The 57,671-nt window shown below is 37.9% G+C and carries 50 protein-coding genes and 1 other RNA gene (1 of these 51 only partly in view); 18 read left to right on the forward strand and 33 right to left on the reverse strand.

Annotation, left to right across the window (positions count from 1 at the left end):
- The 3 genes from ACFINO_RS04500 to mutT all read left to right on the forward strand — a co-directional run.
- Nucleotides 1-263 carry the end of a peptidylprolyl isomerase gene (locus ACFINO_RS04500; protein ID WP_375655132.1) on the forward strand. It extends 691 nt beyond the left edge of the window, so only the last 263 of its 954 coding nucleotides appear in the window; its start codon lies off the left edge, out of view; it ends in the stop codon at nucleotides 261-263.
- A gap of 131 nt (nucleotides 264-394) precedes the next feature.
- Nucleotides 395-1,627, forward strand: coding sequence for a bifunctional glutamate N-acetyltransferase/amino-acid acetyltransferase ArgJ (argJ, locus tag ACFINO_RS04505; RefSeq protein WP_375655133.1), 1,233 nt, complete (start codon nucleotides 395-397; stop codon nucleotides 1,625-1,627).
- 125 nt (nucleotides 1,628-1,752) lie between these two features.
- Nucleotides 1,753-2,166: an 8-oxo-dGTP diphosphatase MutT gene (gene mutT, locus ACFINO_RS04510; RefSeq protein WP_375655134.1), complete on the forward strand. Its 414-nt coding sequence runs from the start codon at nucleotides 1,753-1,755 to the stop codon at nucleotides 2,164-2,166.
- A 919-nt stretch (nucleotides 2,167-3,085) separates the two neighbouring features.
- On the opposite strand, the gene ACFINO_RS04515 is transcribed toward mutT, so the two are convergent.
- The 4 genes from ACFINO_RS04515 to ACFINO_RS04530 all read right to left on the reverse strand — a co-directional run bounded on the left by ACFINO_RS04515 (nucleotide 3,086) and on the right by ACFINO_RS04530 (nucleotide 7,599).
- The gene (locus ACFINO_RS04515; RefSeq protein WP_375655155.1) at nucleotides 3,086-3,949 is read right to left on the reverse strand and encodes an NlpC/P60 family protein; all 864 of its coding nucleotides are present in this window, start codon (nucleotides 3,947-3,949) and stop codon (nucleotides 3,086-3,088) included.
- A 152-nt stretch (nucleotides 3,950-4,101) separates the two neighbouring features.
- Entirely contained in the window at nucleotides 4,102-5,475 is a 1,374-nt protein-coding gene (locus tag ACFINO_RS04520; RefSeq protein WP_375655135.1) for a M17 family metallopeptidase, read from the reverse strand.
- Nucleotides 5,476-5,488: 13 nt separating this feature from the next.
- Nucleotides 5,489-6,487, reverse strand: coding sequence for a type I pantothenate kinase (coaA, locus tag ACFINO_RS04525; RefSeq protein ID WP_375618049.1), 999 nt, complete (start codon nucleotides 6,485-6,487; stop codon nucleotides 5,489-5,491).
- A gap of 122 nt (nucleotides 6,488-6,609) precedes the next feature.
- Nucleotides 6,610-7,599 carry an asparaginase gene (locus ACFINO_RS04530; protein WP_375655136.1) on the reverse strand — a complete coding sequence of 330 codons (990 nt, stop codon included), beginning with the start codon at nucleotides 7,597-7,599 and terminating at the stop codon, nucleotides 6,610-6,612.
- A 220-nt stretch (nucleotides 7,600-7,819) separates the two neighbouring features.
- On the opposite strand from ACFINO_RS04530, the gene hslV reads away from it, so the two are divergent.
- Together hslV and hslU are read left to right on the forward strand one after the other, a co-directional pair.
- The gene (gene hslV / locus ACFINO_RS04535) at nucleotides 7,820-8,401 is read left to right on the forward strand and encodes an ATP-dependent protease subunit HslV (protein WP_375633964.1); all 582 of its coding nucleotides are present in this window, start codon (nucleotides 7,820-7,822) and stop codon (nucleotides 8,399-8,401) included.
- A complete protein-coding gene (gene hslU / locus ACFINO_RS04540) occupies nucleotides 8,402-9,712 on the forward strand; it encodes an ATP-dependent protease ATPase subunit HslU (protein ID WP_375633966.1) in 1,311 nt (436 codons plus the stop codon). It abuts the gene before it with no gap.
- An 18-nt stretch (nucleotides 9,713-9,730) separates the two neighbouring features.
- Here hslU and ACFINO_RS04545 read toward each other — a convergent pair whose 3' ends face one another.
- The 3 genes from ACFINO_RS04545 to rpsO all read right to left on the reverse strand — a co-directional run bounded on the left by ACFINO_RS04545 (nucleotide 9,731) and on the right by rpsO (nucleotide 13,512).
- Nucleotides 9,731-10,726 carry a class I SAM-dependent methyltransferase gene (locus ACFINO_RS04545; protein WP_375655137.1) on the reverse strand — a complete coding sequence of 332 codons (996 nt, stop codon included), beginning with the start codon at nucleotides 10,724-10,726 and terminating at the stop codon, nucleotides 9,731-9,733.
- Nucleotides 10,727-10,798: 72 nt separating this feature from the next.
- Nucleotides 10,799-12,994, reverse strand: a complete 2,196-nt coding sequence (gene pnp, locus ACFINO_RS04550) for a polyribonucleotide nucleotidyltransferase (RefSeq protein WP_375655138.1) — start codon at nucleotides 12,992-12,994, stop codon at nucleotides 10,799-10,801.
- 248 nt (nucleotides 12,995-13,242) lie between these two features.
- On the reverse strand, nucleotides 13,243-13,512 hold the full coding sequence (gene rpsO, locus ACFINO_RS04555; protein WP_375655139.1) for a 30S ribosomal protein S15: 270 nt from the start codon (nucleotides 13,510-13,512) through the stop codon (nucleotides 13,243-13,245).
- A gap of 314 nt (nucleotides 13,513-13,826) precedes the next feature.
- Here rpsO and ACFINO_RS04560 point away from each other — a divergent pair, with 314 nt between their 5' ends.
- Complete coding sequence (locus tag ACFINO_RS04560) at nucleotides 13,827-15,455, forward strand: MFS transporter (protein ID WP_375613307.1); 1,629 nt, start codon at nucleotides 13,827-13,829, stop codon at nucleotides 15,453-15,455.
- A 460-nt stretch (nucleotides 15,456-15,915) separates the two neighbouring features.
- On the opposite strand, the gene truB is transcribed toward ACFINO_RS04560, so the two are convergent.
- The 24 genes from truB to ACFINO_RS04680 form a co-directional block, all read right to left on the reverse strand.
- A complete protein-coding gene (truB, locus tag ACFINO_RS04565) occupies nucleotides 15,916-16,878 on the reverse strand; it encodes a tRNA pseudouridine(55) synthase TruB (protein ID WP_375618044.1) in 963 nt (320 codons plus the stop codon).
- A gap of 4 nt (nucleotides 16,879-16,882) precedes the next feature.
- Nucleotides 16,883-17,290: a 30S ribosome-binding factor RbfA gene (gene rbfA / locus ACFINO_RS04570; protein ID WP_375613309.1), complete on the reverse strand. Its 408-nt coding sequence runs from the start codon at nucleotides 17,288-17,290 to the stop codon at nucleotides 16,883-16,885.
- A gap of 121 nt (nucleotides 17,291-17,411) precedes the next feature.
- Nucleotides 17,412-19,931 carry a translation initiation factor IF-2 gene (gene infB, locus ACFINO_RS04575; RefSeq protein WP_375655140.1) on the reverse strand — a complete coding sequence of 840 codons (2,520 nt, stop codon included), beginning with the start codon at nucleotides 19,929-19,931 and terminating at the stop codon, nucleotides 17,412-17,414.
- Nucleotides 19,928-20,563, reverse strand: a complete 636-nt coding sequence (locus ACFINO_RS04580; protein ID WP_375611814.1) for an RNA-binding protein — start codon at nucleotides 20,561-20,563, stop codon at nucleotides 19,928-19,930. The genes infB and ACFINO_RS04580 overlap by 4 nt, the downstream gene beginning before the upstream one ends.
- Nucleotides 20,564-22,195 carry a transcription termination factor NusA gene (gene nusA, locus ACFINO_RS04585; RefSeq protein WP_375655141.1) on the reverse strand — a complete coding sequence of 544 codons (1,632 nt, stop codon included), beginning with the start codon at nucleotides 22,193-22,195 and terminating at the stop codon, nucleotides 20,564-20,566. It lies immediately after the preceding gene.
- Between the two features lie 47 nt (nucleotides 22,196-22,242).
- Nucleotides 22,243-22,893: a ribosome maturation factor RimP gene (gene rimP / locus ACFINO_RS04590; RefSeq protein WP_375655156.1), complete on the reverse strand. Its 651-nt coding sequence runs from the start codon at nucleotides 22,891-22,893 to the stop codon at nucleotides 22,243-22,245.
- A gap of 127 nt (nucleotides 22,894-23,020) precedes the next feature.
- The gene (locus tag ACFINO_RS04595; protein ID WP_375655142.1) at nucleotides 23,021-23,722 is read right to left on the reverse strand and encodes a tRNA (guanine(46)-N(7))-methyltransferase TrmB; all 702 of its coding nucleotides are present in this window, start codon (nucleotides 23,720-23,722) and stop codon (nucleotides 23,021-23,023) included.
- Nucleotides 23,719-24,987: a methionine adenosyltransferase gene (metK, locus tag ACFINO_RS04600; RefSeq protein ID WP_375655143.1), complete on the reverse strand. Its 1,269-nt coding sequence runs from the start codon at nucleotides 24,985-24,987 to the stop codon at nucleotides 23,719-23,721. The genes ACFINO_RS04595 and metK overlap by 4 nt, the downstream gene beginning before the upstream one ends.
- Before the next feature lie 130 nt (nucleotides 24,988-25,117).
- A complete protein-coding gene (locus tag ACFINO_RS04605; protein ID WP_375633981.1) occupies nucleotides 25,118-25,531 on the reverse strand; it encodes a helix-turn-helix domain-containing protein in 414 nt (137 codons plus the stop codon).
- A 148-nt stretch (nucleotides 25,532-25,679) separates the two neighbouring features.
- Nucleotides 25,680-27,314 (reverse strand): apolipoprotein N-acyltransferase, encoded by a 1,635-nt coding sequence (gene lnt / locus ACFINO_RS04610; RefSeq protein WP_375655144.1) that lies wholly within the window; start codon nucleotides 27,312-27,314, stop codon nucleotides 25,680-25,682.
- Nucleotides 27,277-28,302 (reverse strand): hemolysin family protein, encoded by a 1,026-nt coding sequence (locus ACFINO_RS04615; protein ID WP_375655145.1) that lies wholly within the window; start codon nucleotides 28,300-28,302, stop codon nucleotides 27,277-27,279. Before ACFINO_RS04615 ends, lnt begins: the two co-directional genes overlap by 38 nt.
- Nucleotides 28,303-28,409: 107 nt before the next feature.
- Complete coding sequence (gene ybeY / locus ACFINO_RS04620) at nucleotides 28,410-28,877, reverse strand: rRNA maturation RNase YbeY (RefSeq protein WP_375618037.1); 468 nt, start codon at nucleotides 28,875-28,877, stop codon at nucleotides 28,410-28,412.
- Nucleotides 28,874-29,998, reverse strand: coding sequence for a PhoH family protein (locus ACFINO_RS04625; RefSeq protein WP_375655157.1), 1,125 nt, complete (start codon nucleotides 29,996-29,998; stop codon nucleotides 28,874-28,876). The genes ybeY and ACFINO_RS04625 overlap by 4 nt, the downstream gene beginning before the upstream one ends.
- Nucleotides 29,999-30,157: 159 nt before the next feature.
- Nucleotides 30,158-31,534 carry a tRNA (N6-isopentenyl adenosine(37)-C2)-methylthiotransferase MiaB gene (gene miaB, locus ACFINO_RS04630; RefSeq protein WP_375655146.1) on the reverse strand — a complete coding sequence of 459 codons (1,377 nt, stop codon included), beginning with the start codon at nucleotides 31,532-31,534 and terminating at the stop codon, nucleotides 30,158-30,160.
- 31 nt (nucleotides 31,535-31,565) lie between these two features.
- Nucleotides 31,566-32,057: a ribosomal protein S18-alanine N-acetyltransferase gene (rimI, locus tag ACFINO_RS04635; RefSeq protein WP_375633989.1), complete on the reverse strand. Its 492-nt coding sequence runs from the start codon at nucleotides 32,055-32,057 to the stop codon at nucleotides 31,566-31,568.
- Nucleotides 32,057-32,743, reverse strand: a complete 687-nt coding sequence (tsaB, locus tag ACFINO_RS04640) for a tRNA (adenosine(37)-N6)-threonylcarbamoyltransferase complex dimerization subunit type 1 TsaB (protein WP_375633990.1) — start codon at nucleotides 32,741-32,743, stop codon at nucleotides 32,057-32,059. The genes rimI and tsaB overlap by 1 nt, the downstream gene beginning before the upstream one ends.
- Nucleotides 32,744-33,478: 735 nt before the next feature.
- Nucleotides 33,479-34,507 (reverse strand): YeiH family protein, encoded by a 1,029-nt coding sequence (locus tag ACFINO_RS04645; protein ID WP_375633991.1) that lies wholly within the window; start codon nucleotides 34,505-34,507, stop codon nucleotides 33,479-33,481.
- Nucleotides 34,508-34,576: 69 nt separating this feature from the next.
- Entirely contained in the window at nucleotides 34,577-35,182 is a 606-nt protein-coding gene (gene recR, locus ACFINO_RS04650; RefSeq protein ID WP_273790577.1) for a recombination mediator RecR, read from the reverse strand.
- Between the two features lie 30 nt (nucleotides 35,183-35,212).
- On the reverse strand, nucleotides 35,213-35,536 hold the full coding sequence (locus ACFINO_RS04655) for a YbaB/EbfC family nucleoid-associated protein (RefSeq protein ID WP_375606797.1): 324 nt from the start codon (nucleotides 35,534-35,536) through the stop codon (nucleotides 35,213-35,215).
- 14 nt (nucleotides 35,537-35,550) lie between these two features.
- The gene (locus ACFINO_RS04660) at nucleotides 35,551-37,491 is read right to left on the reverse strand and encodes a DNA polymerase III subunit gamma/tau (protein WP_375633992.1); all 1,941 of its coding nucleotides are present in this window, start codon (nucleotides 37,489-37,491) and stop codon (nucleotides 35,551-35,553) included.
- A gap of 224 nt (nucleotides 37,492-37,715) precedes the next feature.
- Nucleotides 37,716-37,813: signal recognition particle sRNA small type (ffs, locus tag ACFINO_RS04665), an RNA gene on the reverse strand.
- Nucleotides 37,814-39,401: 1,588 nt separating this feature from the next.
- Nucleotides 39,402-39,809: a hypothetical protein gene (locus tag ACFINO_RS04670; protein WP_375621204.1), complete on the reverse strand. Its 408-nt coding sequence runs from the start codon at nucleotides 39,807-39,809 to the stop codon at nucleotides 39,402-39,404.
- Between the two features lie 536 nt (nucleotides 39,810-40,345).
- Entirely contained in the window at nucleotides 40,346-41,209 is an 864-nt protein-coding gene (locus tag ACFINO_RS04675) for a prephenate dehydratase (protein ID WP_273790573.1), read from the reverse strand.
- Nucleotides 41,206-41,937 carry a 3-deoxy-manno-octulosonate cytidylyltransferase gene (locus ACFINO_RS04680; protein ID WP_375618030.1) on the reverse strand — a complete coding sequence of 244 codons (732 nt, stop codon included), beginning with the start codon at nucleotides 41,935-41,937 and terminating at the stop codon, nucleotides 41,206-41,208. The genes ACFINO_RS04675 and ACFINO_RS04680 overlap by 4 nt, the downstream gene beginning before the upstream one ends.
- A gap of 104 nt (nucleotides 41,938-42,041) precedes the next feature.
- Here ACFINO_RS04680 and ACFINO_RS04685 point away from each other — a divergent pair, with 104 nt between their 5' ends.
- On the forward strand, nucleotides 42,042-42,605 hold the full coding sequence (locus ACFINO_RS04685) for a c-type cytochrome (RefSeq protein ID WP_375618029.1): 564 nt from the start codon (nucleotides 42,042-42,044) through the stop codon (nucleotides 42,603-42,605).
- 924 nt (nucleotides 42,606-43,529) lie between these two features.
- Here the strand turns inward: ACFINO_RS04685 and ACFINO_RS04690 are convergent.
- Nucleotides 43,530-44,324: a molybdopterin-synthase adenylyltransferase MoeB gene (locus tag ACFINO_RS04690; RefSeq protein ID WP_375636671.1), complete on the reverse strand. Its 795-nt coding sequence runs from the start codon at nucleotides 44,322-44,324 to the stop codon at nucleotides 43,530-43,532.
- 87 nt (nucleotides 44,325-44,411) lie between these two features.
- Here ACFINO_RS04690 and gshB point away from each other — a divergent pair, with 87 nt between their 5' ends.
- The 11 genes from gshB (at nucleotide 44,412) to ACFINO_RS04745 (ending at nucleotide 56,961) form a co-directional block, all read left to right on the forward strand.
- Nucleotides 44,412-45,359: a glutathione synthase gene (gshB, locus tag ACFINO_RS04695; protein WP_375634580.1), complete on the forward strand. Its 948-nt coding sequence runs from the start codon at nucleotides 44,412-44,414 to the stop codon at nucleotides 45,357-45,359.
- A 133-nt stretch (nucleotides 45,360-45,492) separates the two neighbouring features.
- Nucleotides 45,493-46,539: a substrate-binding domain-containing protein gene (locus ACFINO_RS04700; protein ID WP_375627631.1), complete on the forward strand. Its 1,047-nt coding sequence runs from the start codon at nucleotides 45,493-45,495 to the stop codon at nucleotides 46,537-46,539.
- A 75-nt stretch (nucleotides 46,540-46,614) separates the two neighbouring features.
- Nucleotides 46,615-48,075: a phosphate ABC transporter permease subunit PstC gene (pstC, locus tag ACFINO_RS04705; RefSeq protein ID WP_375655147.1), complete on the forward strand. Its 1,461-nt coding sequence runs from the start codon at nucleotides 46,615-46,617 to the stop codon at nucleotides 48,073-48,075.
- Nucleotides 48,072-49,361 (forward strand): phosphate ABC transporter permease PstA, encoded by a 1,290-nt coding sequence (pstA, locus tag ACFINO_RS04710; RefSeq protein ID WP_375634578.1) that lies wholly within the window; start codon nucleotides 48,072-48,074, stop codon nucleotides 49,359-49,361. Before pstC ends, pstA begins: the two co-directional genes overlap by 4 nt.
- Nucleotides 49,362-49,412: 51 nt before the next feature.
- Nucleotides 49,413-50,171 (forward strand): phosphate ABC transporter ATP-binding protein PstB, encoded by a 759-nt coding sequence (gene pstB / locus ACFINO_RS04715; protein ID WP_375611792.1) that lies wholly within the window; start codon nucleotides 49,413-49,415, stop codon nucleotides 50,169-50,171.
- A 21-nt stretch (nucleotides 50,172-50,192) separates the two neighbouring features.
- Nucleotides 50,193-50,915, forward strand: coding sequence for a phosphate signaling complex protein PhoU (phoU, locus tag ACFINO_RS04720; protein ID WP_375634004.1), 723 nt, complete (start codon nucleotides 50,193-50,195; stop codon nucleotides 50,913-50,915).
- A 547-nt stretch (nucleotides 50,916-51,462) separates the two neighbouring features.
- The gene (locus tag ACFINO_RS04725; protein WP_375634006.1) at nucleotides 51,463-52,296 is read left to right on the forward strand and encodes a cell wall hydrolase; all 834 of its coding nucleotides are present in this window, start codon (nucleotides 51,463-51,465) and stop codon (nucleotides 52,294-52,296) included.
- A gap of 177 nt (nucleotides 52,297-52,473) precedes the next feature.
- Nucleotides 52,474-53,721, forward strand: coding sequence for an aminopeptidase (locus ACFINO_RS04730; protein WP_375655148.1), 1,248 nt, complete (start codon nucleotides 52,474-52,476; stop codon nucleotides 53,719-53,721).
- Nucleotides 53,722-53,994: 273 nt separating this feature from the next.
- Nucleotides 53,995-54,870 (forward strand): bifunctional DNA-formamidopyrimidine glycosylase/DNA-(apurinic or apyrimidinic site) lyase, encoded by an 876-nt coding sequence (gene mutM, locus ACFINO_RS04735; RefSeq protein ID WP_375655149.1) that lies wholly within the window; start codon nucleotides 53,995-53,997, stop codon nucleotides 54,868-54,870.
- An 83-nt stretch (nucleotides 54,871-54,953) separates the two neighbouring features.
- Nucleotides 54,954-56,348 carry a M20/M25/M40 family metallo-hydrolase gene (locus ACFINO_RS04740; protein ID WP_375611787.1) on the forward strand — a complete coding sequence of 465 codons (1,395 nt, stop codon included), beginning with the start codon at nucleotides 54,954-54,956 and terminating at the stop codon, nucleotides 56,346-56,348.
- Nucleotides 56,341-56,961: a ribonuclease D gene (locus ACFINO_RS04745; RefSeq protein ID WP_375618019.1), complete on the forward strand. Its 621-nt coding sequence runs from the start codon at nucleotides 56,341-56,343 to the stop codon at nucleotides 56,959-56,961. The genes ACFINO_RS04740 and ACFINO_RS04745 overlap by 8 nt, the downstream gene beginning before the upstream one ends.
- 72 nt (nucleotides 56,962-57,033) lie before the next feature.
- Here ACFINO_RS04745 and ACFINO_RS04750 read toward each other — a convergent pair whose 3' ends face one another.
- Complete coding sequence (locus ACFINO_RS04750; RefSeq protein ID WP_375634011.1) at nucleotides 57,034-57,162, reverse strand: hypothetical protein; 129 nt, start codon at nucleotides 57,160-57,162, stop codon at nucleotides 57,034-57,036.
- Nucleotides 57,163-57,671 lie beyond the last annotated feature (509 nt).

Consider the following 57,671-nt stretch of genomic DNA (forward strand, 5'->3'; position numbering starts at 1 on the left):
AACAACCCGTTGAAAGTCCTTTTGGTTGGCATATTATTAAATTAGAAGATCGTCGTGTAAAACAACCGCCTGCATTTGATGATGTTAAAGAGATGTTGCGGACACAGCTGATAAAAAAGCGCTATCAAGAACTAATTGTTGATTTACGTAGCAAGATAGATGTGAAATACCCTGATCCTAATGTTACAAAAATCATGGAATCGCTTCATCAAAATGGGACGCTACTTCCCGATGAAACATCTGATGAAGAAGATACGGAATAGCTAGGAAAAATAGGTGGATAGCCTCTTTAATAGATAATTTGCTAGGTTAGTTTTGTTCAAAAAGCCTAGCAGTTTTCTATGAGAGGTTATTGATCTGCAATCGTTTCATTTGTTTTTATAGAAAGCATATTGTGGTTTTGAAAATTTCTCCTTTGTCGCCTCAAAAGATCCAGGAGCTTTCTCCATTATCTGGTGTACGGATAGCAACAGCTGAAGCTGGGATTAAATATAAAGATCGTACAGATCTTCTTTTCATCATATTCGATAAGCCAGTGAGTGTGGCCGGTGTTTTTACCCGTTCAAAATGTCCGTCTGCTCCTGTAGAGCATTGTCGTGCATCGCTTCCTCATGGGGTTGCGAGGGGTGTTGTTGTGAATTCTGGAAATGCAAATGCTTTTACAGGAAGAAAAGGAAAGCACACAACCAATGAAATCATCTGTGCAGCAGCAAACGCTTTAAAGGTTAGAGGAGATGAAATTTTTATAGCTTCTACGGGGGTTATTGGTGAGCCAATGGATGCATCGGGTATTGTCAATCTTTTACCAAGTATGGCAGAGACAGCAGAAGAGGGAAATTGGTTGGAAGCTGCAAAAGCCATAATGACAACGGACACATTTCCAAAACTTGCGACGCGCACTTTTGACTGTGGGGGAGAGCGTGTTACCATTCATGGAATTGCAAAAGGTGCTGGTATGATTGCACCCGATATGGCGACAATGCTGTCATTTGTGGTTAGTGATGCTACCATTTCTTCGGATGTACTCCAATCCATGTTATCAGAGGCAGTTGAGGGTTCTTTCAATTCAATTACTGTTGATAGCGATACCTCAACTTCAGATACGCTTATGTTGTTTGCGACAGGAAAAGAACATTTCCCATGTCTTACAAGTAAATCTGATCCGCGTTATGGGGTTTTTGTGAAACAATTGAGTGCACTTTTGCATGAACTTGCACTACAAGTTGTTTGTGATGGCGAAGGTGCTCGTCATTTAATTGAGGTTAATGTGATGGGTGCTACAACAAATAATGCAGCTAAAACTATTGCTTTATCAATTGCAAATTCACCGCTCGTAAAAACGGCTATTGCTGGTGAAGATGCGAATTGGGGGCGGGTCGTTATGGCAGTTGGGAAGGCCGGTGTTGAAGTCGATCGTGATCTATTGACGATTTGGTTTGGTGAGCATCGTGTGGCCGTGAATGGCGTACGAGATCCTGAGTATTGTGAAGAGACAATAGGTACTTATATGCAAGGTAAGCACATCACAATTCGTGTTGATATCGGTTTGGGTAAGAGCACGGCGACGGTTTGGTCTTGCGATTTAACAAAAGAGTACGTTATGATCAATAGTGATTACAGAAGTTAATGGATGCACTTTATATTTAACAGTTTATTATTTTTCAGAGCAAATGGGGTATGTGAGCTCTTTTAGGAGCAGAGGGGATATGATAGAAAAGTCAGTTATCTTTATGTTCCCTATTGGGGAGTGATATGTGTATGAAAAGTTCCATTCTTCTTGTTGTTGCATGTGCACTGTTAGATCAAAATAATCGTGTTTTGCTTACCAAGCGTCCTGAAGGAAAATCGCTGGCTGGTTTATGGGAGTTTCCTGGTGGAAAGGTTGAGCAAGGTGAAACTCCAGAAATTTCATTGATTCGTGAACTAGAAGAAGAGCTTGGTATTTATGTTCAACCAAATAATTTACACCCTTTAACATTTGCAAGTCATAGCTATAAAACATTTCATCTCTTAATGCCATTGTATCTTTGTGACCATTATGAGGGCGTTGCGCAAGGACGAGAAGGGCAAAATTTAGAATGGGTTTTTATTAATGATCTTGATAAATACCCTATGCCTGATGCTGATAAACCATTGGTTCAGGTATTGAAAAATCACCTTCTTTAATGTGTTATAAGAAGGAAATATTGTTTAAATATAAATCAATATATTGAGTTATAATAATAATTTATAATTTTTTTATGTTGAATGGGGAAGTCCAGGGTCATAAAAAATTTTTTCATTTCAAATCTGTTTTATGTTAAATTAATCAAAATCATTCTTTTGCACGTTCCAAGCGGGGCGGGTCATGTGGATAAAATTATTTAAGACAGAAATAAATAAAATACGTGCTGAAAGAACACTCTTCAATAGCCAAGGGTTATCGCAACATTGAGAATTGGCAAAAAGTGTATAATGATGCCTTTGCGCGCTTCATAAGCATAAAAATGGTGGTAGATAATGGATTTATACTTTTCGCGATTATTATTGAGAGATTGTCTTGGATGCATCGAGAGATATTAGGAGTATTTATTTCATAAGATATCGATAATAGGAAAAATTTCAAAAAATGTTGCTTTTGATTAAGAGGGGCATATCCCTTACGTAATATAGAACGCCATTGTGTTGCATATTTACGGGGTTGTTTAAAAGAGACATCTCGCAATATTCCAAAGCCCATTTTGTGCTGGCACTCGTGAATGGTATAATGGTAAAGCCTTATAAGATAAAATCTATTGAGCGACACTATCTTTACGCTTATGAAGGAGTAAGCTGGTTCCAATGTTAGTTATGATAGCTCTTGGCATTTGAGAGCATTCAGAAGGGATATTTTTTCTTTTCGTAATCATTTTTACTTATACATCAATTTCGCTTGTGATGAACAAGCAAGCGATTTTGATTGATTCAACATAAAAACAGATTTGAAATAAGAGAATTTTACGATATTTAGAATGCTTGATGCAGAGCGAATGATGGATAGTTATCCTTATAAATCAATCTATTGTATAATAAAAACATTCAATTAACTTTTTATAGGAGGCATGTATTAAGTTTCTTGCATTGGACGACGTTTTGCGATGGGATATTGATTTTTTTTAGCTATACGCGTAATTGTTTTTTCCAATGGCTCGATCATAACGTCCATGGAAAAACCATTTGCATGAATAATATTTTCATGATCAACCATAATAGCAACATGATCTTTCCAAAAAATTAAATCGCCTCGTTGAAGTTTATCAGTATCTGTAAGAGGACTGCCTATAGTTTTTTGCTGCATATCGGTGTCACGTAAAACTATTTGATCAGTCATCATCATAGAGAGCTGAATGAGTCCCGAACAATCAATTCCAAAACCGCTGATACCACCCCAAAGATAAGGTGTACGGATAAAGGTTTCTGCAACTGTGACATAATCTTCATATACGCGTCCAATGGGGCTGAGATGGCTCGTAATGATTGCTGTTCCATTTTCAAGAATAGAATACATTGTGTCACGGACTTCAATTTCATCAACAACACTGACTTTGCTTCCCATAGATAATGGGGATACTATTGGTCCACGTAAGTCAGCGTGTAAATATTTAAATGTGCGTGGTACTGAAACAACATGGGTTTGTTTTATGGTTGATGTACAAAGAACTTTTGTATCAATATAACCGACATAACCATCTTTGAGTGATTGTCCCCACGACAATGTTTCCCCTTGTTCAAAAATGAGAAGTTCTTCTCCCAATAAGCATTCTGTTTGTCTTTCACTTTTTTTACTATTTTCTTTAAAAAGTCCAGCGACCGCTGTATTAACACGTCTTTTTTCACCTTGAACAAAGCGCTGAGCTGTAATTTCTGTTTCAAGACGTTGATCTGCTAGATCATCTTTGAATGCATGAAGTCTTGGGTCTTTAGAGATCATCTTTTTGCTGTCCATTTTGTTACTCCTTACCTTTAAACAAACTCATGAAAACTGTATTGGTAAGGTTTTTATCCTCAAACAAAACTAAGAACACAGTGTAAGACCAATTATTCTTTAAGCTGCAAAATTGTCCATTTTTGTGGATATTTGTGTCAAAATTCATTTTTAAAAATATTATAAAGGGCACGAATAGTTTGTGCTGATCCACCAATAGGGTATCCTGGTTTTTCTTTTGGAACCCATCCATAAAGGTCAAAATGCGCAAAATGTTCAGCTTTTTCAACAAAAGAATTAAGAAATAAAGCAGCCGTTATAGAACCAGCAAAGCTATTTCCAGTTACATTGTTAAGATCAGCAATTGGTGATGATAACATCTCTTGGTAAGGTTTCCAAAGGGGCATTTGCCAAAGAGGATCAAAGACAGCGTGAGCAGATTCAGAAATTTGTTGTGCCCATATTGAATCATTACAATAAAATGCGGGAAGATCTGGTCCTAATGCTATACGCGCTGCCCCTGTTAAAGTAGCCATACAAAGCATGAATTGTGGACTTTCTTCATCACCATAGGCGAGTGCATCGGCAAGGACAATTCGCCCTTCAGCATCTGTATTACCTACTTCAACACTTAAACCTTTACGACTTTTGAGAATATCACCTGGTCGGTAAGCATTCCCAGAAATTGCATTTTCTACAGCTGGAATCAAAACGCGTAGACGGAAAGGCAATTTTGCATCCATGATAAGTTTAGCCAATCCCAAAACGTTTGCTCCACCCCCCATGTCTTTTTTCATAAGCAACATGTTATTGGCTGATTTAATATCGAGTCCTCCAGTATCAAAAGTTACGCCTTTGCCCACCAACGTTATTTTAGGATGATGTTCTTGCCCCCAGAGTAACTCAATCAGTCGTGGTGCAGTGCTGCCTGCTCGTCCTACAGCATGAATCATCGGAAAGTTATGGGTTAAGAGATCGTCTCCACAAATACTTTTGATATGAGCACCGTAGGTTTTTCCTAGTTTTCGAGCTTCTTTTTCGAGAGCATCAGGGTTCATATCATTGGCTGGAATATTAATGAGATCACGGACGAAAAAGACAGCTTCATAAATTCGTTGGAGCTCATTAAGATCAATAGCCTCATTGACATGGATAGATAATGATTTGAAAGAAGAATTTTGACGATAGCGATTAAATTGATAGCTACCAAATGCCAGTCCAAGATAGGTATTTATTTCATCAGAGGTTGTACCTTCTAAATGCCATTGACCAGCAGGAAGCTTTTGAGCAAGCAGTCCTGTGATAAAAGGATCGTTACCATTGCCAATTCCAAATAAAACTTTTTTTAAATGCCCCGTTTCGTGAGGAATAAAGAGTATTTGTCCTGCTTTACCAGTAAAGTCATTAACTTTTATCCATGCTGTTGTTGACGCATCAAGTGATAAGTTGGCAAGAGTTCTTTGTTTTACCAAGATGATAGGGCAACTGTTATCGATACGCGTTGAGGTAAAATAAATGTGGTGGTGCTGCATAGTTATGAGATCCTTATAGTCGTCTAAGTGCGACATATTCGACCAAATGATTTTTTCCCTTTCGTAGAATGAGATTGGACCGTGGTCGTGTTGGCAATATATTTTCCTGTAAATTTTTTAAATTAATCGTTTGCCAAAGATCCTCAGCGATTTTTGAAGCTTCTTTTTCATTGAGGTGGGCATAACGATGAAAATAGGATTCAGGATTTTGAAAAGCTGTTTTACGCAAACGTTTAAAGCGCTCCAAATACCAGTGACGAATGACTTCTGTTTCGGCATCGACATAGATTGAAAAATCAAAAAAATCTGATACGAAAGGAATAGCTTTCCCATCTTTAGGAAGATCACTGACCTGTAATACATTAATACCTTCAACAATTAAAATATCAGGACGATCAATGGTAATAGTCTGATTTTCTAGAACATCATAGATCATATGTGAGTAAAGCGGGGCACGGACATTTCCGATACCTGCTTTTATAGCCGAAAGAAAGCATAGCAACTTTTTAATGTCATAGGAATCAGGAAATCCTTTGCGATTCATTCGATTTTTTTGCTGTAAGATTGCGTTAGGATAGAGAAAACCATCCGTCGTTATCAGATCAACTTTAAGGCTAGATGTCCATCTTTTCAACAGTTCTTGAAGAATGCGAGCCGTGGTTGATTTTCCTACAGCTACAGAACCAGCAATTCCAATAATAAAGGGCGTTTTTCTACTCTCTTCTTGATGGAGAAACTGCTGACGTTTGTGAAAAAGTTCCTGTACTGCTTCAACATGGCATGATAATAGACGCGATAAAGAAAGATAAATGCGTTGGACTTCTTTAAGATCAATAGGATCATCAATAGAGCGTAAACGCTTAATTTCATCAAAAGTCAAAGTAAGAGGTGTGTTTGCACGAAACTCTGACCATTCTTGTGCAGTAAAAACGCGATAGGGTGAATATCGGTCAGAAACGGATTTGACCAGATTATCTTTCTGATTAATTTTTTGTATAGTCGTATCAATCATTTGTATTGGTCGAGAATTTTTTGCAGCAGCAATTGATTAAGAGTAGACAGATGAGCGGCTTTATTTTCAAGTAAATTTTGTTTTGCATGCTCTCTTCTTTTAAGATAATAGATCATTTTTCATTAACTTATAGTCCAGTCATTCCAGTTTGCACGGATTTGTGCTAATGAGTGCCCTTGCGCCAAAAAAGTCCATAAAAGTAGACGCGCTTTTACGGCTGATAAATAACCAGACATGAGAGCACCAGAAGCAATCATATCGATTTCGGAGCCTTTATAGCCATAAGTTATACGAGTTGTTGAGCCATTACAACAACGACTAGCAATAATGATTGGTATTTTTTGTGCATATTGTTGTACAAGGTCTGCTTCTTGAAAACTACAGTGTCCTGCACCAAAACCAGCAATAACAACTCCAGCATAATACCCACTTTCAAGGCATAGTTTCATTAATTTTGCATCAGATGATAAAGAGGAATAGAGGAGTGCAATTTGATGATCATGGTTTTGGGGAAGATCAAACGTTTTGGGGAAAAATTTTCGATCATTGAAATAAATAAGTTTTCCCTCTAAAATAGTTCCTAAAATACCTGCAAGACCTGATTGAAATGTTTCGACTTTGACGGTATGACTTTTATAGAGCCAATAAGGTGAATGAATTGTATCATTTATGACAACAAGAACGCCCCTGTTACGACTTTGTGTGGCTGCTGCGACACGAGTGGCTGCTAAAATGTTGGCGGGGCCATCGGCGCCTGCTTCATGAGGCATGCGCATAGCACCGGTTATGATGAGTGGTTCGGCTTCTTTCCAATAAAGAGAAAGAAAAAAAGCTGTTTCTTCCAGAGTATCAGTCCCTTGTGTTAAAACAATACCTTCTGCACCAGCGTTTATTTGTTGTTTTGCCCACTTAATTATTTCAAAAAGCATTTGAAACGATAAAGATCCACTTGGTATTTGCATTAATGTTTGTGCATTAATATCAGCAACGTTATTTAAATCAGGAACACTTTTTATGAGGTTATCTGAAGTTAAAGTCGGTTGCATGTGACCAAAACTATCAGCAGTCATTGCAATTGTTCCACCTAAGGTCCCTATGGCTATTTTTTTCATAATTTTCCTCTAAAAAGCACAAACTGTTTATATAAAGCTATTTAGCAGTAATTTACATTGACAACAATGATATCATTTTTCCATTTTCAACAAATTGAGTTATGCTGAATCATTGTGTTTTGCTGTATATGTTCTTAAATAGGACAATAGTAATTGAGTTTTACATTGTATGAAAAGAAATCAATATTAAAAAGTAAAGTTAATATTAAGGAGTTTCCTTATGACAGAACATAAGCCAGACATAATGTATGGTACAACAATTATTACGGTACGAAAAGGTGGAAAAGTCGTGATGTCCGGGGATGGTCAGGTCTCTCTTGGACAGACAATTATGAAAGGTAATGCACGTAAAGTGCGTCGTCTTGGAAAGAACGGAGTGGTTATTGCTGGTTTTGCTGGTGCTACGGCAGATGCTTTTACATTACTGGAGAGATTGGAAACAAAGCTTGAGCAATATCCTGATCAGCTTATGCGTGCTTGTGTGGAACTTGCAAAAGATTGGAGAACAGATCGCTATTTGCGTCGTCTCGAAGCAATGATGCTCGTGGCTGATAAGAAAGTAACTTTGGCTCTAACAGGGCTTGGTGATGTCTTAGAACCAGAAGATGGGGTTATGGCAATTGGCTCTGGAGGAAATTTTGCTCTTTCAGCAGCGCGTGCACTCATGGATTTGGATTTGGATGCAGAAACTATTGCTCGTAAAGCTATGGCTATTGCCGCTAAAATTTGTGTTTACACCAATGATCATTTTACGATTGAAACATTGGATGCGGAATTATCTTCTTTAGAGAAAGCTATTTAAATGTGTGTTGTATTTTCCCCTCGTGAAACTGTTTCTGAACTTGATCGTTTTATTATTGGCCAAAATGATGCCAAACGCTCTGTAGCTATTGCACTGCGCAATCGGTGGCGTAGGCAACAGCTTGATGCGCCGATGCGTGAAGAAGTTATGCCAAAAAATATTTTAATGATAGGGCCAACAGGAGTTGGTAAAACTGGTATTGCACGTCGATTAGCAAAACTTTCTGGAGCACCCTTCGTTAAAGTAGAAGCGACTAAATTTACTGAAGTTGGTTATGTGGGACGTGATGTTGAGCAAATTATTCGAGATCTTGTTGAAATTGCCATTTCTCTTGTGCGTGAAAAGAAACGGGATGAAATAAAAGAAAAGGCTCACGTGAATGCTGAAGAGCGCGTTTTAGATGCCCTTGTTGGTAAAACAGCCAGTCCCGCTACCCGTGATAGTTTTCGCAAAAAATTGCGTGGAGGTGAATTGGATGAGAAAGAGATTGAAATTGAAGTAGCCGATAATAATAGCAATAGTGCTTCAACCTTTGATATTCCTGGTATGCCTGGGGCACAAATGGGTATTATGAATTTATCAGATATTTTGGGTAAAATGGGCAGTCGTACAAAAGTTCGTAAGACGACAGTAAGGGATGCTTTTAAGCCGCTCATTGATGATGAATCTGAAAAACTCCTTGATCAGGATCAAATTATTCAAGAAGCGCTTCGTGTTGCTGAAAATGACGGGATTGTTTTTATTGACGAGATTGATAAAATTGCAACTAGGGATGGTGGAGCAAGTGTTGCGGTTTCGCGTGAGGGCGTTCAACGGGATCTTTTGCCTTTGGTTGAAGGAACAACAATTGCTACAAAATATGGGCAAATCAAAACAGATCATATTCTTTTTATTGCCTCAGGTGCATTTCATGTTTCTAAGCCATCTGATTTATTACCGGAACTTCAAGGACGTTTGCCCATCCGTGTGGAGCTAAACCCTTTAACAAGAGAAGATTTACGGCGCATTCTAACGGAACCAGAAGCTAGTTTGATTAAACAATATATTGCTCTTATGGCAACAGAAGAGGTTCATTTAGAAATTACCGATGATGCAATTGATGCTTTAGCAGATATTGCTGTAGATTTAAATGCAAGGATTGAAAATATAGGGGCACGTCGTTTGCAAACAGTGATGGAGCGCGTTTTGGATGAAATTTCTTTCACGGCACCTGATAAAGCTGGAACATCCTTTACAATTGATGCCGCTTATGTGAGAAAATCTATTGGCGAACTTGCTGCTGATATCGATCTTTCACGTTTTATTCTTTAGAGTTATCGCTTGTTTTCTTTATCTGCGCGCTTCGATAATTTTGAAACCATGGGCTTGTTCATGTATCAACACTGTGCGGAAAATATTTTTTAATAATGTTTCATAAGGCAGGTGGCGGTTTGCAACAAAAAGCAGACTGCCGCCTGGTTTTAGGCACTTTGCAGCATTTATAATAAAATTTTTTCCTAATGAAACATCTGTTGTTTGTTGCGTGTGAAACGGTGGATTTGAAATGATTGTGTCATACAGATTTGTGATAGGTTCATGCACAAGGTCGTGCCAATAAAAATGAATTGAAAAAGGAGCTGTTCTGGATTTAAGGTGCTGTTTTGCTGCTCTCAAAGCGTTGTAGTCTGCTTCATAAAGGTCGAGAGCGGTGAGTTTTTCACTTCTTTCAAGCGCAACGTGAGAAAGATAACCCCATCCAGCACCAAAATCAGCCATTTTTCCAGAAATAACTTTGGGCATATAAGAAGCAAGTGCAGCGGATCCCGGATCAATACGTCCGTGTGAGAACATACCAGAAGTGGTTTGAAATTTACCAAAAGTGAGCGGTGGTGAGCGCAATTGTGCAATGTTATGTCTCTCAATTTGTTGAGGAACTTGCAACCAAAATACAAGACCATGATTTTTAGACAATTTGTTGGTGATGGGAACAATTGTTTTGACCCACTTCATCATTGAAGCAGCACCAGCAGTTTTATTCCCACTGATTACAATCCATCCATTGGGTTTAACGCATTCTAATAAATCAAGAAAACAATTTTGGTTAAAACCACGATATTTGCTCAAATGTAAAAATGCACCATCATAGCTGAAGGTTTTATCTATTTGGGGAGAGCAGTGAAATTGAGTATCGACAAATTTTAAAAAATCTGGTCGCCAAGGCGTAATAACTTTTAAATTCTGTGCCCATTCTGGAGCTGGGATTTCTGTTAAACCGAAACTTAACCAACATTGGTTTGGATCAGGATATGGGAGTTCATGATTTTCAAAAGGCAAAAATAATAACACATATGACTCTTTCAAAGAAAAATGCCACTCCAATGTTGGGATGGCATTTCATGATACGATAAGAGGAAAAACTTACTCTTCTTTTTTCTTACGGCGGCGCTTATTTTCAGGTTGTTTTTTTTCATCCACGCACTTTTCTTCATTCATCGCTTTATCACCGGTGATTTCCTTTCCGGTTTTTTGATCAACAACCTTCATTGATAACCGAACTTTTCCACGCTCATCAAAGCCCATTAATTTAACCCAAACTTTGTCACCTTCCTTCACAATATCGGTTGTTTTGGTGACGCGTTCTGATGCAAGCTGAGAGATATGAACGAGTCCATCACGAGAACCAAAGAAGTTTATAAATGCACCAAATTCTGCAGTTTTTACAACTGTTCCTTGGTAGACAGCACCAACTTCAGGCTCATCGACAATAGAATGGATCCAGCGTTTTGCTGCTTCAATGGTTTTAGCATCAGCAGAAGCAATTTTAATGGTACCATCATCTTCAATATTAATTTTTGCTCCAGTTTGTTCCACGATTTCCCGAATAACTTTACCACCAGAGCCGATAACATCACGGATTTTATCGACAGAAATATTCATAACTTCGATTCGTGGAGAAAATTCACTCAGCTCAGCACGTGCACTGGTTAAAGCTTTCGCCATCTCATTGAGGATATGGATTCGTCCACCTTTGGCTTGTTCAAGCGCGATTTTCATAATTTCTTCGGTAATACCATCAATTTTGATATCCATTTGCAAGGCAGTAATACCATTTTCTGTTCCTGCGACTTTGAAATCCATATCTCCAAGATGATCTTCATCCCCTAAAATATCAGACAGAACAGCAAAGCGTTCTCCTTCTTTAATCAAGCCCATGGCAATACCAGCAACAGGGCGTGCTAGAGGAACGCCGGCATCCATGAGAGCAAGTGAGGTCCCACAAACCGTTGCCATAGAAGAAGATCCATTGGATTCAGTGATTTCTGAGACAGCACGAATAGTATAAGGGAAAGATTCTTTCGTTGGCAACATGGGGTGAATTGCTCGCCATGCCAATTTGCCATGTCCAATTTCACGACGACCAGGAGAACCAAGGCGTCCCGTTTCACCCACTGAAAATGGTGGAAAATTGTAATGGAGAAGGAATGTTTCCTTATACATTCCCGTTAAGGAATCAACATATTGTTCATCTTCACCAGTTCCCAATGTTGCAACGACAATTGCTTGTGTTTCTCCGCGGGTAAAGAGTGCTGATCCATGTGTGCGGGGTAAAATACTTACTTCTGATTGGATAGGGCGAACGGTAGAAAGATTGCGTCCATCAATCCGCTTTTGGGTATCAAGAATGTTTCCGCGAACAATTTTTGCTTGCAACTGTTTAAATACGGTTGCAATTTGATCTGCACTAAATTGACAATCTTTTTCTGTTTCTGGCATAAATTTATTGAGGATTTCTGTCTTTAGTGCATCAATTGCAGCATAACGTTCTTGCTTATCAGTAATTCTGTAAGCCTTTCGTATATCCTGTTCTGCCATTTTCTGCATCGCTTTTTCAAGTTCAGAAAGATCTTCAGGAACAAAATCACGAGGATCTTTTGCAGCAACTTCAGCAAGCTTTATAATGGCATCAAGGACAGGTTGAAGGCCTTTGTGACCAAACATCACAGCTCCCAACATGATATCTTCCGGTAATTCTTGTGCTTCTGATTCAACCATCAAAACAGCACTTTCTGTTCCAGCAACAACAAGATCAAGTTTTGATTCAGGCATTTCATCGATATGAGGATTAAGAACATATTGTCCATTACAATAGCCAACGCGGGCACCAGCTATAGGCCCCATGAAAGGAACACCTGACAGGGTCAATGCGGCAGAAGATGCAATCATCGCAAGGATATCGGGATTGTTTTCGAGATCATGCTGTATAACGGAAACAATAACTTGTGTATCATTTTTATATCCCTCAACGAAAAGGGGACGAATTGGGCGATCAATCAAACGTGAAACCAAAGTTTCATTTTCACTTGGTCGACTTTCACGTTTTAAATAGCCCCCAGGTATTCGACCAACAGCATAGGATTTTTCTTGATAATTAACGGTGAGTGGAAAAAAGTCCTGGTCTGGTTTTGGGATTTTGGCCGATACAACGGTTGCTAAGACAATCGTTTCTCCATAGGTAGCAATCACTGCACCATCAGCTTGACGCGCTATTTTCCCTGTTTCAAGGGTAAGCGGACGCCCGGCCCATTCAATTTCTATCTTGTGCGTTTTGAACATTTTTTATCCTTAATGACCAGTGTTTAAATCTTTGATTGCTCACATTCTGGTTTTGCGTAGCATACTTCCAAGATCTGAGGTGGACAACATACTTTTTATCTTTGTTGCAAGAAAAGAGAAGTAAACTGCTTAAATGCGAAATGATGAGCAGTCCTATCCCATAATAACTTATCAGTTTTTAAAATTTTTAATTAAAAGCAACACGTTGAAAAAATGGGTGTTTTTTTAATACCACTTCCATTTTTCTTTTAGCGACGCAAACCTAACTTCTTTATAAGTGTCTGATAACGATTTAGGTCAACTCCTTTAAGATAATCAAGAAGGCGCCGGCGTTGAGATACCATCTTCAAAAGACCACGACGAGAATGATTATCCTTTTTGTGAGATTTAAAGTGGTTTGTTAAATTAGAAATACGTTCAGAAAGTACAGCAATCTGTACTTCTGGTGATCCTGTATCACCAACTTTGTTTGCATATTCTGCGACAAGAGCTTTTTTACGTTCAGCTGTAATCGACATCGTATTATCCTTTCCAAAAACGAAGAAACATAAAGTCACCCATAGCCGAGATGTCGTTCAGCAAGGGTCTGTGAAAAAACAGGAAAAGTCGAAGACTTTTACCTATTTTCGCTCTTATATAGGAAAGAAGGTTAAAATACTAGTCCTTGACAGCATTTTGAAGTCTTTCTTTAAATAAAAGCTTTTGTTTTGAAATATTGATTTAAATAGAGTTTTATGAGAAGTTTTTTAAAGAATTATGCATCCTTTTGATACAAAGATTATGAGCGTGTATGTGGTAACAAAAGTGATAAATACCGATTTGGAGGAAAAAGATGCAGAGCATTTCAACATTAAAGCTTTTTCGTAATTCGGTATTTCGAAATTTATGGTCATCGACTCTTATTTCTAATTTAGGGGGGCTGATACAGGCTGTTGGAGCAGGGTGGTTAATGGCGTTGATTAGTTCTTCGCATTCCATGGTTGGGCTAGTTCAAAGTGCGACAACATTACCACTTGTTATGTTTTCTTTGATGGCAGGGGCATTAGCTGATAATTTTAATCGGCGTCAAATTATGTTGTGTGCGCAGATTATGATGATGGTCATATCGATGAGTTTATCTGTTTTAGCCTATATGGGATTTCTAACACCTTGGCTTTTGTTATGTTTTACGTTTTTGATTGGATGTGGTACAGCTTTTTATAATCCTTCTTGGCAAGCAACGATAGGAGATATTGTGAGCAGGGAAAATATTCCTGCTGCTGTTAGTTTGAATAGTGTCGGCTTTAATTTGATGCGGAGTGTTGGTCCTGCTATTGGTGGTGCCATCATTGCAACTTTGGGGGCATCTGCTGCTTTTTTGTTCAATGCTATAAGCTATATTCCTCTTATTGGTGCGTTGTTTTTCTGGAAGTCGAATTATGAAAACAACTCATTACCACGAGAAAGGCTGTTAGGAGCTGTCTCAGATGGTTTGCGTTATGTTGCGATGTCACCTAATCTCCTGAGTATTATGGTTCGAGCGTTCCTTTTTGGTATAGGAGCAATTTCTATTTTAGCACTTTTGCCAATTGTTGCGCATAAAGTTCTTGGAGGAAGTGCCCTTCTTTATGGTACATTGCTCGGTTGTTTTGGGTTAGGAGCCATGACAGCAGGTATTATTAATGCAGTTGTACGGCATCATTTTCGTTCAGAAACAATTATTGCAAGTGCATTTATTGGTTTTGCCTTTTCTTGCTTTTTATTGGGAATAAGCCGTTCACTGATTATAAGCCATATTGCTTTATTTCCTGCAGGGTTATGTTGGGTTTTGGCATTATCATTGTTTAATACATCTGTACAACTCTCTACACCACGCTGGGTTGTTGCACGTTCTTTAGCACTTTATCAAACGGCATCTTATGGGGGGATGGCTATTGGAAGTGCAATCTGGGGAGTTTTGGCTGATGGTTATTCTCCAACAATTGCTTTGAGCGTTTGTTCTCTATTCTTGATTTTTGGTGCTCTTGCGGGGGTAAAATTTAGAATTCAAGAAATTCCTCAGATAGATTTAAATCCTCTTGATCATTTTAGAGAGCCGGAATTATTACTTGACCTCAAAGCAAGAAGTGGCCCGATCATGATAATGATCGATTATAAAATTCATGAAAATGATCTTGAAGAGTTTCTCAAAGTGATGACGCGTCGACGCCATATTCGATTACGTGATGGTGCGCGTCAGTGGGTCCTTTTACGAGATCTTGAAAGACCTGAATATTGGACAGAGGCTTATCATATGCCAACATGGGTAGATTATTTACGCCATAATCATCGTCGTACAAAAGCAGATGCAGAAGTCAATAAGCGTCTGCGTCATTTAAATTGTGCTCCTAACGGTATAAGAGTGCACCGCATGATTGAACGCCAAACAATACCTCAAGCCAATGAGATGCTTTTAAAAGTTTCCTCTGATCATCTCCCTTAGGGTTAAAACAGTTTTTATAAATATTAAATATATTAATATTATTTCGATCAATTTGTTAGCATAATCATAAAAAAATTGCTGTTTCAATATTTAATGAATTGATTTATAATGGTTATTTGTTATTTTTCATGTTGAGTGATAGTTCTGAAAATCTTAAGCTTTTCTCGTTTCAAATCTATTTAGAGTAAATCAGTCCATATCTTTGTTTTTACATTATAAACGAGGACTAAAGTATGAGTAAAAAACGATTAAAAAAGAAATAAAAAGCCTCTTATGAATCCTTTCGAATGCAAGGATTGTTGCGACATTAAGAGGAAAAAGTGTGTGGTGGTGTTAGCTTATAGCACTGACTTAAATTTTGATATGAATACGGTAAATATAGACAATGAAAAGCACCATATTTTTCTTAATTGATAGAGAAAAATATCTTTCCGCAAAAGGTGGTTGGGAAAAAAATCGATTAAATTGTGAAAATCCGCTTTGGTTTAAATAGACCTTTGTCGAGAGTGCCAATAGCAAGAAGTTGTTCCTTATAGAGGACACAAATCTCCTCTTCATCAAGAGGTACTTTGTGATGATTCAAGAGGATAGAATGGCCTCTTATAATTCTCTGTGCTTGAGTTTCATTAAGGATATAGTGAGGGAGGCAATCCAATGCGGCGCTTGTGTCAATTAAGAGCTCATCAAGTGTTGTGAAGTTTTTTTCAAAAGAACGATTATTCTCATCTGTAGTGTTTTTATTTGGTGGAATGGCTGCTTTTAGTTCCTCCCATGTAATGAGATCTTCTTCATCAAAAGGTGCGACGGCAATACGTCTTAAATCAGCAATATGCCCATAGCAACCGAGATCACGTCCCATATCGCGTGCTAAAGAGCGCACATAAGTTCCTTTTCCGCAGGTTATTTCAAAGACAGAATGCTCTTTGGTAGGCATTTCTAATAACTTGAAAGTTTCTATTTCCACTTCACGGGGCGGAATTTCAACAACTTCTCCTTCACGCGCTAAATCATAGGCACGATTTCCGGCAATTTTGATTGCTGAAAATTGTGGAGGTGTTTGCAAAATAACACCTGTATATTGAGGAAGAAGAGCAAGTATTTCTTCTTGTGTTGGACGTATGAGAGAAGTTTTCGTTATTTCTCCTTCTAAATCATCTGTTGAGCGCTCTTGCCCCCAAGCAATATGAAAACGGTAAGTTTTTTTGCCTTGCATCACATAAGGGACGGTTTTGGTTGCTTCGCCCAATGCAATGGGAAGGAGACCAGAAGCAAGAGGATCAAGTGTGCCCGCATGTCCTGCCTTTTGAGCATGGAAGATCCATTTGATTTGTGAGACAGCTTCTGTTGATTTCATTCCTTTTGGTTTATCAAATATGACCCAGCCAGAAACAGGACGCCCTTTTTTCTTGTGTTTCCGCGCCATATCTTTAATCCTCATCTGTATCACTATGGTGAAGATCGCGCGCAACCTCAGGCGAGCGAAGGAGGGCATCAATTTTTGAAAAATTATCAAAACTATTATCAAGTCGGAAACGCAGTTCTGGCATATATTTCATTTGTCGCAACGCATGACTAATTTCTCCACGGAGAAAACGACTATGTTTATTGAGGGTGTCAACAACATCGGTATGAGAAGCATTTTTAAGAGTGCTGAGAGGTGATACAAAGCAAGTAGCAATTTTTAAATCTGGTGACATGCGTACTTCAGAGACAGAAATAACAATATCTTTTAAGATATCATCAAGCAAAATATCACGCTGTAATATATGCGCTATTGCATGACGTACTTGCTCTGCTACTCTAAGTTGCCGTTGTGATGGCCCTGCATTTTTCATCAAAGTTTTATCCTTGCTACAAGATCTCTTTTTTGACCATTTAGATAAGGAAAAAGAGATATTGTGTATAAAACCTAATAACTTTTCTCATTTCACAACAGAGTAAAGTTATTGGATTATTTTATAATGTGCGATTAATATGTTCGATACGGAAGGTCTCAATGATGTCTCCTGCACGCATGTCTTCATAATTTTCAAAGGCTATTCCACATTCTTGACCACTTTGCACTTCATTGACTTCATCCTTAAAGCGTTTGAGTGTTTTCAGCTTTCCTTCGTGAATAACGATATTATCGCGGATAAGGCGAACACCGGCTCCTCGTTCTATTTTACCTTCTGTAACACGACATCCTGCAACTTTTCCAATTTTTGTAATGTTAAAGACTTCTAGAATTTCAGCATTACCAAGGAAAGTTTCACGCTGTTCTGGTGAGAGTAATCCAGACATGGCAGCCTTGATATCGTCAACAAGATCATAAATGATGTTGTAATAACGAATCTCAATTCCTTGTGTTTTAGCAAAATCACGTGCTTGCTTATTGGCTCGAACATTAAAGCCAATTACAGCAGAGTTAGAAGCTTCTGCAAGAGAAATATCACTTTCGGTAATTCCTCCAGCACCAGAATGTACAATACGTGCACGAACCTCATCATTTCCAAGTTTTTCCAATGCTGAAGCAATTGCTTCTATTGATCCTTGCACATCCCCTTTTATAATAAGAGAAAATTCCTTAACACCAGTCGTTTGCAATTTTGTCATCATTTGCTCAAGAGAACCACGCGAACCAGTTTGCCGCGCAACAGCTTTATCACGTGCTAATCGTTGTCGATATTCAGAAATTTCACGTGCTTTTGCTTCATGTGTGACAACAGCAAAACGGTCTCCGGCTTGTGGTGTTCCTTGCATGCCTAAAATTTCAATTGGTGTAGAGGGAACGGCTTCTTTGACATGGCGGCCATGGTCGTCAATCAAAGCACGCACACGACCCCATTCATTTCCAGCAACTATAATATCAGAAGGGTGTAATGTACCTTTTTGAACAAGAACTGTTGCAACAGACCCACGTCCGCGATCCAATTTGGCTTCAATGATAACGCCCTCTGCAGTTCGTTGGGGATCTGCTTTCAGATCAAGCATTTCAGCCTGAAGAAGGATAGCTTCGAGAAGTTTATCAAGATTTTGACCAGTTTTAGCAGAAACTTCAACGTCCAAAGTTTCACCACCCATAGTTTCAACAAACACTTCATGTTGTAGAAGTTCTGTACGCACTTTTTGTGCATTCGCAGCTGGTTTATCAATTTTGTTGATAGCAACAATGATAGGTACACCAGCAGCTTTCGCATGATTGATTGATTCAATCGTTTGAGGCATAACACTATCATCAGCGGCTACAACGAGAACAGCAATATCAGTAACACGAGCTCCGCGTGCACGCATAGCCGTAAATGCAGCATGACCTGGTGTATCAATAAAGGTAATTTTTTGACCGTTTTGTTCTACTTGATAGGCACCAATATGCTGCGTAATACCTCCTGCTTCGCCAGAAACAACATTTGCTTTACGAATAGCATCCAAAAGAGAAGTTTTTCCGTGGTCAACATGGCCCATAATGGTTACAACAGGGGCGCGCTGCTGCATGTTTTGAGGATTATCTGTTATATTAAAGATACCTTCTTCTACGTCAGATTCTAAAACACGTTTAACAGTATGGCCAAATTCAACAGCGATGAGTTCGGCAACATCTGCATCAATAACATCGCCAGGTTTCATCATTTGTCCTTGTTTCATCAAGAATTTAATCACATCAACAGAACGCTCAGTCATACGTTGTGCGAGCTCTTGAATGGTAATCGTTTCAGGAAGAACAACTTCGCGAGAAATTTTTTCTCTTGGTTCTTGATTTTGTGCACGCTTAAACTTTTCCTGTCTACGCCGCATTGCAGCCATTGAGCGCCCACGTGCGCTTCCTTCTTCATCCAGTGCACTATTCAGAGTTAGCTTTCCGCGTCTCCGCTCATCAGCTCCTTTGACAACTTTGGGTACACGTATTTCTGATTTAGCAGGATTAGCACGTCGACTATGCCGTTCTTCCTCATTATTGTCATCTATTTTGCGTTTTTCAACCACGGTTGTCTGTTTAGTGGCAATAGGAATATCTGCCTGTTCAATGAGAGGGGGAACAGGTGGAGTCTGCACTGGCGATATTTCTTCTTCTTGTTGGAGATGGATTTCTTTTTCTTTAATTTCTTGCTGTAAAATTTCTTCACGCTCTTTAGCGCGTCTTGCTTCTTCTTCGGCTTGTTCTCGCGTTATTCTTTCTTGGATATGTGCTTCTTCTAACGCGCGAAGTCTCGCTTCCATTTCAGTTGATGAAAGATTGCTTTTGGCCACAGATTCTTGAGGCTTTTTTTCCTCAAAACGCGGTTTAGAACGCTGGGGGGCCACATGCGGCTTTGTAATGGGCTGTAGGGTTTCAGCTTTTTCATCAGGTCGCGTAATTTTACGCCGTTTGGTTTCGACAACGACAGCCTTCGTACGGCCATGACTAAAATTTTGTTTAACCGTACTCGTTTCCAAGACAGACCTCTTGAGAGTTAGTGTCTTCTTGACGGTTGTTTTGTCGTTGTTATTTTCACTCATTGTACTTCCTTCACGGCTTGGGCCGTCATCTCACTAGACTTACTATGCTTGTCGTCACGATAGCTGATCAATTTACATGTTGTTTTGAGAAATCCTTCAGCAGCTTTTGTGTCCAGTAAGGCCGCGTGCATTACAGGATTAGAGCCAAAAGCCACTCGCATTTCATCACTTGTAAATAAAGATATGGTTTTTATAGTCCGATTTGTTTGTTGTTGTATTGAATGGATGGCCTGTGCAATTTTTCGTTTCCCATCTTCTGTTGTTTCTTTAGCATGAAGTACAAGAATAACTTTACCAGAGCGGATAGCAGCGTCAACCTTTGTTGCTCCCATAACAATTGCTCCCGCTTTTCGTGCCATGGAAAGGCTTGAAAGAGCGGCTTTTAGTAAAAGCGTATCAACAACATGCACAAGATTTGGTGCAACCTCAACATCTGTTTTAAAGTTTCTATGAAAAGCTTTCTGTTTGATTGCTTTCTCAATAACAGCGTGATGGGCAGAAATCCAAACGCCACGCCCTGGTAAATTCGCTTTAAGATCAGGAACAATTTGGTTGTTGGGTCCAATAACAAAACGGATCAGCGTTTGTGCTGAAGCATTTTTTCTGGTCACAATGCAAGTCCGTTCATTCATTTAAAGTGTATCCACATCCAAATCATCTATTTTTTCATTTTCTGTAGAATTTTCATCTTCTACAGGATTTTCTGTAACAAGATCAGCTTGGTCTATCCAGCCTGCTTGTACACGTGCGGCTAAAACCATAGCTTCTGCATCTGCGCGTGTAATGTCAAAAGGGGTTAAAATACCAGAAAAATTCTGTGTTTGACCTTCTTTGCGTTCTCTCCAACCAGCTAAATCATCAACGGCATAGCCAGCAAAGTCTTCTATTGTTTTTACACCATCTTCACCTACAGCAACCAACATAGCACTTGTCATTCCAGGAAGTGTTCGCAATTCGTCAGAAACTCCAAGCTTTTTGCGTTTTTCATCAAGTTCTTTTTCTTGATGATCAAGATATTCGCGGGCACGACTTTGGATTTCAGCGGCGGTATCATGGTCAAAACCATCAATAGAAGCGATTTCTTCAAGATCAATATAGGCGATTTCTTCAATAGAAGAAAAACCCTCTGATGCCATAACCTGTCCGATCATTTCGTCAACCTCTAAGGCTTCCATAAACAATTTACTTCGTTCAGTAAATTCTTTTTGACGATTTTCAGATTCTTCCTTTTCCGTTAAAATATCAATGTTCCATCCTGTTAGTTGCGAAGCCAAGCGAACATTTTGCCCACGTCGTCCAATAGCAAGGCTAAGTTGATCATCTGGCACAATAACTTCAATCCGTTCAGCATCTTCATCAAGGATGATTTTAGAAACTTCAGCAGGTTGCAGTGCATTAACGACAAATGTTGCCGCATCAGGCGACCAAGGAATAATATCAATTTTTTCGCCTTGTAATTCAGCAACAACAGCTTGTACACGACTTCCTCGCATTCCAACGCATGCTCCAACAGGATCAATGGAACCATCGCGTGAAACAACGGCGATTTTAGCCCGTGAACCTGGATCACGAGCAACAGATTTGATTTCTATAATACCATCATAAATTTCTGGTACTTCCATAGTGAAAAGTTTTACCATAAATTGGGGATGTGTGCGTGAAAGGAAAATTTGTGGACCACGCGTTTCACGGTGTACATCATTGACAAAAGCACGAATGCGATCTCCATAGCGGAATGATTCACGAGGAATTAATTCATCACGGCGAACAATAGCTTCACCGCGTCCTAGATCAACGATGACGTTACCATATTCCACACGCTTAACTGTACCAGAAATAATTTCACCAACTTTATTTTTGAATTCTTCATATTGCTGATCGCGCTCTGCATCGCGTACTTTTTGTACAATAACCTGTTTAGCAGATTGTGCTGCGATACGTCCAAAATCCATAGGAGGTAAAAGATCAGCAAAAAAATCACCAATTTTTGCTTCTGTTTGACGTTTGAGAGCATCAGACAAAGTAATTTCCGTTGTATAGTCTTCAACGACATCAACGATTTTAAGCAGGCGCTGTAATTTAATTTCACCTGTTTTAGAATTGATTTCAGCACGAATATTGGTTTCTTGACCATAACGAGAACGTGCTGCTTTTTGAATAGCATCAGCCATCGCAGAAATGACAATTTCACGGTCGATTGACTTTTCACGTGCAACAGCATCTGCAATTTGCAGAATCTCAAGCCTGTTAGCGCTTGTAGCCATCAATTTTCTCCTTCTTTGTGCCACACGATGGGTATTTCCCAGTGATATTATTTTTTGAAATTGAGCGTCTGTATAGAGTTGTTAGCGTTCTCTTCGGCAATGAATTGTTGACTTAAATCTTTATTTTGTTTCAATGCATCGCGAATAAGCTCATCGGTAAGCACTAAATGCGCATTTATGATATCACAAAAGGAAATAGGGGTATACATGGCTTCTCCATAAGCAGCTTTATCAGTGTTTAAAATAAATCCATCTTGCGTGATATTTGTAAGTGTCCCACGAAATTTTCGGCGCCCATCAATTGTTATTTTGGTTTCAATTTTTGCAAGATGCCCTTGCCAATGAAAAAAATCAGATTTTCTTACCAATGGACGATCAATTCCAGGTGATGAGATTTCTAAATGATATTTGCGTTCAATAACATTTTGTACATCAAGGAGGGGAGAAACTGTTCGACTAACAGTTTCACAATCTTCTATGGTCATAGAACCATCGGCACGTTCAACCATAATTTGAAGTGTTAAACCATTTTGACCAAGAAGTTTCACACGAACCAAACGAAAACCTAAAGGTTTAAGTAGTGGTATGACAAGAGCAGCAACCTGTGCTTCGATACCATCTTCTTCAAACAGGCGTGGTTCGTCAAGATTGCTTATTTTTTCAGCTTCGTTCATACATTTTATCCAAGTTGGTTTCATCAGTTTTATGATATTAAAAAAGAGCGGGTCCAACGGCCCACTCTTCATCATAAGACCAAGAATTTAACTATTGATACTCTTAAATTCAAAATTTTTCAAGTTGTTTATGAGAAAAGCGTTTGATCACTTATTTCTTGATAAAGGTAAGATAGGCAGGCGTTCGTCCTTCGCGTAAAGCTTTTGCTTCATAGCGGGTTCCCCTCCATAGTGGATAAGGGAGTTTCCAGTCTTGAGGGCTTTCTGCTTTCCATTCAAAGTGATCATGTTGTGCACAATGGTACAAAGTCCAGTTTACATAACTGTCTATATCGCTAGCAAAGCGCAAAAATTTCCCTATTTTAAGAACACGAGCAAAACGGTTAAGATTTTTTATGTTGATGAAGCGTCGTTTCCAGTGTTTCTTTTTCGGCCAAGGATCAGGATAGAAGAGGTCTATTCCATCAAGTGAGTTATCAGGGAGCCAATCAAGAAGGCGTGTAGCATCATCATTATAGAGGCGAAGACGATTTTGATGGTTTTGATGCTGTTCAAGAGACGATAATATTTTTGCCATGCCATTGATAAAGGGCTCGACGCCGATAAAACCGGTTTTTGGAAAATATTCCATTTCATGAAGTAAATGTTCACCTCCACCAAAACCGATTTCAAGTCGAATTTCTCTTACTTTGCTTGAAAATAAGGATGTAAGGTTTAAGGGAGGAGGGACATTTAAATCAATATTCAAATTGGGGAGAAGCATTTGTATACGTGTAAGCTGACTGTTTCGAAGTTGTTTTCCTTGTCGGCGTCCAAAAAATGCTTCACTCTTACGTATATTATGTTTAATCATGGGATTTGGATCATTGTTTGAAGCGTTTTCACGAGATCAGTTTTTTCCCATGAAAACGAACCATCGTGTTTTGGTTTACGACCAAAGTGACCATAGGCAGCTGTTTTCGCATAAATAGGTTTATTGAGGTCAAGATGTTTTCGAATGCCGGTAGGTGAAAGGTCCATTATTTTGCGGATGGCTTCTTCAATAACTTTTTCATCGACTTTTCCTGTTCCATGAAGATTAAGATAAATAGATAAAGGTTGTGCAATACCAATTGCATAGGAGAGTTGAATGGTGCATCTCTCTGCTAAATCAGCAGCAACAATATTCTTAGCCAGATAGCGTGCCGCATAGGCAGCAGAACGATCAACTTTTGTTGTATCTTTTCCTGAAAAAGCACCGCCTCCATGGGGTGCTGCACCTCCGTAAGTATCCACAATAATTTTGCGTCCCGTTAATCCGGCATCGCTTTGAGGTCCTCCAATGACAAATTTTCCTGTTGGGTTAATATACCAACTGCATTGAGCTGCAATGGGAATGTCATGTAAAGCTTGGCGAATGTAAGGTTCAACCACTGTACGTACTTTATTGGAATCCCAGCTTTCATCAAGGTGCTGCGTTGAAAGAACAATGGATGTGACCTCCATCGGTTTTCCATTTTTATAACGTATGGTTATTTGGCTTTTAGCATCTGGTCCTAATTTTCCAGTTTCTCCCTCTCCTTTATGACGGGCTGCGGCAAGAAGTTTGAGAATTTTATGCGCATAATAAATTGGCGCAGGCATGAGATCAGGTGTTTCACGGCAAGCATATCCAAACATGATGCCTTGATCACCTGCTCCTTCTTCACCATGCCGATCCGTAGCATTATCAACCCCTCTTGCTATATCAGCTGATTGTGGGCGCAAAAGAACATCAATTTTAACAGTTTTCCAATGGAAGCCTGTTTGTTCATAGCCAATGGTACGAATAGCACGGCGGGCTGCTGTACGAAAACGTGTGGGATTAATGAGTGGAAAGCTAGTTTCATCATAGATGAATTCTTTATTTTTATCTTTTTTTAATAGCGTATCGGGAACACGTACTTCACCAGCGATAACAACACGGTTGACACTGACGAGAGTTTCACAGGCAACGCGTACTAACCATGGATCAGTACCAGTCTTTTCAGCTTCTTTATAGATCATATCAACGATTTCATCGGAAATACGATCACAAATTTTATCAGGATGTCCTTCCGATACCGATTCGCTCGTAAAAAGATAATCTTGATGCGGCATAGGAACTCCTTCAAAAAAGAAAACCAACGATTTAATCAATTGCTTACTAAAGTCGTCACCATTTGCTAATTCTACAGCAAATAGTCAATGCAAATGTATATGAATAAAAGAGAAAAGATATAATTTTAATTTATAACTTATTTGTCAAATCTTCCTCAGAAAGTGCTTTTGCCAAGTCAATAATTTTTCGACGCACTTTAGCATCAGATATATTTGTAAAAGCGCGCATGAGTTGAATCCCTTCGCTGCTAGAACAAAAGTCTATAAAATTGTGTTCACTTTCAGCAAAACCCTCTACTTGTTGGGAGGTAATACCTTTATCAAAAAAGTAAGAAACAGGAACATCCATAATTTCCGCTATCGCTTGAAGACGGCTGGCACCAATACGGTTTGTTCCTTTTTCATATTTTTGGATTTGCTGAAAAGTAATTCCTAATTTTTCACCTAGTTTCTCTTGAGTGAGTCCTAAAATATTACGACGTAAACGGATACGAGTTCCAACATAGATATCTATAGGGTCAGGTTTTTTTTTAGTTTCGGTCATAATGCAACTCTTTATTTCCAGCATTTTTCTTCTAAACCAACATCATATTTATGCGCAGTTGATTTATCATATAATTAAAACAATATGTAATATTTTTTCCCAATATTACTGGTACACGCAACATAATACCGTACAAAGGGCACTTGAATCATTTAAGCTGTTTTGTAAAACCAAAACCAATACGACACAATAGCATAAGGATGAATAAGATAAAAGTAGAGAAAGTTCTGTATTCATTGCTTCCTATAGGGGTAATGGATGATGGAACTCGTGAATCAATAATGCCCACAGCATTTTGTCGAAGAGCTACAACGATTCGTCCATAAGAATCAATAACAGCTGATATGCCATTATTGGCTGCCCGTATGAGGGGGGTTCCCAGTTCAACGGCACGAAGCTGTGCTTGTTGAAGATGTTGATAGGGTCCAGGTGTTACACCAAACCATGCATCATTTGTAATATTAATAATTGCTTGAGGCGGGGAGCCTTTAAAAGTCATTTCATGGGGAAATATTGCTTCATAACAAATCAAGGGTAGATAAGAAAATCCGTTTGGCATTGTAACAATTTTGCGCACACTTGCAGCACTATATCCACCAATATTATCGGCAAGGGTACGCAATCCAATTTTTTTCAATAAATTCTGATAAGGAAGATACTCACCAAAAGGAACCAAATGAAGTTTATCGGAAGTATTTAAAATATTACCTTGAGCATTAATGACTGCAATTGTATTAAAATATTGTGTTTGGGAATGAGGTAGATCATTGCTGGCGCGTATTGCTCCAACGATAGCCCATTGTTTAGGTTTTAAAAGAGTGGCAATGCGCATTGTGATAGATGAGTTATCATAGAGAAGGTAAGGAACGGAAGCTTCAGGCCATACGATAAAATCGGGTTCTGAATTTTGATCGGTTGTTGGCGTTGCACTTAGCTTCATATGCGCTTCCAACATAGATTCTCGTGTATTATCACGCAATTTTATATTTTGTTGGATGGACGGTTGAACAATGCGCACCCAATAAGCACTTTTTTGATCTTCAGCTGTGTTTTCTATAGTATGAAGACGATAAAACCCAAAACCACAGTGAATTAATATAAGTGATAAGCAAAGAGAAAGTGCCACTTTCTTTTTTTCATCCGTTAATAAAACAGTTGGCAAACTGTAGGCTAAGACAGCAAGAATATTCATTCCGTAAAGTCCTACGATTGCATCAGATTGCATGAACACTGGGGTTGGCATGGCTGTATAGCCAAGAGAATTCCATGGAAATCCTGTGAATAAAAACGCACGCAACCACTCGGATAATCCTAATGCAAAGGCTAAAACAAAAAAGCGTGCTATTCCTTTTGTCCATAATAAACCGACAATGAAACCAGAAAAAAACCAATAAAAAGAAAGGTAGAGTGGAGGGAATAAAATGGCTAATGGGACTGCCCAACCAAAAGAATCTGGATCTGTTAATAAAGCATTGCATAGCCACCAAAGTCCGCAAATAAAATAACTAAAACCAAATGTTCCACAGCTTAAAGCGTAAGTAAAAAAATGTTTTTTATTGTTTTTGGTGGACTGTATTGAGTCAAGTAAAACAATAAAGAGAGGGAAAGTTAAAAAGCAAAGAGGTGTTAAATAAAAGGGTGGAAGTGCAAAAGAAGTAAGAGCACCACACAGAAATATCCATGCTTGGCGCTTCCAGCCTGTAACAGAGAACAAAAAAACGATGAAATTGTTTAAAAACGCTGGACTATTCTTTAGGGATGGCATTGTTCTCAAGATTCTCATTTTTGGGAATGCGAAAAATGCGCAACCGTTTGATCCGGCGTTTATCAGCTTCTAAAATACGAAATCTATAGCCAGGTACAGCTTCGACAATTTCACCTTTGGCAGGAATGCGATCAAGAATTGAGACGATCAAACCACCAATAGTATCAACTTCATCACCATATTCTCCTACGATAAAATCAGGACCAAGAGCTTTCTCCACATCTTCTAGTTCAGTTCTTGCATCAACGAGCCATTTATTATTTGGTTCACGTACGATAGCATTGTCGACATTATCATGTTCATCTTCGATATCTCCAACGACTAACTCAACAATATCTTCCATTGAAACGAGACCATCTGTTCCTCCATGTTCATCAATAACTAAAGCCATTTGAGTTCGTGTAGTTTGCATCCGTGTTAATAATTTGCTTGCAAGCATAGAACTGGGAACAAAGAGAACTGTTCGGATCAAATCCAATTCACCAATTGGAGTATGCAAGTCTGTATGGTTTAATTGAAGAAAATCGGATTTTTGTTCGGTTTTTGTTGGATTGATAATAAAGCGAGTGATGTAGTTAAGAATATCGCGGATATGGATCATGCCGCGCGGATCATCTAAAGTTTCAGCATAAACGGGGATACGAGAATGACCAATTTTTGCAAAACATTTAAGGGTTTCTCCAAGAGAGGTGTTTATTTCTAATGCTTCGATTTCAGAACGAGGTATCATAACATCATCCACGCGTGCTTCACGTAAGCGTAAAATGTTATGCAGCATAGTACGTTCTTCAGGTGAGAAGAGGGCGGTATCTTTTTCATTGTTAGTCGTGAGTGCAACGGTAAGATCATCGCGCAGTGACGTAGATGCACAATTTCGACCCCGTAAGAATGAAAATAAATGATTCATCAGGGAATATTTTTCTGTATGATTCGTCTGTTGAGAGGGGTCTTTTTCATTATTAGAAGATGCTTGACTATTATTTTGTGCATTTATTTTGTTTGCCATGGTTTTGAAATCTTCTAGACTTTCTTTTATAACAGATAAATAAGAGGCTTTAAATGGTATGCTGGTAATATTGATTTTAAAAGTTAAATTTTATCATTGATAGACAATTATGCGTAAGGATCTTTTATGGAAAGCTTTTGAAGAATTTCTCTTTCGAGCTTTTCCATTTTATATGCTTCATCATCAGTTTCATGGTCATAACCAAGAAGATGCAAGATACCATGAACAATCATATGTGTTAAATGGTCTTGAAATGTTTTTCCTTCTTTCTCTGCTTCGAAAACAACAGTTTCTCGGGCAATAATAATATCACCGAGCATGGGACCAGGTCGATTTCCAGCTTTAAGTGGAAAAGCAGGAAAAGATAGTACATTAGTAGATTTGTTTTTGTTGCGCCATTGTGCATTGATTTGTGCCATATGTTCATCATCCGTAAAAAGCAGGCTAATCTCGCTTACAGCATTTCCCAATGAAACATGATGCATAGTCGTCATTAATGCTTTTTCAGTGATATTATAAAGCATTTTCTCATCATTCCACCCTGCGCTTTTAATCATTATATCAATAATAATCATGATGAATCAAATTCATTTTTTAATGCATCGCATGCGAATGATTTTTTTTTATTTTGTATTTCGGAATCACGATCATAAGCACGAACGATAGCAGCAACAAGTGGATGGCGTACAACATCTTTTTCATCAAAATGCACAATTGCAATATTTTCTATATTTGAAAGAATGCGAACTGCTTCAATGAGACCTGATTTTTGCCCTGTAGGCAAATCAATTTGGCTTACGTCACCGGTAACGATCATACGCGTTCCTTCTCCAAGACGTGTGAGGAACATCTTCATTTGCATGGGCGTAGTATTTTGTGCCTCATCAAGAATAACAGCAGCATGGGCAAGTGTTCGTCCGCGCATAAAGGCGAGAGGAGCAATTTCTATGACACCAGAAGCTAAAATGCGTTCTATTTTTTCAGCGGGCATCATATCATAAAGAGCATCATAAAGTGGTCGTAAATATGGGTCGACTTTTTCTTTGAGATCACCGGGAAGAAAACCAAGACGTTCTCCAGCTTCAACAGCCGGACGTGAGAGAATAATTCGTTCAATGATACCACGTTCTAGAAGCATTGCAGCATGAGCAACAGCAAGATACGTTTTTCCTGTTCCTGCTGGTCCTACACCAAACACAAGTTCAGTATGCTCCATAGCACTTATGTAAGCGTCTTGTGTTGGAGTTCTTGCATGAATTATTTTTTTATGGGTACTCAACCGTGCTGGTATACGTTTCGTTGCAGATTTGTGTGTTATTGTGTCTTCTTTCTGCTTCTTTGGTATATTTGCCATAGCAATCGCTCCTTTTATATCTGATAAAGTGAGCTCTTGATGTGTTTTGGCACGTTCATAAAGCTGCTGCAATACATATTGCGCATGTTTTATAACGGAAATATTTCCACGGATTAAGACTTCATTACCACGCGGATGAATACTAAGTTCGAGTTTTTTTTCGATATAAGCGAGATTTTCGTCAAATTTACCAAAAACTGCTTTTGCATATTGATTATTTTCGAAAATCAAAACAACTTGGCTCAGATCTGAAGCGCTTGTTTGTTTCAAGGTATCAGCCTTTTCAAGGGACGTATTTACTTTTTCTTTAATACGCTTTATTTTTTCGGTTGAAGCTTTCAGCCTATTCTCCATATCTACATAAATATTGCACATTTTGTTAAGTAAACTTTATAAAAGACAATTTTTTACAAAAAGTGCACGCTTTAGATGTAATCATTTTCTTTTAAAATAAAAGAGTTTTCCAAAATATTTATTGTGAACAAGGTGTTAGAGGCATGTCTATCTATTTGTCACTTCACCAACAAAACTGTTTGAGCTTGCATTTTTAATATGAATTTCTATCACGCTACCTGTAGAGGCTTCTGTATCGACGACAACAGGTAAAAGCCAAGGGGAACGTCCTACCATTTGCCCTGAGTGACGTCCAGGTTTTTCGATGAGAACGTTCGTTTTTTGACCAATTTTAGAACGCAAAAATGCATTTTGTTGCTCAAGGAGAAGGATTTGTAAATGTTGAAGTCGGGCATCTTTTACAGATTCATCAACATGATTTTTCATTGTGGCTCCCACTGTTCCAGGACGGGGGGAATATTTAAAAGAATAAGCTGAACTGTACTGTACTTGTTGAATAAGTTTAATGGTTTCTTCAAAGTCTTCATCTGTTTCTCCTGGAAATCCTACAATAAAATCGCCTGAAAAGGCAATATCTGGCCGTACGGTTCGAATTTTTTCGATAAGATGAAGATAATGAGAGCTTTTGTGTTGTCGGTTCATGGCTTTTAAGATGCGATCTGAACCTGATTGAACAGGAAGATGGAGGTAAGGCATTAACATATCAAGATCTCGATGCGCGGCAATAAGGCTATCATCCATATCACGTGGGTGGCTGGTTGTGTAACGCAAACGCTTTAAACCATCGAGTTTTGCGAGATGATAAAGAAGATCGCCAAGACGCCAAGTTTTGCCATCAGCACTTTGTCCATGCCAACCATTGACATTTTGTCCAAGCAGCGTAATTTCTTTGACACCCGCTTCGATGAGTTGAAGGGCCTCTTCAGTAATTTGTTCAACGGATCGTGATATTTCAGCACCGCGTGTGTACGGAACAACACAAAAAGTGCAAAATTTATCGCAACCTTCCTGCACTGTTAAAAATGCGCTAACACCTCGTTTTCTTACTGCATGTTTATTATGGGGCGGCAAATGAGCAAATTTATCTTCAACAGCATAGTCTGTTTCGATAATTTTTTTCCCTTGTTTGGCTTTTTCTAACAATTCTGGCAAGCGATGATACATTTGCGGACCAATAACAAGATCCACTGTTGGAGCACGGCGCAAGATTTCACTTCCCTCAGCTTGTGCAACACAACCTGTTACACCAACCATAAGGGGTTTATCAGGTGTGCGCTCTTGACGCATAACGCGCAAACGACCGAGATCAGAATAAAGTTTTTCTGCTGCTTTTTCACGAATATGACAGGTATTAACAAGAATAAGATCGGCATCATTGGGAATTTGTGTTGTCACATAGCCTTGCGAACTGAGACTATCAGTCATCCGTTGGCTATCATAAACGTTCATTTGACATCCATAGGTTTTGATAAAAACCTTTTTAGGAGCAACAGGAGGCGTATTTTTAGGATTTACTTTATTCATAGCGCATGTGTAAATGTTTTTTACACAAATCTCAATCTATTTGCTTAAAAGTTTTTTGCATGATAATTGCATCACCACGACCATTTTTTGACGCGTAGTAGGCAAGACGTTCAGAAATTTTTTGAAATTCAAAGCGTTGATAAAGGTTCAAAGCAGAAAGATTTGTGGCTTCTACTTCCAAGAATAATTTTATGGCGCCCTTGTCGTGAAGATGGTGAACTGTGCTTTCGATAAGAAAGGTACCAATTCCTTGTTGACGATAATGAGGATGAACAGCAATTGTGATGATTTCTGCTTCATCAAGGATGAGACGGCATAGGCAAAAGCCTAAAATTTGATCAGAGCGATCAATGAGAAAAACTTTGTGTCCGAAGATAGAGTGATCTGTTAAGAAATTATCAAAAGCTTGTTTTTCCCAAGAAGGGGTAAAACAATGCTGATGAATTTGATGAAGAGAAGCACTATCATTAACTTGTAGCGGAGCAATTCCAAAATTCTTTTTTGTCAATGAAAATTTGGGCATTATTTTTTTTGTGGTAAAGCAAAATTGGTTTGTTGTTTTGCATCAGCGCTGCGTAGATAGAGTGGGCGAGGTGAATTTTTTGATTGTTTGTTTGCAGCAAGATAAGCATAGTTTACAATATCGGCCGCTTCGCAGGGGATTTTTTCTAGGACAATTTTTTCGTATATTTTATGGTTTTTAACATGCTCCACAACGACATCAGCAGCTGAGCCAGTCAGTCGGGTTTTTTTTGGCAAATCTTCGAGGATATTTTCAATTGTTTTTAATGCCGGCTCTCCCAAAGGTGTGAGATCATTATGAAAATTTTGATGGTAGAACATTCCTCTCCCTGCTTCAATGACAACAGTAATTGCCGATGCTGTACTTTTACTGTTTATGACTTGTGCTGCTAACGCTTCAAGAGCACTCACACCAATAGCTGGTATTTCAAGTGCTAATGCCAAAGCGCGCGCTGTTGCAACACCGACACGTACACCAGTAAATGACCCAGGTCCAATATTGACAGCAATACGCTCAACTTGATCAAGCGTCATATTGGCTTGTGTCATTATTTGTGTAATCTGCCCAATAAGTTTTTCAGCATGTCCTTTGTTCATGCGCTCATTGATACGCGCAATAACAGATTTATGACGAATAAGCGCAACAGCACAATAAATTGAAGCAGTATCTATAGCAAGGATAAGCATAAAAATATTTTAGTTGAATAAAACGATAAATAAAAGTCCTGCTGTATTTTTAATATTTTCATTATCGTATATTTCATTTGTAAGAAAGTTACTAGTGCCAATAAGCAACAATATCTTTTTATGGGATAGAACGAGATGTTGATTTAATCCTTATTTTTATCACTTTTTGAATGAGTATCTTGAGTATTATAAGATTCTCTTATTTTAAATCTACTTATGGTGAAACAATTAAAGTTATTAGCTTGTATATTACAAGCGGAGTTAGCGTATGAATCAAAACTGTTGAAGAAAAGAATAAAAACTCCTTTCACGAATCGTTTAAATGTAAGGATTGTCACAACTTTTAAGCTATCAAATAGTACGATGATGCCACTTGTATTACATAGTAAGTAAAAGTAATTTAAAAGAGGAAAAGTTATGACCCCACATTTTTTCCAAATAAGAATATATTCTATCCGTCTTTATATAAAAACCTCAGCGTAATGAGAGCAGATGAAAGAAATGGCATTGTTTTGCATGAGTTACGTATTTCGATACTACCCTGTTGCAAATCATTATGGACTGAAAAGCAAATTTGACAGTTTTCACTTAAATATCAGCTCTTTCAATTTTTTGTATAGAATAATGAGCAGTATTTTAGAACTTTTTCTGGTTTATGAAAGAACTGATTTTAATAATAATGAGGACTTTGGGTTGATTGCATACTACGTTGAAAAAATAATAATCAATACACATTTAAAATGTTATATGATTTAAATCATTTAATTGTATCATGATAAGGCTACAAATACCGAGAATAATTATGGAGCAGGTTGAAGCCAAAATGACGCGCCATCCTGCTTTTTTTAGTGATCGGATATCAACACCTAATCCTAGTGCAGCCATTGAGATAACAGTAAACAACTGGGCAATAAATTTGATGGGATTGATAGCCTTTTCAGGGATAAGACCACTTGAGCGAACAAGCATCATGATAATAAAGCCAATGATAAACCATGGGACGAGGGTATGTAAACGCAAGCGTGTTTGTGCTGATCGGCGATAAATGATTGATAGAGTAAAAATAACAGGGCCTAACATGAGAACCCGTACTAATTTGACAATTGTTGCAATTTGAACACTCAGAAAAGAGACAGATGCTGTTGCTGCTAAAACCTGTGGTACAGCATAAACAACCATGCCAGCAAGCACACCATATTGGCTAAATGACAAATTCAGAGACGGATGTAAAAAGGGTAGAAATAAAATAATAAGAATTCCTAAAAGAGCAGTGAAGGCAATTGACGCGGCTACATCGTCATGTTTTGCTTTTATGACAGGTGCAACGGCGACAATAGCTGAATTGCCACAAATAGCATTCCCACAAGCGACCAGCATTGCTAAGTGTGTAGAAAGCCCGAAAAGTCGGCCGATGGCAAAGCTCAGGATAATCGTTACGAATATCACGAATATGATACTAGCAAGCAAATTCCAGCCAGCTGAAAGGACTGCGTTAATGCTAATGCTTGCTCCTAGAAGAACGATAGCAATTTCGAGAAGTGTTTTTGCACAAAAGGTGATACCTTTTTGAAAATATGTTGGCAAAGGAAAACAACTACGGATAATCGATCCTAAAAGAATTGCCAAAACAATGCTTTCAAGCCAAGCTTGTCCAAAAAGCTGTTTTTCTACGACTTCTAAGCCATAAGCTAAGGCTGATATGAGTAAACATACTAGAATACCAGGACCAAAGTCGTTTAAAAGTGAGAGTTTTTTCTTTATCACTTGAATATTTTCCCCATACAAAGAAATAATAGTAAATAAAACGAAATAACAGGTAAGAGAAAGAAATTTTTAAAGATTTGTTCTTGCTTGTACAGCTGCTGCTAAAGTTCCGTCATCAAGATAATCAAGCTCGCCTCCTACAGGGACACCATGAGCAAGTCGCGTAATTTTAACTGGAAAATTGGAAAGCTGATCGGTGATATAGTGAGCAGTTGTTTGACCTTCGACAGTCGCATTGACAGCAAGAATAATCTCCGTAATAGGGTTTTGTACAACACGTTGTATTAAGGTGGCAATATTGAGTTCATCAGGGCCTATTCCATCTAAGGGGGAGAGTCGTCCACCCAACACATGGTAACGTGCGGCTAAAGTTTTTGCGCGCTCAAGAGCCCACAGATCAGCAATATCCTCAACAACAATGATTGTTGTATCATCGCGGCGTAAATCTGTGCAAATTGAACAAGGATCAATGGTATCGACATTTCCACAAACAGAACAAATGCCGACTTTTTCTATAGCTGCTTGTATAGCCGCTCCTAAAGGCTCCAGCAATGTCTCTTTTTTTTTGATAAGATGAAGCGCAGCACGACGTGCTGAACGTGGACCAAGACCTGGTAACCGTGATAAAATCTGAATGAGACGTTCAATTTCAGGTCCTGCAATGTATTTAGACATATTTTTGTCCCACGGAAAAAATCCGTTTCATTAAAATGGAAGCTTGAAACCTGATGGGAGTGGTAGCCCTGCGGTCATACTTTTGGTTTTTTCTTCTATTGCGACTTCGATTTTTGTTCTTGCTTCATTATAAGCCGCCATAATGAGATCTTCAAGAATTTCAGCTTCCTCAGGTTTGAGTAATGAAGGATCAATTTGAATTGCTGTTATAATATTTTTGCCATTTAAAGTGATATTGACGAGACCACCCCCTGCAGTGCCCACAGCTTGCAGATTAGCTATTTCCTCCTGAATCTTCTGCATTTTTTCTTGCATTTCTTTGGCTTTTTTCATCATGCTCATCATTTCACGCATAGGAATAGGTATCCTTATTCATCATTGATATCATTTTTATTTTTAAAAATATCAGCATTTTTAAAGGTATTGGGGAGTAAATCAAGATCATTTTCTTCTTTATTGAGTCGAATATCGACAATTTTTGCTTCTGGGAAATGATTGAGGATTTTCGCGATATCAGGATCTGTTTCTGCATTGGAAAAAAGAGTCTTTTGAATCGCTATACTTTCCTCCTGTAAGGTTGGGCCACCTCCTTCATTAACAAAAGTTATTGTCCAGCGTTTTTCAGTCCATTGAGATATCTTTTTTTCTATATCATGAGCAAGAAATTGTGGGGTATTTTCAGAAAGTCTCAAGGTAATATGCCCCGCTTCAAAAGAAACAGGATGAACAAATTCTTTAACAAGGAGTTTGAAAGGAACGTCATTATGCTGTTCGGCTAATTGAACAATATCGTGCAAAGAATTAATCACGAGAGTTTTAGGTTCAGTAATCTTTTCTGTTGTTTGCGTGACAGAATGCGATAAATTTGCAATCTTTTCAGAAAAATCAGTAGATTGAGAAGTTTCTAGAATTTCTGTTACTTCTTGGGCGTTGATTTTGTCATGGTTTTGATTTTTAACTAAATTTTCTGGTTGTAAGGAATGATCTAATTGGTTTTTCAAAGAGCTTTTTAAATCTGATTGATCGGCTAATATATTTGAAACGCTCGAGGAAGCATGGGCTCCGACCATTGTTTCTTTTGTTATATTATTTGCATTTGTAGATTCTTGATGAGAAGAATTTTTAACCAGTGTGAGAGGCGTTTTTTCTTGCGTAAGCTTTTTTAAAGCCTCATCAAGAGTTGGTAAGTCAGCCGTGTGAGCAAGACGAATTAAAAGCATTTCAGCGGCTTGAAGAGGACGTGCAGTTTGATTAACTTCCTGTAAACCTTTGAGTAACATTTGCCAGTTTCGGGATAAAATAGGAACGGAAAGTTTTTTTGAAAAGTCTAAACTTCTTAAACGTTGTTCTTCAGTCAGAGAGAAATCTTCCACTATTTCTGGTGTAAAACGTAAACGTGTGACCAGATGATTAAAATCGGCTAGTTCTGTCAATATAGTAAGAGGATCAGCACCTGCTTCATATTGACTGCGTAATTCATGTAACGCATTGACAACATCGCCCTTCATGATAAATTCAAAAAGATCAATAATACGTGCTTGATCCGCTAATCCTAACATTGTACGCACCGCAATAGCATTAACATTGCCATTGCTATGGGCGATTGCTTGATCAAAAATGGATAATGCATCACGTGCAGATCCTTCTGCAGCACGGGCAATCATAGAGAGCGCTTGATCTTCTACTTCTACCTTTTCATATTTCGCAATTTGGCGCAAATGTGCACTCAAAGCTTTTGATTCAATACGTCGCAAATCAAAACGTTGGCAACGCGAAAGAATTGTAATAGGAACTTTGCGAATTTCTGTTGTGGCAAAAATAAATTTCACATGGGAAGGTGGTTCTTCAAGAGTTTTCAATAAACCATTAAAGGCTTGTGTTGAGAGCATATGTACTTCATCGATAATATAAACTTTATAGCGTGCAGAAACAGGACGATAGCGTATTTGTTCAATAATTTCACGAATATCATCAATGCCCGTATGAGAAGCGGCATCCATTTCTATAACATCAATATGGCGCCCTTCGATAATTTGTGTGCAATGTTCACCAAGAGAGTCCAATACAGTTGTTGGTTGGTCAATATCTTTTGTTTTATAATTAAGCGCACGTGCCAAAATACGTGCTGTTGTGGTTTTACCTACGCCACGAATCCCTGTTAACATCCACGCTTGTGCAATACGACCTTTTTCAAAGGCGTTGGTGAGAGTACGCACCATAGCTTCCTGACCAATGAGGTCAGAGAAGTTTTGGGGCCGATATTTACGAGCAAGAACACGATAGGCTGTTTCTACCGGTAAATTTTCCATGAATATTTCCAACTTCGAAGTTCTTTATGCGTACATTTTGATAATACAAAAGCATAGATCAATACTGTAGTCTCATATAAAAGGATTTTTTCTTAATCAAATTATTTATGGGACAATTTGTTTAAAAACAACAAAATCCCTTTATTTGCTGCATACAAATGCCGCTCTGAAGATTAAAAATACCTCGCTAAAAGACAGTATAAAAAAATAATTTCTTCAGCAAAATAGGAGGTTGGAACAATGACCCGTACCAGAACTCGTTGGGGCTGCTTCTTTCCAGACCTGACCCAGTTGGCGAGTAGTTCGTCCACCACCAACCTCCCAAGTTCATATTGTCGATTTGGAATGAAAAATCAAGCTCAGAAACGAAAAATATCCTAAGAAAGACGAAGAATTTTCCTTTGCGTTTAATTTATTGACATATAAACAACAAAGAGATTGTGGATTTACCAGTTTTTATAGCAGTAGCTCTTCATATTTATTTGGTATGAAAATATCTTTTCGCTTAAGATCGTCTGAATGTATAATTATTCTCATTCGCTGAAACATGTAAGAGTTTTAAGATAGGTACGTCTGTTCTAAAACTACGAAATTGAATGATTAAAAATTTGCAACGATAAAAAAGGAAAATAAAGCAGATAGATCATGTAATTGGCTAACATTCGAAAGTTAGGGGGAAGAGTGCTATTTAAATAATTATAAAATATTGCTTTAATGGTGTTGCTCCTCTATACAAAACATCCCAAACATAATACATTTAATGTTGTACATTCACAGGCTTTTTAAAGAGCTATTGTTCAATACTCTTAACTATATTTCAAACTCCACTCATAAATAGTATATATGCTTCCCTTGAGGTATAAATCCATTGTGCACTATCCTCTTTATGCTTAATAAAAGTATAAATTTTAGCCCTCATACTACTTAACAACTCCCAATGTTGCGATCTCTTGCACTTGAGAGGCTTTATAAGAAGCATTTTTATTCCTTTTTTAATCGTTTTTACTCACACATCACTTCCATTTGTAACTTTCAAGGAAACAAATTTAATTGATTTCAATATGAGATTTAAGATGAGAGAATCTTACTTTATTCGTGGTTGTAATTCATTATAAAAAATCGAACTCTTATAATGATAAGTCAATATCTTAAATATCGTACAAGAGAACCACTTCATTTCTATAGTGAATGAGAATATCAAATATGTAATACTTTTGCTTTTAACATATATGAATATAAATACTAAATAAATGTTATCGCTCTTTTTTGCGTGCTTGTTCTTTTAATTAAAAAACATTGATGTTCATCACAAAATGGATCAATATATGAATTTCCATTATTTGAGAAAAGATTTCATATATTTTTAAGGGATTGTACTCAGCAAGAGAAGATGCAACATTAAACGCTATAGAAATAAGAGGGTAATGATTTTATAAGCATAAAAATGGTTCTTATTCGATATAAGCGACATTTTATAGTTTCAAATAATTATATTCTTTAATAAGGAGGGAAAAGCGAGATAAATTTTTATAAAAAGCTGAATGAGTATGACTTAAAGTGCAGTGAGGAATGCATCTGTAGATGCAAATTTTACTTTTCTGTTTATCTAAGTGATTTGGGTACGATGTGCTTTATAGTACTTAAAATAAAGCAGTTGCGAAGATAGAAGTTATATTCTTATTAAAAAAATAGCTCTGATAGTAGAAAATACAGAACAATTTAAGTTTAGTCTTTTAGTTTTCGCAAAAGTTATTTAATATCTAACCTTATGAGCAGCTTAAGGTTTGCCATATTAGTATAAAAATAACCTCTTCAGCGATTATTTTTAATAGCTCATTATGCCGTATTTTGAAAAAAACACCTGAAAAAAAGAATAACTCTACTCAAATTTAGATGTTATAGAAATATTGTTAATCATAACCTCCTGTGTCACAATCTGTTCCAACAACTTTTTTGTTCGTAATATTTTTAAAAATATAATGTCCTGACCAAGGAAAACTTATATGAAGAGATTTTATATTTTTTAGGGTAAAGATTTTCTTTTCTTTATCATGGGTTATTTTCTTTTCATCATCAACAAAAATTCTCAATTTGTTTAAATCAGAAGGGGCAGAGTATGATAAAGTAAAGGATACTTTCTTCGGTTTAAAGGTATTACAAGAGTATTCAACTCCTTGCTGGAATGTATAGGATGGTGTGATCACAACACTTTCATCCCGCGCAAAATTCCATTTTTTTTCACCAAAGCCAGCAAATGCAACACTAGAGTAGGCGAGAATATTTGCGGCTAATAATCCTCGCGTGAAGACTTTTTTCATTATCCTCTCCTTTTTTCTAAAGTGAGGTGAATCATAAATCAGTTTTTATAAAGATACAAGTTTAAACTTAACGCTAAAATCAGGGCTAAGTTGCATTTTTTAGTTTTAAACCATGTTTAGAATGATATTAATCTAAGAGATTCGAATGCTCTATTATGTATAATAATTTGAATTGTTTTGAGAGCTAATTTAGAAGTTCGTTATCTTTATTGGAATATTGTCAGAGGAAATGACTTTTCTCAAGAGGCTCTCTTTGAATATATAAAGGGAAATAGATGGTACAAGCGTTTTTATTTTTGGTTACTGTGTTTTTTTACACTGGTTTTTATACGAGTTGAATTGCGGTTTATCATGATATAATTTGTGAGAAAATATTATGAAAATAATTTATATATTCTATTACGAGCTGTTTTTTCTTCTTCAGTGTTTATGAAGGGTGTTGAGTAGAAAAAACGAGCCCTTTCAAGATGCGTTGCATTATGAAATTTTTATGATGTTTTTTGATATCAATAAAAATGATGGCAGCTTAATTGCTTTTATATATACGATGTTCGATCGTTTTGTGCTGGATAAGTACCGATAATACGCAGTTCTGCAGAAAAGAAAGATAATTCTTCTAAGGCAAGTTTCATCATCGGGTCTTCAGGATGTCCTTCAATATCAACAAAGAATTGTGTTGCATTGAAATTTCCACCAATTTGATAGCTTTCTAATTTTGTCATATTGATACCATTCGTTGCAAATCCTCCCATAGCTTTATAGAGAGCAGCGGGGACATTGCGCACTCGAAAAAGAAGACTGGTGATGATTTTTTCGCCATTTTGAGGTTTGGGGACATGCCGTTTGGAGCGTGAAAGGATGACAAAACGGGTAATATTATGAGGGTTATCTTCAACATCTCTTTCAAGAATATCAAGTCCATAGAGTTCTGCTGCGATTAAAGGTGCTAAGGCAGCCTGTGAACGTTTAGCATTTTTTTTTATAAATTTTGCAGCTCCAGCGGTGTCAGCAGAAACAACAGGTTTCCAACCGTTGTTTCGTATGATTTTTCGGCATTGTGCAAGGGCATGCGTATGGCTGTGGACGGTTTTAATTTCGTCATGTGTAACGCCGGGCAAAACCATGAGTTGAAAATGGATAGGTAAAAAATATTCATCAATAATATAAAGAGATGACTGCGGTAAAAGATGATGAATGTCTGCAACGCGTCCCGCAAGGGTATTTTCAATAGGGATCATAGCAAGATCAGCTTTCCCGCTTTCCACTAAATTAAGGGCGTCTTCGAAAGTAGCAGAGGGAACAGCATCCATATTGGGGAACATATTGGAGCAAGCAATATGGGAATTAGCGCCGTATTCTCCTTGGAAAGAAATTTTATTAGTTTTTTTAAGTATTTTCATGCTAAAATCTCACAAACTCTATCGAGATCATGTTGTGTATCTACACCTAAGGGAATTGTATCGACTATTTCCACATCAATACGCATATTGTTTTCTAATGCACGTAATTGTTCAAGTTTTTCACGTTTCTCAAGTGGTGAGGGTTTGAATGATACAAATTTCTCAAGTGCTTCGCGCCTATAGGCGTATATTCCAATATGGTGATAAAGAGGACCCTCTCCATAAGGTGCTTTGGCGCGCGTAAAGTAAAGAGCACGAAGGCGATTTTGAGAAAGCGGTGTACCAATGATTTTGACAACGTTGGGATCTCTTGTTTCATTTTCTTCAATGATTTGAGCACCCAAGGTTGCAATATCAGTAAAGCTATTTTCTAAAGGGCGTAGTGCACGAATGATTTCACGAGGCATGATTGTTGGTAGGTCACCTTGTATATTTAAAATGGCGTTGTAGCGTTGTTCAGGATCAATGCGCACTAAAGCTTCATAAATACGATCAGATCCAGACTTATGATCACCTCGTGTTATGATATATTCATGCCCATAATCTGCAACAGCTTTAGCGATATCATTATGATCTGTTGCAACGATTGTACGTCCTATTCCAGCTTTTTTGGCTTGTTCTGCGACATGAACAATCATCGGTTTTCCGCCAATTTCAGCGAGAGCTTTTTGAGGAAGACGGGTTGAGCCCATACGGGCAGGAATAAGAATAATTGGTTCAAGAGCCATTGTAAGATTCCCAATGTCATTTGTGATGCATTTATGATATTGTGTGTTATAAAGAAAAAGCTTAAACTAAAAATTGTAATGAAACCGTGAACATTTGAGTTTTTATGAATCGCCCGAGATTTATTTATTTTATTTGTGCTTGTTTATGTGTGCTGGTTGCTATTGTGGGGATTTTCACACTCAGCAATATAGTTTACGATCATCCTACATCAGTCCAATATCATCATACAGTTGCCAAGAATGATATATTTCAAGAAAAACAAAAAGCACCTGATGTTTCCCTATCACTAAATAGCCGCCTTCAACAAGGCAATTTTGAAAATGGCCGTAAAATTTTTCGCCAATGTGCCATATGCCATACTTCTGGACGCAATGAAGCAGGGCGTGTTGGTCCAGTTCTCTGGAAGATTGTTGACCGCCCTTTGGCATCAGCAGCAGGTTTTACTTATTCACGGGCATTGCGTGCTCATTCTGATCAAAAATGGGATTTTATCACTTTGGATCGTTATCTACGTTCTCCACGTGAAGCTTTTCCTGGGACTATTATGTCTTTTCGTGGAATTAAAAATGACCAAGATCGTGCCGATCTTTTGCTTTATTTACGCAGTTTATCCGATCATCCTGTTCCTTTACCAATGGATAATAATAAAGCGAACGAGCCAAATTAACTTATACCATAGATGTTAACTTTAGAAAGAAGTCTGATTTTTTTGTAATTTTAGTTTCATAGTTTTATAAAAAGAGCTCTTATTGATGTTTTGTTAGGGGGAACGCCCCTCACGCAAAACAGAACACATTTAACATTGCATATTGACTCGCTTATTTTAAAGAGCTCTTATATAAAAATGCACTCTTTACGCTGTCATCTGCGGATTGGTTTTCAAGATTTGTGTGCTTCACTTTTTCTACATATACTTGTCTGTGAAATTATTGCTGAAGGATTATCAATTCATGAGCCGCAGCTTTCTGCTTCTGAATGCAATAATTATGTAATTAAAGCTCTCCATGAAGTTTATCTCAATCCTTCTATACACATCAATCCCTATGTACTTTTACATCAATTCCCATGTATTTTTCTTATGAACAGAGATAATTGATTGTTCTTATACGTGCAATAATCCTAAGCTGCATTTTATGATGCTTGATGAATAGACGTTTTCTCTTGAGGTTAGAGATGTATGGACAGATCATTGACCTTTTATAGTATCGATCACTAAAATATAACTTAGATTATTTATTTATAGGTTATGGTTTGAAGTAAGCACTTTCATGTGAAACAATTTTTATGTGTGAATAGTAAAATAGTTGAATAGAGTTCTGCTGATTGTATTTTTATCTACGTCGAAAATTTTTTACACAAGAATACTGATAGCAGCTACGTTCCCACGAGTCTCTGTCCATTTATAGACGATGACATGAAATTATGATGATAATCCATTATAGAGAATTATTTTTTCACAAAAGGTTTGCCATATTTGTGATAAATTTAATAGGTTTCATTGGTTACAATGTTTCGATGACTTGCGATAAAATAATTAGTATTTCAATACATATTGCGAGAGTGCTAAAAATTAGTGGAAGAGAGGACATAATCATGATTCTCCAAGCTCCTTAATAACTATGGTATTTTCTTTATAATTTGAGCGTTTATAAGTAATAATATTAAATTGCGCTAATAATCCATTATAGAGAAGAATCTTTCCTACTAATGGCTCTCCGATGTTTGTGATCATTTTAATAACTTCCATTGCTTGTAGGGTTCCAATAACGCCAGGTAAAACACCGATGATTCCAGTTTCAGCGCATGTTGGGATAGTCCCGTGAGCTGGAGAGGTGGGGAATAAATCGCGATAGTGAGGATTATTGTCTTTATATGGCATAAGGACGGTTAATGAGCCATTAAAACGTTCTACAGCACCACTTATTAAAGGTTTTTTACATTGGGCAGCGTGATCAGCAAGAAGATAGCGTGTCGTAAAATTATCACTTCCATCAACAATGATGTGGTAAGCATTGAGCAGTTTATCCACATTACTTTTGTCTAAGCGTAGGGTGTGTTTTTCAACTATAACATGGGGATTTATTGCTTTTATAGTGGTTTCAGCACTGTCTGTTTTACTTTTTTTGATTGCATTTGTTTTATGAATAACTTGGCGTTGTAAATTGGAAAGTGAAACGATGTCGTTATCGACAATTCCAAGAGTTCCAACACCTGCGGCAGCCAAATAGGTTAAGACAGGAGCACCAAGACCACCAGCGCCTACAACAAGAACACGTGCTTTTTTTAGCTTTTGTTGCCCTGCACCACCAATTTCAGGCAAAATGATGTGGCGTGCATAGCGTTCGATTTCTTTGTTGTTTAATTTTATATCTGTTTCTTGTGTCATAAATTTTCTCTTGTCATAGTTCTTTTATTGTTTACTAAGTTTATGATGCATAGACCAGTATGCTTTTAGGATAGAGAGGATTTATTTATGAAAATTGCCATTCAGATGGATCATATTTCAACAGTTCGGATTCAAGGAGATACGACATTTGCACTCGCTTTAGCAGCCCAAGAACGTGGACACTCTCTCTTCCATTATACACCAGATCGTTTATCTCTATACGATGGTTGTGTGATTGCACGACTAGAGCCATTGATTGTACATGATAAAGAGGGAAGCCACTATCGATTAGAAAAGCCTGTTCGTACGGAATTAACAGATATGGATGTGGTTCTTTTACGCCAAGATCCACCTTTTAATCTCAATTATATCACAACAACTCATTTGTTAGAACGTATTCATCCTAAAACACTCGTTGTGAATGATCCGGCATGGGTACGCAACAGTCCAGAAAAAATTTTTGTTACTGAATTTTCTGATCTGATGCCAGAAACATTAATTACCAAAGATATTGAAGAAATAACAGCTTTTAGAGAGACATTTGGCGATATTATTGTTAAACCACTTTATGGAAATGGGGGCGCTGGTATTTTTTATTTAAAACAAGATGATCGCAATTTAGCATCATTGTTGGAAATATTTGCAGAAATTTATCACGAACCTTTTATTGTTCAGCGCTATTTAGAGGCAGTACGAAAAGGAGATAAAAGGATTATTTTGCTTGATGGTACACCTGTTGGAGCTATTAATCGAATTCCGACAGAAACAGATGTGCGCTCTAATATGCATGTTGGAGGTCGCGCGGAAAATGTGGAGTTAACAAAACGTGATTATGAAATTTGTGAACGCATTGGTCCAGCCTTAAAGGAACGCGGTCTTCTTTTTGTGGGGATTGATGTGATTGGAGATTATATAACAGAAATTAATGTGACGTCTCCTACGGGAATTCGTGAAATTAAACGCTTCTGCGGTATAGATGTTGCTCATTTGTTTTGGGATGTTATTGAGTTCAAGCGTTCAAATGAATTTATTTGACAGAGGACAAAAACATGGTTTTAAAAAAATGATCCATGTTGTTTTTTATATTTGTTATGTTGCAAATGTGAACTAGAATGACCGTATGATATAAATTAAGAGGCTTTGTTTTCAATTTTTAGGGAGTTTATAGATGAACAAAGTATTATCAATTGGAGTGGGATTGATTTTTGCGCTACTGCTGTCAGCAAATGGAGGCAATGCGCGCGATCAAATACAGATTACTGGTTCATCTACAGTTTTACCTTATCAAAAGATTGTTGCTGAAACATTTGGAGAAATTTATCCCCATTTTAAGGTTCCTGTTATCGAATCGGGAGGAACAGGAGCTGGTATTAAGGAATTCTGCCGTGGTATTGGGGAGAACACTGTTGATATTGTTAATGCTTCGCGAGCAATGAAACCGAGTGAATTACAGTCTTGTTTTGATGCTGGTGTAAAAGATGTTGAGGAAATACGTATTGGGTATGATGGCATTGTTTTTGCAACTGATATTAAGGGGCCTGATTGGAAATTACAGCCAGTAGATGTTTATAAAGCCCTTGCTGCTCGAATTATTATAGACGGAAAGTTGCAACCGAATAATGTTTTGAAATGGAGTGCAGTTAATAGTGCTCTTCCTGATTGGACGATAGCAGCGTATATTCCTGGAGAGAAGCATGGGACACGTGAAGTTTTTGAGGAAAAATTACTTACTAAGGGGTGTAAAGAGAGTGGGGCAGTTGAGGTGATGAAGTCTTTAGGAATGGATGATAAGGAGATACACACTGCTTGTATTGCGGTACGTAAGGATGGAAAAGCGGTTGATATTGATGGTGATTATTCTGAAACATTTGCGCGTCTAACTTCTAATAAAACAGGGGTTGGTATTTTTGGTTTGTCGTTTTATCAAAATAATGCTGATAGGCTAAAGGTTGCCGATATTAACGGTTTTGCGCCAACAGTTGAGACGATTTCTAGTGGACAATATCCAGTTTCTCGTCCGCTTTTTTTCTATATTAAGAAAGCACATTTAGGTATTATTTCAGGTTTGCGAGAGTATGTTGATTTTTTTCTTTCTGATCAAATGATTGGTCCAGAGGGTCCTTTGGCTGAATATGGTTTGATTGTTTCTCCTGAAAAGGAACGTCAAGCACAGCGTTCTGATTTTTCTGCTGGTCGAGTAATGACATTGAAATAATTTGCAGGGAAAATTTGTTGGATTTCTGAGATAGGAAATTTGGGTGCTATTTTTTTATAAAAACTGAAAGATAAAATGCGCATTTCCTTCATTGTTTTGCTATTATTGATTTTTGGATTTTGTGGCTTTTGTATTTCTTATATGCGAGCACGCATTCTTGAATACAGACAACATAAAATGCATTCTCGTGCGTATTATTATGGCTGGTGGACATTTTTGATTACTGTTATTCCAGCTTTTATTTTTTTAATTGTTTGGGATGCTGGGAGTACAATTTATTTAGAATATAATGCTTCTCGAGAGCTGGGGGCGTATAGTGCGCATGTAACAGAGCCTGTAAATCACGATCTACTTTGGGAGACACTTCGAAGTCTCGTCAAAAAGATTCATCGTTTTGAGGGGAATCTTTCTACCGCTTCCTATAAGGAAGTGCAGGCACAATTATTCGCGAAGGGATTGATTTTACCCGATGAAGCATCAGATGATGTGTTCAAAATAGCACAGTCGTGGGTATTTTCTTCTGAAAAGCTTAAATTTATAGGTTATGTTTTCCTTTTTGCTATTGCGTCCTTTGGTTTTATCTGTGGAATGATGCAAATTGCGCCTCATCAACGTGCGCGTAATAAGGTTGAATCTTTTATTATTATTGGATTGATTTGTGCATCTATTGTTGCAGTCTTGACAACAATAGCCATTGCGCTTTCTATGCTTTTTCAGACAGTAAGCTTTTTTCAGTCTGTATCCTTTTCAAATTTCTTTTTAGGAACAGTTTGGGATCCGCGTTTTTCCGCGAGCGGTTCCAGCGATGAAGTAGGACAATTTGGTTTAATACCGCTTCTTGCTGGTACGCTTTATATTGCATTTGTTGCCATGCTTTTTGCTGTACCTATAGGACTATTTTCAGCTCTTTATATGGCGGAGTATGCTTCTGCGCGATTGCGAGCAATTGTAAAACCATTGTTAGAAGTTCTTGCTGGCATTCCAACGATTGTTTATGGCTTTTTTGCTTTGAAGGTTGTGGGACCATTTTTACGTGATCTTTCTGCTTCTCTCTCAGACGGGGTTAGTTTTATTATGGCACAAAGTGTTTTGACCGCTGGAGTTGTGATGGGAATTATGTTGATACCTTTTGTTTCCTCTTTATCGGATGATGTTATTACGGCTGTTCCACGCATTTTACGTGAAGGTTCTTATGGTTTAGGCGCAACGCAATCTGAAACAATTAAAAAAGTTGTTATACCAGCAGCGCTTCCAGGGATTATGGGGGCCATTTTGTTGACGGCATCGCGTGCAATTGGAGAAACAATGATTGTGGTTTTGGCGGCAGGTGTTGCAGCAAACTTAACACTCAATCCTTTTGAAGCAATGACTACGATGACTGTTAAGATTGTTAATCAATTGACCGGTGATTTTGAGTTTAATTCTCCACAAACTCTGGTGGCTTTTGCCTTAGGGATGACGCTCTTTGTTATGACACTTTTGATGAATATTCTAGCTCTTTATATTGTGCGTAAATATCGGGAACAATATGAATGAATGAAGATTTTTTTCCTCGTCGCAATATTAGTCTCAATCGTCGGTATTGGGCTGAACGTCGTTTTCGTGCCTATGGTTTGATTGCCATTTTTATTGGTTTGTTTTTTTTATTTGCGCTTTTATGGTCTATCATTAGTCAGGGTTATACAGCTTTTTTTCAAAGTGAAATGACATTGTCGATTTATTTGGATGAAAAGATCATTGATCCAAGTGGTCAACGTAAAACAAAACCACAAGTGCTCATGACGGCGAATTATCCACTTCTTGTACGCAATGCTTTAGCAAAGAAACTTAATATCAATCAAAATGATCGAGCCTCTCTTCGAGACGTTAACCGTATGTTTTCGAATGGTGTCCGTGTTCAACTGCGTGAAATGGTGACAAAAAATCCAAAACTGATTGGCACAATGCAAAAAGTTAAAGTTTTGGCATCTGCGGATATTGATTCTGCTTATAAGGGACAGATTGATTTGCGTGTAGCAGAAAAAAACCGTAAAGTTTCTAATCGACAAATAGAATGGATAAAGCGTTTAGCGCATGATGGTACGCTTTATAAAACATTTAATATTGGTTTTTTTACATTTGGCGCTTCAAGTCGTCCTGAGACTGCGGGATTAGGTGTTGCGATCATTGGTTCTCTTTATATGATAGGCATCGTTTTATTAGTTTCACTTCCAATAGGTATAGCAACGGCTCTTTATTTAGAAGAATATGCACGCAAAAATAAATTTACAGATTTTATAGAGGTTAATATCAATAATCTTGCAGCTGTTCCTTCAATTGTGTTTGGTCTTTTAGGACTCTCTTTTTTTGTTAATTTTTTAGGATTACCACGTTCAGCCTCTTTTGTTGGTGGTCTTGTTTTAGCGCTCATGACTCTTCCCACGATCATTATTGCAACACGTTCTGCTCTGCGTGCTGTTCCTCTCTCTATTCGTGCAGCAGCTTTGGGGTTGGGAGCATCAAAAACACAAATGATTTTTCATCATGTTGTTCCTTTAGCTGCGCCTGGCATTTTGACAGGCACAATTATTGGAGTCGCTCAGGCTTTGGGTGAAACAGCTCCTTTGCTTTTGATTGGAATGGTTGCTTTTGTTGTTAATATTCCTACGACCCCCATGGATCCAGCAACGGCTTTGCCTGTTCAAATTTTTATGTGGGCGGGTGAAGCAGAGCGTGCTTTTGTTGAAAAGACATCAGGTGCTATTATTGTATTGATGATTTTTCTTGCGATCATGAATATTTCTGCGGTTTTTTTACGTCGACGATTTGAACGCCGCCAGTAATTTTAATAAAACAACAGCTTTGATAAGATTTTTGTAAGGTGAATTTTTGTAATGAAGATTAAAATGCGCGGTCAGGATGTGAAGGTTTCTTACGGAGATAAAGAAGCACTCCACGGTATTACACTTGATATTCCTGAACATCAAGTAACTGCTTTGATTGGTCCATCAGGATGCGGAAAGTCAACTTTTTTGCGTTGTTTTAACCGTATGAATGATACAATTGAAGGCGCTAAAACAACTGGTCTTATTACCTTAGATGGGGAGAATATTTATGACACACGGATTGATGTTGTAGAATTGCGCGCTCGTGTTGGAATGGTTTTTCAAAAGCCCAGCCCTTTTCCAAAATCTATATTTGAGAATGTTGCGTATGGTCCACGCATTCATGGTTTAGTTAAAACACGCTCTGAATTGCATGATGTCGTTGAAAAGAGTTTGAGGCAGGCAGGTTTGTTTGAAGAAGTAAAAGACCGCCTTCATGATCTTGGAACAAGTTTATCAGGGGGACAACAACAGCGTTTGTGTATTGCACGTGCTATTGCGGTTAGTCCTGAAGTTATTTTGATGGATGAGCCATGTTCAGCTCTTGATCCCATTGCGACAGCACGGATTGAAGAGCTTATCGATGCGTTACGGCAAAATTATACAATTGTTATCGTAACGCATTCCATGCAACAGGCCGCACGTGTTTCTCAATATACGGCTATGTTTCATTTAGGGCATTTGGTAGAAGTTGGTGCGACTGAAATGATCTTTACCTCACCAAAAGAGCAACGGACGCAAGATTATATTACGGGGCGTTTTGGATAGGTGAATTGAGGAGTGTAAGATATGTCTATGAAACATACTGTCCGTTCTTATGATGCAGAACTAAAATATTTAAGAGTAAGGATTACAGAAATGGGGAGCCATGCAGAAAGGATGATTGAACGTTCTGTCGCATCGGTTGTGTGTAGTGATCTTCAACTTGCAACGACAGTGATTGCCGATGATGTGTTTTTAGATGAAGCAGAACGTGACATTGATGAAAAAGCGGTTGCTATTATTTGCAAACGCCAACCGATGGCTGTCGATTTGCGTGAAATTATTGGAGCCATTCGTATTTCTTCTGATCTTGAACGGATTGGGGATATGGCAAAAAACATTGCTAAAAGGACTGTTGCACTTTCAGAAATACGTCAATCTGCTTCTGTTTATCATGGGCTTGAAACAATTACAGCTTTAGCACTCAATCAATTAAAAGAAGTCTTAAATGCTTATACGAGTCGCCTATTAGAGCGTGTTGACGCGGTGCGTGAGCGTGATGAGAAGATTGATGCTTTGTATACTTCTCTTTTTCGTGAACTTTTGACGTATATGATGGAAGATATGCGCAATATTACGGTTTGTACGCACTTACTGTTTTGTTTAAAGAATATTGAACGAATTGGTGATCATGTTACTAATATTGCTGAAATGCTGCATTATATCATAACGGGTTACCATATGTCCTCTGATCGTCCTCGCGATGACCTTACTTATAAAGTTGGGGTAGGTGAGAAGAAAATAGATTAAAATTTCTCTTATATATATAAAATCAGTTTGTAGATATATGAGTATTCTCTTATAGTGCAGCTATAGAAAGAATAAGATAACCATCTATGGAAAAGCACAAAGAAGCAACAAAGAGTTTTTTCAGAGAAGCATGGCAGATTGTTAACTCTTGGTTTGACATATTTGTATATTGGATGATATCATCACTCGTATTGTGGCAGGAGGGGAGTTTTCTAGGGGATTTCCTTTCAGATCATTTTGTTAAAATTTTATATTAAAGGGGATATCTGTATTATTTTTTCGTATGTAGAAGAAGTGGATAGTGTTACTTTATTGTAATTGAAACGTGTGGGTTATTATAGCCTATATTGAGCCATGAAGAATAACAATATCGATCCGCAAATTAATAGTTTTTTATTTTTTATTTTGCATAGATACTTTTTGATTACCTCTTGTATTAAAATTTTACTGAGTGGTAACAATTAGCTATGTACTTTATTGAGAGATACATTTAAAGCTCATTTCAAGACTTGAATATCTCAGAGATTATAGGAATGTGTTGCATAAGATGAAAAAAAATCGTTGGAATGTTTTTGTTACCTGTTGTGTAGCGCCGTTAGTTGTTGTGGGATGTGCTTCAAGTTATTTAGATGCTGGAAAAGTAGATAATAATAAGACAAAAACGGTTACATATCCATTGACAGAGCGTCAATGTCTTATGCGAGCGATGTATTTTGAATCAAATCGCACAAGCCGTGAAGGAATGATTGCCGTTGGAACGGTTGTTATGAATCGTGTTAATTCAACCGCCTATCCTAAGACGATTTGTGGTGTTGTTGGTCAATATAGGCAATTTGCTCCTGGTGTTTTAACGCGTCCTATGACGGAGAAAGCATCTGTTGCTCGTGTAAGAGAGGCGGCTGATGCCGTTTTACGGGGTGAACGAGATAAGAAAGTTAAACACGCTAAGTTTTTTCATACCGCTGGTTTGTCTTTTCCGTATAAAAACATGCATTATGTTCAGGTTGCAGGGGGAAATGCTTTTTATGAAAAACGATCACGTGATGGAGAACTTCAAGTTCCTACAAATAATCGCCCTTATGATGTTGCTTATGCTTTTGCTCAAGAACGTTCTGGTCATGCGCCAAGCTTTATAGATGAAGGCTTAGAGAGTAGGGGAGTAAAGGCAGAGAAAAGTACATCTCCTTTGACAGAAGTAGCACAGTCCAAGACGGCACATCCTGCTCCTTTTGCTATGGTACAGCTTGATAAAGTTCCTATTCCTGCCTATGCACCTCAACATCTAGCTAGGAAAGAGGAAAATAAAACGATTATGGCTTTACCTTCATCTGATCAGTTAAATGCAATTGTTGCAATGTTAGAAAAACGACACAGGAACTAGTAAGTTTTTCATGACCAAAGAAGGATGATATACCCATTGCGGTTTATGAATTAAGTGAATTTTAGCGATAATGATACGCATAAATATACGTAGAGAAAGCGAACTCAAAGGATCTGAAAAACAATTTATAATATGACGACATAAAGAACGCATTCTATTTAAAGAAGGGTATTGGTAATGTACTTTGATATTCATGAGACAATTTCGCCTGAAATGCTTAATCGTCTTGCAGAAATTACAGTGAAAGTGGGGTTGAATTTACAAGAGGGGCAGGATCTTGTTTTAACTGCTCCAGTTTCAGCGTTACCTTTTGTTCGGCGTATTGCATATCATGCTTATAAGGTTGGTGCTGGTGTCATTACACCAATTTTTAGTGATGATATGTTATCGCTTACACGGTTTGAAAATGCCCATACAACTAGTTTTGATTGTGCCCCTTCTTGGCTTTATGAGGGAATGGCAAAGGCTTTTGAAAATGGGGCAGCGCGTTTAGCGATTGTTGGTGATAATCCTTTGCTCCTTTCCAATCAGGATTTTGATAAGGTTTCACGTTTAAATAAAGCCACTTCAATAGCTTACCAGCCGGCACTCAAGCAAATATCAAATTTTGCTATGAATTGGTCGATTGTTGCTTATCCAACAGCAGGATGGGCTGAGGCAATGTTTCCTTCTTTACCACTTAATGAGGCGATTAAAAAATTAGCCGATGCAATTTTTTCTGCTTCACGTGTTACAGGAGAAGATCCGGTGCAGGCGTGGACTGTCCATAACGAGAATTTAAAGAAACGATCATCTTGGCTTAATGAGCAGCGTTTTTCTGCCTTACACTTTACAGGGACAGGGACTGATTTAACTGTTGGTTTGGCAGATGATCATGAATGGCATGGTGGTGCATCCGTTGCTCAAAATGGTGTTATTTGCAATCCGAATATTCCGACAGAAGAAGTTTTCACGACTCCTCATGCTCATAAGGTTGAAGGTTTCGTTCGCTCAACAAAGCCCCTTTCCTATCAAGGAACTCTGGTTGATAATATTGAAGTACGTTTTGAAGCAGGGCGTATTGTTGAGGCTCGTGCATCAACAGGCCAAGAAGTTTTACAGCAGGTTTTGCAAAGTGATGAGGGTGCAAGCCGGTTGGGCGAAGTTGCCCTTGTGCCCCATTCTTCACCAATTTCTAAGAGTGGCCTCCTTTTTTATAATACCTTATTTGATGAAAATGCTGCATGTCATATTGCTTTAGGGCAGTGTTATTCCAAATGCTTTTTAGATGGGGCATCATTGACGTCAGAAGAGATTGCAGCACGTGGTGGGAATAAAAGTGTCATTCATATTGACTGGATGATTGGTTCTGGTGAAATTGACATAGATGGCATTACCCAAGATGGTGTAAGAGTTCCTGTATTTCGTAAGGGTGAATGGGCTTAATTTTGTTACCATAAAACACGGTCATTTGAGGTGGGGTGGGATGTAAGCCTCATTGATACGTTAAGTATTTTAGAGTGTGTGGTATATATTCAAGGCAGGGTTTGTCCATAAAGCCTTTAGTTAAATGACTCACATGAGTAGGAATCCAAGTAAAATCCACTCATCAAGAATTTGTTTAGTAGATGTAGAGGAAGTCTTCGTTCTTTGAGGGGTGGGAAGAAGTCAATTTATCAGAGATACGATTGGAAAGTGTATAATTATTAAAGAAGAGTAATGCCTGAGCTTCCTGAAGTAGAGACAGTTCGTCGTGGACTTGAGTCCGTTGTAACTGATGCAAAGATAGTATCTGTCAAACTTAATCGTAGAGATTTGCGCTTTCCTTTTCCTGAGGCTTTTTCTGAGCGCCTTATTGGCAGAACAATTATAGAACTTGGCCGGCGTGCGAAATATTTATTATTTCATCTTTCTCAGGATGAAACGATTTTAAGCCATTTAGGAATGTCTGGTTCATGGCGTATAGAGAATGATTTTTTAAGAAAAGCTTGTTTAGCGTCAAGTAAATTAGTTAAACATGATCATTTTGTCATGGAGATTCAGACAAAGAATGGTGACGTTTATCGTCTTATTTATAATGATGTGCGTCGCTTTGGGTTTATGCTTTTAGTCAATACGGATAAGCTTTATGAACATCCACTTTTAAATAAGCTAGGTCTTGAACCTATGAGTAATTCGTTTTCTGGTCGTTATTTACAAAAGGCTTTTGTTAATAAAAAAATGTCTCTCAAGGGTGTTTTACTTGATCAGTCTATTGTTGCAGGTCTTGGGAATATTTATGTTTGCGAAGCACTTTGGCGGAGTCGTTTGTCTCCACAACGTGGTGCATTTACATTGGCATCAAAAACGGCACGTGCACGTGAATTTGCAGATTCTTTAGCACAAAATATATGCAATGTGATTTCTGAAGCCATTTTGTCTGGTGGCTCTTCTTTACGTGATTATATGCATATAGATGGTTCGCTTGGTTATTTTCAGCATACTTTTTCAGTTTATGGACGAGAAGGCAAGCAATGTTTGGAATGTGGAGCGCCTATTATGCGCATTTTACAGGCTGGACGTTCAAGTTTTTACTGCTCACAATGTCAAAAATGAATAAGGTGTCTTGCAAAATCTTACAAGAGGCTTAAAGTCATCGCATCTATAATATAATTACACAAGGCTTGAAAGGTTTTTTTATGCTGAATAAAGTACTAACACATCTTGATGGAAATATAGAGAAGAGCCTTGAACGCCTTTTTTCTCTTTTACGTTTTCAATCGATTTCTACAGACTCGGCTTACAAGGATGCATGTCGTAAAGCAGCTGATTGGTTAGTAGAGGATTTAAAAAGCATCGGTTTTGAGGCTTCACGCCGTGATACGCCGGGGCATCCAATGGTTGTTGGGCATCATCCAGGACCTTCAGATGATTGTTTGCATGTGTTGTTTTACGGACATTATGATGTTCAACCTGTTGATCCATTGAGTTTATGGGAGGATGATCCATTTACACCTTCTTTAAAAGAGAGAGATGGAGAGAAAGTTATTTGTGCTCGTGGAGCTTCAGATGACAAAGGTCAGTTGATGACTTTTATTGAAGCATGTCGTGCATTTAAGAAAGAAACAGGGCAGCTTCCTATTAAAGTTACTGTTTTATTTGAGGGAGAAGAAGAATGTGCTTCTCCTTCCCTTATTCCTTTTTTAAAAGCAAATACAGATGAACTTAAGGCAGATTATGCATTAGTTTGTGACACGTCAATGTGGGATGCGGATACACCATCTATTGCTCTTTCTCTTCGGGGAATTATGGCAGAAGAGATTATTATCACAGCAGCGAATCGTGATTTGCATTCTGGTTATTTTGGAGGAGTAGCAGCTAACCCCATTCGTATTTTAACGAAAATCTTAGCAGGACTTCACGATGAAAATAATAGGGCAACACTTCCTGGTTTTTATGATGGCGTAGAAGAAACACCTCCACAGATTTTACAATCATGGAATGCACTTAATTGTACTGCTGAAAATTTTCTTGGTCCTATAGGACTTTCCGTTCCAGCTGGTGAAAAAGGGCGGAGCATTTTAGAGCTTGTATGGGCACGTCCTACCATGGAAATTAATGGTATTAGTGGCGGCTATGAAGGGGAAGGGATGAAAACAGTTATTGCTTCTCAAGCGAGTGCAAAGGTATCGTGTCGTTTGGTGCATAAGCAAGATCCAGAGAAAATACGCCAAGCGTTGCGTGATTATGTACGTAGCTCAATTCCTGCTGATTGTAAGGTTGAATTTAAGAATCACGGTTCTTCTCCGGCACTTCAGATTTCTGATGATTCATCTTTTATCAAGGAGGCGAAGGATGCCTTATCACAAGAGTGGGAAGTGCCTGCTGTCTTGACAGCCATGGGGGGCTCGATCCCAATTGTAGCAGATTTTCGGTCAATTCTTGGTATGGAAACTCTTTTGGTTGGTTTTGGACTGGCTGATGACCGTATTCATTCTCCTAATGAAAAGTATAATTTAAAATCGTTTCATAAGGGGCAGCGGTCTTGGGCGCGTATTCTTGCTGCTTTAGCAAGTAGGAGGGTAAATGGCTGAGATTCGCGTTCATCAAGGTGATTTACCAAACTTAGATAATTATCAAACTGATGCTGTTGCGATTGATACTGAAACTTTAGGATTACAACCCCATCGTGATCGTTTATGCGTTGTTCAGCTTTCTTCTGGAGATGGTACTGCTGATATTATACAGATTGCTAAAGGACAAAAGAATGCACCTAATTTGGTCAAGCTTCTTGAAGATAAAGCAGTCGTAAAAATATTCCATTTTGGGCGTTTTGATCTTGCTATTTTAGCACATACATTTGGTGTTATGCCAGAGGCTATTTTTTGTACAAAGATTGCTTCGAAACTCACGCGCACTTATACGGATCGTCATGGCTTGAAAGAAATTTGTAATGAATTGCTGAATGTGAATATTTCTAAACAGCAACAATCTTCGGATTGGGCGGCAGAAACGTTATCACAGGCACAAATTGAATATGCTGCGTCGGATGTGTTATATTTGCATCGTTTAAAGGTTATATTTGAAGAACGTTTAAGACGTGAAGAGCGAGAAAATGTTGCCAAGGCATGCTTTCAATTTTTGCCTATGAGAGCTAGGCTTGATCTTTTAGGATGGGCGGAAGTTGATATTTTTGCGCATAGCTAACTTTAAAATTGGCTTTTAAATGGAGTTAATTATTGATGTGAGAGGGCAAAATGCTTGTACATTATGGGCATTTTATCCTCTCATCTTTACCATCATTTTTAATTCTGCTTTACGACTTTCAAAAGTATTTAAAGCGATGTCTGTTAAATAATAGAGATTACGCATTGCCTCATGCTTTTTTAATGGATTTACGTTCTTCATGTAAAACAGAACGCCCTAAACGGAATATATTTGTGTTGCTAATTCATGTACTTTTTGTAAAGAAACCGACACCCAAGTTCATTTTACGGCGGTGCTCATAAAAGATATAACGATAAAGCCTCCAATACCAATATAAAATCTATTGAACACTACCATCTTACGCTTATAGAGTTAACAAGCCGCTACTATCACACATTTTGCCAACGTCCAATTTTGCGACAACCCTTGGCACTGGAGACGTTTCATAAAAGGCATTTTTAGTCCTTTATTGTACAGTTTCACTCCACATAGGCTTCCCCACTTGTAATGTACAAACAAATGGTTTTGGTTGATTCAACATGAGGAAGATTTGGAATGAAAGGGTTTTATGGTATTCGGAGTTCTAATTTAATATGGATAACGCTATATTATCATTATAAATCAATATATTATATGATTAATATATAAAGATAACCACGATTATACTGAACAATGCAAAGAACGACACCTAGAAAGTGACCTAGAAACAA

It is taken from the genome of Bartonella sp. AA83SXKL (assembly GCF_042196965.1).
Lineage (GTDB): Bacteria > Pseudomonadota > Alphaproteobacteria > Rhizobiales > Rhizobiaceae > Bartonella.

What these genes read in the sequence shown, in the direction of transcription:
- ACFINO_RS04530 (WP_375655136.1), bottom strand. Translation starts at nt 7,599, where the DNA reads ATGAAAAAAATAGCCATAGGGACCTTAGGTGGAACAATTGCAATGACT.
- ybeY (WP_375618037.1), bottom strand. Translation starts at nt 28,877, where the DNA reads ATGATTATTATTGATATAATGATTAAAAGCGCAGGGTGGAATGATGAG.
- ACFINO_RS04725 (WP_375634006.1), top strand. Translation starts at nt 51,463, where the DNA reads ATGAAAAAAAATCGTTGGAATGTTTTTGTTACCTGTTGTGTAGCGCCG.
- miaB (WP_375655146.1), bottom strand. Translation starts at nt 31,534, where the DNA reads ATGAATAAAGTAAATCCTAAAAATACGCCTCCTGTTGCTCCTAAAAAG.
- ACFINO_RS04745 (WP_375618019.1), top strand. Translation starts at nt 56,341, where the DNA reads ATGGCTGAGATTCGCGTTCATCAAGGTGATTTACCAAACTTAGATAAT.
- mutT (WP_375655134.1), top strand. Translation starts at nt 1,753, where the DNA reads ATGTGTATGAAAAGTTCCATTCTTCTTGTTGTTGCATGTGCACTGTTA.
- ACFINO_RS04680 (WP_375618030.1), bottom strand. Translation starts at nt 41,937, where the DNA reads ATGGCTCTTGAACCAATTATTCTTATTCCTGCCCGTATGGGCTCAACC.
- ACFINO_RS04520 (WP_375655135.1), bottom strand. Translation starts at nt 5,475, where the DNA reads ATGCAGCACCACCACATTTATTTTACCTCAACGCGTATCGATAACAGT.
- ACFINO_RS04560 (WP_375613307.1), top strand. Translation starts at nt 13,827, where the DNA reads ATGCAGAGCATTTCAACATTAAAGCTTTTTCGTAATTCGGTATTTCGA.
- ACFINO_RS04655 (WP_375606797.1), bottom strand. Translation starts at nt 35,536, where the DNA reads ATGCGTGAAATGATGAGCATGATGAAAAAAGCCAAAGAAATGCAAGAA.
- truB (WP_375618044.1), bottom strand. Translation starts at nt 16,878, where the DNA reads ATGGCGCGGAAACACAAGAAAAAAGGGCGTCCTGTTTCTGGCTGGGTC.
- hslV (WP_375633964.1), top strand. Translation starts at nt 7,820, where the DNA reads ATGACAGAACATAAGCCAGACATAATGTATGGTACAACAATTATTACG.
- lnt (WP_375655144.1), bottom strand. Translation starts at nt 27,314, where the DNA reads ATGAGAATCTTGAGAACAATGCCATCCCTAAAGAATAGTCCAGCGTTT.
- pstA (WP_375634578.1), top strand. Translation starts at nt 48,072, where the DNA reads ATGAATGAAGATTTTTTTCCTCGTCGCAATATTAGTCTCAATCGTCGG.
- rbfA (WP_375613309.1), bottom strand. Translation starts at nt 17,290, where the DNA reads ATGAAAAATGCAGGGCCATCACAACGGCAACTTAGAGTAGCAGAGCAA.
- ACFINO_RS04515 (WP_375655155.1), bottom strand. Translation starts at nt 3,949, where the DNA reads ATGATCTCTAAAGACCCAAGACTTCATGCATTCAAAGATGATCTAGCA.
- ACFINO_RS04700 (WP_375627631.1), top strand. Translation starts at nt 45,493, where the DNA reads ATGAACAAAGTATTATCAATTGGAGTGGGATTGATTTTTGCGCTACTG.
- ACFINO_RS04615 (WP_375655145.1), bottom strand. Translation starts at nt 28,302, where the DNA reads ATGGCAAACAAAATAAATGCACAAAATAATAGTCAAGCATCTTCTAAT.
- ACFINO_RS04605 (WP_375633981.1), bottom strand. Translation starts at nt 25,531, where the DNA reads ATGACCGAAACTAAAAAAAAACCTGACCCTATAGATATCTATGTTGGA.
- rimP (WP_375655156.1), bottom strand. Translation starts at nt 22,893, where the DNA reads ATGAAACCAACTTGGATAAAATGTATGAACGAAGCTGAAAAAATAAGC.
- ACFINO_RS04690 (WP_375636671.1), bottom strand. Translation starts at nt 44,324, where the DNA reads ATGACACAAGAAACAGATATAAAATTAAACAACAAAGAAATCGAACGC.
- recR (WP_273790577.1), bottom strand. Translation starts at nt 35,182, where the DNA reads ATGTCTAAATACATTGCAGGACCTGAAATTGAACGTCTCATTCAGATT.
- nusA (WP_375655141.1), bottom strand. Translation starts at nt 22,195, where the DNA reads ATGGCTACAAGCGCTAACAGGCTTGAGATTCTGCAAATTGCAGATGCT.
- phoU (WP_375634004.1), top strand. Translation starts at nt 50,193, where the DNA reads ATGTCTATGAAACATACTGTCCGTTCTTATGATGCAGAACTAAAATAT.
- coaA (WP_375618049.1), bottom strand. Translation starts at nt 6,487, where the DNA reads ATGATTGATACGACTATACAAAAAATTAATCAGAAAGATAATCTGGTC.
- ACFINO_RS04740 (WP_375611787.1), top strand. Translation starts at nt 54,954, where the DNA reads ATGCTGAATAAAGTACTAACACATCTTGATGGAAATATAGAGAAGAGC.
- rpsO (WP_375655139.1), bottom strand. Translation starts at nt 13,512, where the DNA reads ATGTCGATTACAGCTGAACGTAAAAAAGCTCTTGTCGCAGAATATGCA.
- rimI (WP_375633989.1), bottom strand. Translation starts at nt 32,057, where the DNA reads ATGCCCAAATTTTCATTGACAAAAAAGAATTTTGGAATTGCTCCGCTA.
- gshB (WP_375634580.1), top strand. Translation starts at nt 44,412, where the DNA reads ATGAAAATTGCCATTCAGATGGATCATATTTCAACAGTTCGGATTCAA.
- hslU (WP_375633966.1), top strand. Translation starts at nt 8,402, where the DNA reads ATGTGTGTTGTATTTTCCCCTCGTGAAACTGTTTCTGAACTTGATCGT.
- ACFINO_RS04595 (WP_375655142.1), bottom strand. Translation starts at nt 23,722, where the DNA reads ATGATTAAACATAATATACGTAAGAGTGAAGCATTTTTTGGACGCCGA.
- metK (WP_375655143.1), bottom strand. Translation starts at nt 24,987, where the DNA reads ATGCCGCATCAAGATTATCTTTTTACGAGCGAATCGGTATCGGAAGGA.
- ACFINO_RS04660 (WP_375633992.1), bottom strand. Translation starts at nt 37,491, where the DNA reads ATGGAAAATTTACCGGTAGAAACAGCCTATCGTGTTCTTGCTCGTAAA.
- ACFINO_RS04580 (WP_375611814.1), bottom strand. Translation starts at nt 20,563, where the DNA reads ATGAATGAACGGACTTGCATTGTGACCAGAAAAAATGCTTCAGCACAA.
- ACFINO_RS04685 (WP_375618029.1), top strand. Translation starts at nt 42,042, where the DNA reads ATGAATCGCCCGAGATTTATTTATTTTATTTGTGCTTGTTTATGTGTG.
- ACFINO_RS04750 (WP_375634011.1), bottom strand. Translation starts at nt 57,162, where the DNA reads ATGAAGAACGTAAATCCATTAAAAAAGCATGAGGCAATGCGTAATCTC.
- ACFINO_RS04670 (WP_375621204.1), bottom strand. Translation starts at nt 39,809, where the DNA reads ATGAAAAAAGTCTTCACGCGAGGATTATTAGCCGCAAATATTCTCGCC.
- pstB (WP_375611792.1), top strand. Translation starts at nt 49,413, where the DNA reads ATGAAGATTAAAATGCGCGGTCAGGATGTGAAGGTTTCTTACGGAGAT.
- infB (WP_375655140.1), bottom strand. Translation starts at nt 19,931, where the DNA reads ATGAGTGAAAATAACAACGACAAAACAACCGTCAAGAAGACACTAACT.
- mutM (WP_375655149.1), top strand. Translation starts at nt 53,995, where the DNA reads ATGCCTGAGCTTCCTGAAGTAGAGACAGTTCGTCGTGGACTTGAGTCC.
- ACFINO_RS04675 (WP_273790573.1), bottom strand. Translation starts at nt 41,209, where the DNA reads ATGAAAATACTTAAAAAAACTAATAAAATTTCTTTCCAAGGAGAATAC.
- pnp (WP_375655138.1), bottom strand. Translation starts at nt 12,994, where the DNA reads ATGTTCAAAACGCACAAGATAGAAATTGAATGGGCCGGGCGTCCGCTT.
- pstC (WP_375655147.1), top strand. Translation starts at nt 46,615, where the DNA reads ATGCGCATTTCCTTCATTGTTTTGCTATTATTGATTTTTGGATTTTGT.
- ACFINO_RS04730 (WP_375655148.1), top strand. Translation starts at nt 52,474, where the DNA reads ATGTACTTTGATATTCATGAGACAATTTCGCCTGAAATGCTTAATCGT.
- tsaB (WP_375633990.1), bottom strand. Translation starts at nt 32,743, where the DNA reads ATGCTTATCCTTGCTATAGATACTGCTTCAATTTATTGTGCTGTTGCG.